39 protein-coding genes, 1 tRNA gene, 3 rRNA genes and 1 pseudogene (2 of these 44 cut by a window edge) are annotated in these 57,671 nt (G+C 64.7%); 15 read left to right on the forward strand and 29 right to left on the reverse strand.

Annotated elements, in window-relative coordinates; all coding sequences use genetic code 11:
* Window positions 1-475 carry the 3' end of a DNA-3-methyladenine glycosylase 2 family protein gene (locus G6N38_RS03170; protein WP_163746218.1) on the forward strand. 1,016 nt of this gene lie to the left of the window's left edge, so 475 of the gene's 1,491 nt are visible here — the last part of the coding sequence; its start codon lies beyond the left edge, outside the window; the stop codon is at window positions 473-475.
* Window positions 476-480: 5 nt separating this feature from the next.
* Window positions 481-977 (forward strand): annotated as a pseudogene (locus G6N38_RS03175) (methylated-DNA--[protein]-cysteine S-methyltransferase).
* 60 nt (window positions 978-1,037) lie between these two features.
* Here G6N38_RS03175 and rrf read toward each other — a convergent pair.
* The 4 genes from rrf to murA all read right to left on the reverse strand — a co-directional run bounded on the left by rrf (window position 1,038) and on the right by murA (window position 7,850).
* Window positions 1,038-1,151 (reverse strand): 5S ribosomal RNA (gene rrf / locus G6N38_RS03180).
* 134 nt (window positions 1,152-1,285) lie between these two features.
* Window positions 1,286-4,402 (reverse strand): 23S ribosomal RNA (locus tag G6N38_RS03185).
* A gap of 382 nt (window positions 4,403-4,784) precedes the next feature.
* Window positions 4,785-6,303 (reverse strand): 16S ribosomal RNA (locus G6N38_RS03190).
* Together the 16S, 23S and 5S rRNA genes form the textbook arrangement of a ribosomal RNA operon.
* Before the next feature lie 296 nt (window positions 6,304-6,599).
* A complete protein-coding gene (gene murA, locus G6N38_RS03195; RefSeq protein WP_163746219.1) occupies window positions 6,600-7,850 on the reverse strand; it encodes a UDP-N-acetylglucosamine 1-carboxyvinyltransferase in 1,251 nt (416 codons plus the stop codon).
* 61 nt (window positions 7,851-7,911) lie between these two features.
* Between murA and G6N38_RS03200 the strand changes: the two genes are divergently transcribed.
* Entirely contained in the window at window positions 7,912-8,520 is a 609-nt protein-coding gene (locus G6N38_RS03200; RefSeq protein ID WP_163746220.1) for a cob(I)yrinic acid a,c-diamide adenosyltransferase, read from the forward strand.
* A 1-nt stretch (window position 8,521) separates the two neighbouring features.
* Here the strand turns inward: G6N38_RS03200 and G6N38_RS03205 are convergent, their stop codons facing one another.
* The 16 genes from G6N38_RS03205 to fadD1 form a co-directional block, all read right to left on the reverse strand.
* Window positions 8,522-8,965 (reverse strand): DUF2550 domain-containing protein, encoded by a 444-nt coding sequence (locus G6N38_RS03205; protein WP_163746221.1) that lies wholly within the window; start codon window positions 8,963-8,965, stop codon window positions 8,522-8,524.
* 17 nt (window positions 8,966-8,982) lie between these two features.
* A complete protein-coding gene (locus G6N38_RS03210) occupies window positions 8,983-9,348 on the reverse strand; it encodes a F0F1 ATP synthase subunit epsilon (protein ID WP_163746222.1) in 366 nt (121 codons plus the stop codon).
* A gap of 65 nt (window positions 9,349-9,413) precedes the next feature.
* The gene (gene atpD / locus G6N38_RS03215; protein ID WP_108056938.1) at window positions 9,414-10,841 is read right to left on the reverse strand and encodes a F0F1 ATP synthase subunit beta; all 1,428 of its coding nucleotides are present in this window, start codon (window positions 10,839-10,841) and stop codon (window positions 9,414-9,416) included.
* 25 nt (window positions 10,842-10,866) lie between these two features.
* Window positions 10,867-11,790 (reverse strand): F0F1 ATP synthase subunit gamma, encoded by a 924-nt coding sequence (locus G6N38_RS03220; protein ID WP_163746223.1) that lies wholly within the window; start codon window positions 11,788-11,790, stop codon window positions 10,867-10,869.
* 7 nt (window positions 11,791-11,797) lie between these two features.
* Window positions 11,798-13,444: a F0F1 ATP synthase subunit alpha gene (atpA, locus tag G6N38_RS03225; RefSeq protein WP_163746224.1), complete on the reverse strand. Its 1,647-nt coding sequence runs from the start codon at window positions 13,442-13,444 to the stop codon at window positions 11,798-11,800.
* A gap of 59 nt (window positions 13,445-13,503) precedes the next feature.
* Complete coding sequence (locus tag G6N38_RS03230) at window positions 13,504-14,835, reverse strand: F0F1 ATP synthase subunit B/delta (RefSeq protein ID WP_163746225.1); 1,332 nt, start codon at window positions 14,833-14,835, stop codon at window positions 13,504-13,506.
* 3 nt (window positions 14,836-14,838) lie between these two features.
* Window positions 14,839-15,363 carry a F0F1 ATP synthase subunit B gene (locus G6N38_RS03235; protein WP_163746226.1) on the reverse strand — a complete coding sequence of 175 codons (525 nt, stop codon included), beginning with the start codon at window positions 15,361-15,363 and terminating at the stop codon, window positions 14,839-14,841.
* Window positions 15,364-15,368: 5 nt separating this feature from the next.
* Window positions 15,369-15,620 carry a F0F1 ATP synthase subunit C gene (locus G6N38_RS03240; protein WP_005148260.1) on the reverse strand — a complete coding sequence of 84 codons (252 nt, stop codon included), beginning with the start codon at window positions 15,618-15,620 and terminating at the stop codon, window positions 15,369-15,371.
* Between the two features lie 70 nt (window positions 15,621-15,690).
* On the reverse strand, window positions 15,691-16,446 hold the full coding sequence (gene atpB, locus G6N38_RS03245; protein ID WP_163746227.1) for a F0F1 ATP synthase subunit A: 756 nt from the start codon (window positions 16,444-16,446) through the stop codon (window positions 15,691-15,693).
* Window positions 16,447-16,453: 7 nt separating this feature from the next.
* Complete coding sequence (locus G6N38_RS03250; RefSeq protein WP_163746228.1) at window positions 16,454-16,939, reverse strand: ATP synthase subunit I; 486 nt, start codon at window positions 16,937-16,939, stop codon at window positions 16,454-16,456.
* A gap of 236 nt (window positions 16,940-17,175) precedes the next feature.
* Window positions 17,176-18,390 (reverse strand): glycosyltransferase family 4 protein, encoded by a 1,215-nt coding sequence (locus tag G6N38_RS03255; protein ID WP_163746229.1) that lies wholly within the window; start codon window positions 18,388-18,390, stop codon window positions 17,176-17,178.
* Between the two features lie 10 nt (window positions 18,391-18,400).
* A complete protein-coding gene (locus tag G6N38_RS03260) occupies window positions 18,401-19,060 on the reverse strand; it encodes an L-threonylcarbamoyladenylate synthase (RefSeq protein ID WP_163746230.1) in 660 nt (219 codons plus the stop codon).
* Window positions 19,057-19,905 carry a peptide chain release factor N(5)-glutamine methyltransferase gene (gene prmC, locus G6N38_RS03265; protein WP_163746231.1) on the reverse strand — a complete coding sequence of 283 codons (849 nt, stop codon included), beginning with the start codon at window positions 19,903-19,905 and terminating at the stop codon, window positions 19,057-19,059. The genes G6N38_RS03260 and prmC overlap by 4 nt, the downstream gene beginning before the upstream one ends.
* Window positions 19,902-21,005 (reverse strand): peptide chain release factor 1, encoded by a 1,104-nt coding sequence (gene prfA / locus G6N38_RS03270; RefSeq protein ID WP_163746232.1) that lies wholly within the window; start codon window positions 21,003-21,005, stop codon window positions 19,902-19,904. The genes prmC and prfA overlap by 4 nt, the downstream gene beginning before the upstream one ends.
* A 93-nt stretch (window positions 21,006-21,098) precedes the next feature.
* Window positions 21,099-21,329: a 50S ribosomal protein L31 gene (rpmE, locus tag G6N38_RS03275; protein WP_163746233.1), complete on the reverse strand. Its 231-nt coding sequence runs from the start codon at window positions 21,327-21,329 to the stop codon at window positions 21,099-21,101.
* A gap of 139 nt (window positions 21,330-21,468) precedes the next feature.
* On the reverse strand, window positions 21,469-23,052 hold the full coding sequence (fadD1, locus tag G6N38_RS03280; RefSeq protein WP_163746234.1) for a fatty-acid--CoA ligase FadD1: 1,584 nt from the start codon (window positions 23,050-23,052) through the stop codon (window positions 21,469-21,471).
* A gap of 185 nt (window positions 23,053-23,237) precedes the next feature.
* Between fadD1 and G6N38_RS03285 the strand changes: the two genes are divergently transcribed.
* Complete coding sequence (locus tag G6N38_RS03285; protein ID WP_163746235.1) at window positions 23,238-23,864, forward strand: TetR/AcrR family transcriptional regulator; 627 nt, start codon at window positions 23,238-23,240, stop codon at window positions 23,862-23,864.
* Window positions 23,865-23,948: 84 nt separating this feature from the next.
* Entirely contained in the window at window positions 23,949-24,752 is an 804-nt protein-coding gene (locus G6N38_RS03290) for an RsiV family protein (RefSeq protein WP_163746236.1), read from the forward strand.
* Between the two features lie 27 nt (window positions 24,753-24,779).
* On the opposite strand, the gene rho is transcribed toward G6N38_RS03290, so the two are convergent.
* The 6 genes from rho to argS all read right to left on the reverse strand — a co-directional run bounded on the left by rho (window position 24,780) and on the right by argS (window position 33,479).
* Complete coding sequence (rho, locus tag G6N38_RS03295) at window positions 24,780-26,774, reverse strand: transcription termination factor Rho (protein WP_163746237.1); 1,995 nt, start codon at window positions 26,772-26,774, stop codon at window positions 24,780-24,782.
* A 277-nt stretch (window positions 26,775-27,051) separates the two neighbouring features.
* Window positions 27,052-27,996 (reverse strand): homoserine kinase, encoded by a 945-nt coding sequence (gene thrB / locus G6N38_RS03300; RefSeq protein ID WP_163746238.1) that lies wholly within the window; start codon window positions 27,994-27,996, stop codon window positions 27,052-27,054.
* A gap of 14 nt (window positions 27,997-28,010) precedes the next feature.
* On the reverse strand, window positions 28,011-29,096 hold the full coding sequence (gene thrC, locus G6N38_RS03305; protein ID WP_163746239.1) for a threonine synthase: 1,086 nt from the start codon (window positions 29,094-29,096) through the stop codon (window positions 28,011-28,013).
* A complete protein-coding gene (locus tag G6N38_RS03310; protein WP_163746240.1) occupies window positions 29,093-30,406 on the reverse strand; it encodes a homoserine dehydrogenase in 1,314 nt (437 codons plus the stop codon). Before G6N38_RS03310 ends, thrC begins: the two co-directional genes overlap by 4 nt.
* A 5-nt stretch (window positions 30,407-30,411) precedes the next feature.
* Window positions 30,412-31,830 carry a diaminopimelate decarboxylase gene (lysA, locus tag G6N38_RS03315; RefSeq protein WP_163746241.1) on the reverse strand — a complete coding sequence of 473 codons (1,419 nt, stop codon included), beginning with the start codon at window positions 31,828-31,830 and terminating at the stop codon, window positions 30,412-30,414.
* The gene (gene argS, locus G6N38_RS03320; protein ID WP_163746242.1) at window positions 31,827-33,479 is read right to left on the reverse strand and encodes an arginine--tRNA ligase; all 1,653 of its coding nucleotides are present in this window, start codon (window positions 33,477-33,479) and stop codon (window positions 31,827-31,829) included. Before argS ends, lysA begins: the two co-directional genes overlap by 4 nt.
* Before the next feature lie 172 nt (window positions 33,480-33,651).
* Here argS and G6N38_RS03325 point away from each other — a divergent pair.
* The 6 genes from G6N38_RS03325 (at window position 33,652) to G6N38_RS03350 (ending at window position 41,573) form a co-directional block, all read left to right on the forward strand.
* A tRNA-Arg gene (locus tag G6N38_RS03325) sits at window positions 33,652-33,724 on the forward strand.
* A gap of 150 nt (window positions 33,725-33,874) precedes the next feature.
* On the forward strand, window positions 33,875-35,773 hold the full coding sequence (locus G6N38_RS03330) for a S8 family peptidase (protein ID WP_163746243.1): 1,899 nt from the start codon (window positions 33,875-33,877) through the stop codon (window positions 35,771-35,773).
* Window positions 35,774-35,794: 21 nt separating this feature from the next.
* On the forward strand, window positions 35,795-37,099 hold the full coding sequence (locus G6N38_RS03335) for a ComEC/Rec2 family competence protein (protein WP_163746244.1): 1,305 nt from the start codon (window positions 35,795-35,797) through the stop codon (window positions 37,097-37,099).
* Window positions 37,096-38,187, forward strand: coding sequence for a T6SS phospholipase effector Tle1-like catalytic domain-containing protein (locus tag G6N38_RS03340; protein WP_163746245.1), 1,092 nt, complete (start codon window positions 37,096-37,098; stop codon window positions 38,185-38,187). Before G6N38_RS03335 ends, G6N38_RS03340 begins: the two co-directional genes overlap by 4 nt.
* A gap of 367 nt (window positions 38,188-38,554) precedes the next feature.
* Entirely contained in the window at window positions 38,555-40,018 is a 1,464-nt protein-coding gene (locus G6N38_RS03345) for a hypothetical protein (RefSeq protein ID WP_163746246.1), read from the forward strand.
* Between the two features lie 718 nt (window positions 40,019-40,736).
* Complete coding sequence (locus tag G6N38_RS03350) at window positions 40,737-41,573, forward strand: hypothetical protein (RefSeq protein ID WP_163746247.1); 837 nt, start codon at window positions 40,737-40,739, stop codon at window positions 41,571-41,573.
* A 225-nt stretch (window positions 41,574-41,798) separates the two neighbouring features.
* Here the strand turns inward: G6N38_RS03350 and G6N38_RS03355 are convergent, their stop codons facing one another.
* The gene (locus tag G6N38_RS03355) at window positions 41,799-42,308 is read right to left on the reverse strand and encodes a hypothetical protein (protein ID WP_163746248.1); all 510 of its coding nucleotides are present in this window, start codon (window positions 42,306-42,308) and stop codon (window positions 41,799-41,801) included.
* 4 nt (window positions 42,309-42,312) lie between these two features.
* Here G6N38_RS03355 and G6N38_RS30950 point away from each other — a divergent pair, with 4 nt between their 5' ends.
* Complete coding sequence (locus tag G6N38_RS30950; protein WP_163746249.1) at window positions 42,313-43,257, forward strand: PGRS repeat-containing protein; 945 nt, start codon at window positions 42,313-42,315, stop codon at window positions 43,255-43,257.
* A gap of 1 nt (window position 43,258) precedes the next feature.
* On the opposite strand, the gene G6N38_RS03365 is transcribed toward G6N38_RS30950, so the two are convergent.
* Window positions 43,259-45,025 (reverse strand): AMP-binding protein, encoded by a 1,767-nt coding sequence (locus G6N38_RS03365; RefSeq protein WP_163751766.1) that lies wholly within the window; start codon window positions 45,023-45,025, stop codon window positions 43,259-43,261.
* A 341-nt stretch (window positions 45,026-45,366) separates the two neighbouring features.
* On the opposite strand from G6N38_RS03365, the gene pks2 reads away from it, so the two are divergent.
* From pks2 to G6N38_RS03380, 3 genes are all read left to right on the forward strand, one after another.
* Entirely contained in the window at window positions 45,367-51,654 is a 6,288-nt protein-coding gene (pks2, locus tag G6N38_RS03370; protein ID WP_170314142.1) for a sulfolipid-1 biosynthesis phthioceranic/hydroxyphthioceranic acid synthase, read from the forward strand.
* 73 nt (window positions 51,655-51,727) lie between these two features.
* Window positions 51,728-52,402: a methyltransferase family protein gene (locus G6N38_RS03375; protein WP_163746251.1), complete on the forward strand. Its 675-nt coding sequence runs from the start codon at window positions 51,728-51,730 to the stop codon at window positions 52,400-52,402.
* 61 nt (window positions 52,403-52,463) lie between these two features.
* Window positions 52,464-53,411, forward strand: coding sequence for a metal-dependent hydrolase (locus tag G6N38_RS03380; RefSeq protein WP_163746252.1), 948 nt, complete (start codon window positions 52,464-52,466; stop codon window positions 53,409-53,411).
* On the opposite strand, the gene G6N38_RS30420 is transcribed toward G6N38_RS03380, so the two are convergent.
* Window positions 53,408-57,671: the 3' end of a non-ribosomal peptide synthetase gene (locus G6N38_RS30420; protein ID WP_170314143.1), read on the reverse strand. Its footprint extends 11,324 nt past the window's final position; 4,264 of the gene's 15,588 nt are visible here — the last part of the coding sequence; its start codon lies beyond the right edge, outside the window — the gene reads right to left on this strand; it ends in the stop codon at window positions 53,408-53,410. The genes G6N38_RS03380 and G6N38_RS30420 overlap by 4 nt on opposite strands.

The following is a 57,671-nucleotide window of genomic DNA, read 5'->3' on the forward strand; positions in this document are numbered from 1 at the left end:
TGCGGCCCGCCTGGTCAACGCGTACGGCAGTCCGGTGACCGATCCGTACGGCGGGCTGACCCATACATTCCCCAGCGTCGTGCAGCTGGCCGAGATCGATCCGGCTCATCTGGCGATGCCAGCCGCTCGTCGGCGGTCGCTGACCGGCCTGATCGGAGCACTGGCCACCGGCGAGCTCACCGTGAATCCTGGCTGCGACTGGGAGCAAGCGCGCCAACAGCTGTTGGCACTGCCCGGCATCGGGCCATGGACCGCGGAGATCGTGGCCATGCGGGGGCTGGGTGATCCCGATGCCTTCCCTGCCAGCGACCTCGGGGTGCGGCTGGCGGCCGAACAACTCGGCCTGGCCACCGACGTGCGGACACTGACCGCCCGTGGTGCACGCTGGCGACCGTGGCGGTCGTACGCGGTGCAACACCTTTGGACGACTCTCGACCATTCTGTGAATCAGTGGCCACCGAAGGAGACGATGTGACGACGATGTACTACCGAACGATCGACAGCCCGGTCGGGCCGCTCACCCTGGCGGGCACCGGATCGACGTTGATGCATCTGCGGATGGTGGACCAGACCCACGAGCCGAATCGATCCGACTGGCAGCCGGCCGAGGGCGAGGTATTCGCCGAGGCGGTCGAGCAGCTGGCCGCTTATTTCGCGGGTGAGCTCACCGAATTCAACCTCGACCTGAATCTTGCCGGGACGGAATTCCAGAGGAAGGTGTGGACAGCGCTGTGCACCATTCCGTATGGGGAGACGCGGTCCTATGGCGAAATCGCCATGCAAATCGGCTCACCGGGCGCTTCACGAGCGGTGGGATTGGCCAATGGCCGAAATCCGATCAGCATTATTGTTCCCTGCCATCGCGTTATCGGTTCAACCGGTGGATTGACCGGATATGGCGGGGAATTGATCGAAAGCGTGCGCTTTTGGCGCTGGAAAAGAGCCGAATGCCGGCCGATCTTTCGCTGTTCGATTAGGCACGCATGCAAAAATGCCTGGGCCCCCAATCGAAATTGGGGGCCCAGGACTTAAATTGTGTTCGGCGGTGTCCTACTTTTCCACCCGTGTTGGGTAGTATCATCGGCGCTGGCAGGCTTAGCTTCCGGGTTCGGGATGGGTCCGGGCGTTTCCCTGCCGCTATGGCCGCCGTAACTCTATTCACTCGTTGTTGAGTGTGAATCTGGTGTTTTGGTGGTGGGGTGCGGTGTTGTGATTGGTGTGGTGTGGTTGCGGGCAGATGTGCGTGTCTTACTTTTACCGAATCAAAAGGGTGTTTTGTTTTGGTTGTTGTAAGTTTTCGGCCGGTTAGTGCCAGTTCCCTGAACACCTTGCGGTGCGTGCAGGTCTGGTCTATCGATCCCGTGGTCTGCGGGGGGCCTTATCCCTCTAAAAGGGTGAGAAACCTGGTCTTGGAGAAGGTTTCCCGCTTAGATGCTTTCAGCGGTTATCCTGTCCGAACGTGGCTATCCAGCGGTGCCCCTGGTGGGACAACTGGTAGACCAGAGGTTCGTCCGTCCCGGTCCTCTCGTACTAGGGACAGGTTTCCTCAAGTTTCTGACGCGCGCGGCGGATAGAGACCGAACTGTCTCACGACGTTCTAAACCCAGCTCGCGTGCCGCTTTAATGGGCGAACAGCCCAACCCTTGGGACCTGCTCCAGCCCCAGGATGCGACGAGCCGACATCGAGGTGCCAAACCATCCCGTCGATATGGACTCTTGGGGAAGATCAGCCTGTTATCCCCGGGGTACCTTTTATCCGTTGAGCGACACCCCTTCCACTCGGGGGTGCCGGATCACTAGTCCCGACTTTCGTCCCTGCTTGACATGTCCGTCTCGCAGTCAAGCTCCCTTGTGCACTTGCACTCAACACCTGATTGCCGTCCAGGTTGAGGGAACCTTTGGGCGCCTCCGTTACATTTTAGGAGGCAACCGCCCCAGTTAAACTACCCACCAGGCACTGTCCCTGGACCGGATATACGGTCCGAGGTTAGAAGTCCAATACGATCAGAGTGGTATTTCAACAATGACTCCACCCACACTGGCGTGTGAGTTTCACAGTCTCCCACCTATCCTACACAAACCGAACCGAACGCCAATACCAAGCTATAGTGAAGGTCCGGGTCTTTTCGTCCTGCCGCGCGTAACGAGCATCTTTACTCGTAGTGCAATTTCGCCGAGTCTATGGTTGAGACAGTTGAGAAGTCGTTACGCCATTCGTGCAGGTCGGAACTTACCCGACAAGGAATTTCGCTACCTTAGGATGGTTATAGTTACCACCGCCGTTTACTGGGGCTTAAATTCTCCGCTTCACCCCAAAGGGTTAACGGGTCCTCTTAACCTTCCAGCACCGGGCAGGCGTCAGTCCGTATACATCGTCTTGCGACTTCGCACGGACCTGTGTTTTTAGTAAACAGTCGCTTCTCACTGGTTTGTGCCACCCCCCACCGCTGCCCACCGCAAGGGTGATGACAGTAGGAGGTCCCCCTTCTCCCGAAGTTACGGGGGTATTTTGCCGAGTTCCTTAACCATAGTTCACTCGTACGCCTTGGTATTCTCTACCTGACCACCTGTGTTGGTTTGGGGTACGGGCCGTGTGTGTGCTCGCTAGAGGCTTTTCTTGGCAGCAAAGGATCACCGAATTCGCCTCACTCGGCTATGCATCACCTCTCAGGATATGTGTTGGACGGATTTGCCTATCCAACTCCCTACCGGCTTGCCCCAGTATTACCACTGACTGGTACGGCTACCTACCTGCGTCACCCCATCGCTTGACTACTACCCACCCGGGTCCCGCGCAGCCAGCAGTCCCCGCTCCCCGAAGGGATTGGTGGACCACCTTTTGGGCGGTTAGCAGAATGGATTCATCAGGGACGCTCATACACGGGTACGGGAATATCAACCCGTTGTCCATCGACTACGCCTGTCGGCCTCGCCTTAGGTCCCGACTCACCCTGGGCGGACTGGCCTGCCCCAGGAACCCTTGGTCTTTCGGCGGGCAAGGTTCTCACTTGCCTTATCGCTACTCATGCCTGCATTCTCACTCCCACACCCTCCACAGCTCCATTACCAGGCTGCTTCACCGGTGTGCAGGACGCTCCCCTACCCATCCAACTCACGTTGAATGCCGCGGCTTCGGCGGTGTGCTTGAGCCCCGCTACATTATCGGCGCACAATCACTTGACCAGTGAGCTATTACGCACTCTTTCAAGGGTGGCTGCTTCTAAGCCAACCTCCTGGTTGTCTCTGCGACTGCACATCCTTTTCCACTTAGCACACGCTTAGGGGCCTTAGCCGGCGATCTGGGCTGTTTCCCTCTCGACGTACGGAGCTTATCCCCCGCCGTCTCACTGCTGCGCTCTCACTTACCGGCATTCGGAGTTTGGCTGACGTCAGTAACCCTGTGGGGCCCATCGGCCATCCAGTAGCTCTACCTCCGGCAAGAAACACGCAACGCTGCACCTAAATGCATTTCGGGGAGAACCAGCTATCACGGAGTTTGATTGGCCTTTCACCCCTACCCACAACTCATCCCCTCAGTCTTCAACCTAAGTGGGTTCGGGCCTCCACGCGGTCTTACCCGCGCTTCACCCTGGCCATGGGTAGATCACTCCGCTTCGGGTCCAGAACACACCACTACACCAACCCCTACGGATTGGATACGCCCTATTCAGACTCGCTTTCGCTACGGCTACCCCACACGGGTTAACCTCGCGACATGTCCCTGACTCGCAGGCTCATTCTTCAAAAGGCACGCCATCACCCCACGTAAACGAGGGCTCTGACGGATTGTAAGCGCACGGTTTCAGGTACTATTTCACTCCCCTCCCGGGGTACTTTTCACCATTCCCTCACGGTACTAATCCGCTATCGGTCACTGGGAAGTATTCAGGCTTACCGGGTGGTCCCGGCAGATTCACAGCAAATTCCACGGGCTCGCTGCTACTCGGGTACCCATCACCACAGAGAACATGTTTTCACCTACGGGGCTCTCACCCACTACGGCAGACCATCCCAGGCCACTTCGGTTAACACATTCTTTTCTCACTGCAGCCCAGACCGGCAGATCTGAGAAGACAGGCCCCACAACACCGCACACACAACCCCTGCCGGGTATCACATGCATACGGTTTAGCCATCCTCCGCTTTCGCTCGCCACTACTCACGGAATCACTTACTTGTTTTCTCTTCCTACGGGTACTGAGATGTTTCACTTCCCCGCGTTCCCCCATACCCTATGTATTCAGGTATGGGTGACACGACATCACTCGTGCCGGGTTTCCCCATTCGGACATCCTCGGATCCACGCTCGGTTGACAGCTCCCCGAGGCATAACGCAGCCTCCCACGTCCTTCATCGGCTCCCAGTGCCAAGGCATCCACCATGCGCTCTTAAACACTTACAACACAAAAAACCAATTCGAAAAGAAATTGCACATCAACACACAAACCACGCCGAACCTCGTCAGAGGACCGACGCACCATTTGCGTGCTAGATGCTCGCAACCACTATCCACAAATCAAACACCACACCCCACCACCAAAGTGAGGCAACAACATGCCGACACCACCCAACGGTGACGCCACCCGGACAACCGGGCACGGGCTTGTTGTCTCAAAGCCCAATAGTGTGTCTGATGAATTTTCGCCGCCGGCATCCCCGCCGAACAACAGTCTGTCGTGCACCAGAACCCGATCCACTACAGATACGAGCCCATCCAACGAATCGCTTGAATCACCGAACCCCCACACGATGTGGGCGGGTCCAAGTCTCGTGGTGCTCCTTAGAAAGGAGGTGATCCAGCCGCACCTTCCGGTACGGCTACCTTGTTACGACTTCGTCCCAATCGCCGATCCCACCTTCGACGGCTCCCTCCCACAAGGGGTTAGGCCACCGGCTTCGGGTGTTACCGACTTTCATGACGTGACGGGCGGTGTGTACAAGGCCCGGGAACGTATTCACCGCAGCGTTGCTGATCTGCGATTACTAGCGACTCCGACTTCACGGGGTCGAGTTGCAGACCCGATCCGAACTGAGACCGGCTTTGAAAGGATTCGCTCCACCTCACGGCATCGCAGCCCTTTGTACCGGCCATTGTAGCATGTGTGAAGCCCTGGACATAAGGGGCATGATGACTTGACGTCATCCCCACCTTCCTCCGAGTTGACCCCGGCAGTCTCTCACGAGTCCCCGCCATTACGCGCTGGCAACATAAGATAAGGGTTGCGCTCGTTGCGGGACTTAACCCAACATCTCACGACACGAGCTGACGACAGCCATGCACCACCTGCACACAGGCCACAAGGGAACCGACATCTCTGCCGGCGTCCTGTGCATGTCAAACCCAGGTAAGGTTCTTCGCGTTGCATCGAATTAATCCACATGCTCCGCCGCTTGTGCGGGCCCCCGTCAATTTCTTTGAGTTTTAGCCTTGCGGCCGTACTCCCCAGGCGGGGTACTTAATGCGTTAGCTACGGCACGGATCCCAAGGAAGGAAACCCACACCTAGTACCCACCGTTTACGGCGTGGACTACCAGGGTATCTAATCCTGTTCGCTCCCCACGCTTTCGCTCCTCAGCGTCAGTTACTGCCCAGAGACCCGCCTTCGCCACCGGTGTTCCTCCTGATATCTGCGCATTCCACCGCTACACCAGGAATTCCAGTCTCCCCTGCAGTACTCAAGTCTGCCCGTATCGCCCGCACGCCCACAGTTAAGCTGTGAGTTTTCACGAACAACGCGACAAACCACCTACGAGCTCTTTACGCCCAGTAATTCCGGACAACGCTCGGACCCTACGTATTACCGCGGCTGCTGGCACGTAGTTGGCCGGTCCTTCTTCTACAGGTACCGTCACTTGCGCTTCGTCCCTGCTGAAAGAGGTTTACAACCCGAAGGCCGTCATCCCTCACGCGGCGTCGCTGCATCAGGCTTGCGCCCATTGTGCAATATTCCCCACTGCTGCCTCCCGTAGGAGTCTGGGCCGTATCTCAGTCCCAGTGTGGCCGGTCACCCTCTCAGGCCGGCTACCCGTCGTCGCCTTGGTAGGCCATTACCCCACCAACAAGCTGATAGGCCGCGGGCCCATCCCACACCGCAAAAGCTTTCCACCACAACCCATGAAGGCCATGATCATATTCGGTATTAGACCCAGTTTCCCAGGCTTATCCCAAAGTGCAGGGCAGATCACCCACGTGTTACTCACCCGTTCGCCACTCGAGTACCCCGAAGGGCCTTTCCGTTCGACTTGCATGTGTTAAGCACGCCGCCAGCGTTCGTCCTGAGCCAGAATCAAACTCTCCAAACAAAAACCCCGGGACAAACCCGAAAGAATTCGAATCAGAACAAGCCTGAAACCAAACAAAAGACACCAAACAAACTGGCATCAAAAAAAAGCCACACCCCAACACGGGGGTATCAGAATGCGGCAAAAAACAACAACAAACTAAAAAAACCACCAAACACACTATTGAGTTCTCAAACAACACACCCGAGCTGACACCCGCCAGCAGGCAACCCTGCCAGCTTACTTCAATTTCTTGTCGGCGTCAACTCCCGCTGCCTTCCCGTCTCCGGGTCCGGCGCGGTGGCCGAGCGCTAACACTACACGCGTTCTATCTCAGCTCCAAGTCGGACCAGATTCTCCACGAACAGTGGGTATCCCCGGTCGATGTGAAACACGTCGTGAACTTCGGTTTCTCCGTCAGCGACCAGCCCGGCAAGCACCAGGCCGGCACCGGCCCGGATGTCCGAACACCACACCGGCGCACTGGACAGCTGCGGGATCCCCCGCACCACCGCGTGGTGGCCGTCGGTCCTGGCGTCGGCGCCGAGGCGGATCATCTCCTCGACGAACCGGAATCTCGCCTCGAACACGTTCTCGGTGATCATCGATGTTCCATCGGCGATCGACGCCAGCGCGATTGCCATCGGCTGGAGGTCGGTCGGGAAGCCCGGGAACGGCAGCGTCGCCACATTGCCGGCCTTCGGACGCTCGTACTGGACCACCCGAAACCCGTTGTCGTGTTGGGTGACGGTGGCCCCGGCGTCGTGCAGTTTGTGCAACACCAACTGCAGATGAGCGGGATCGACGCCGGTGACCGAGATGTCCCCGCGGGTCATCGCGGCGGCGATCCCCCACGTCGCGGCGACAATCCGGTCGCCGATCACCCGATGCTCGGTCGGATGTAGCTTCGGAACACCGGTGATAGTCAGCGTTGGCGTTCCAGCACCTTCGATCTCGGCGCCCATCTGATTGAGCATCTCGCACAGGTCGACGACGTCGGGTTCACGGGCCGCGTTTCGAATCGTGGTGACACCGTCGGCGAGCACGGCCGCCATCAGGATGTTCTCGGTCGCTCCCACCGACGGGAACTCGAGTTGGATCTCCGCACCGTGCAGCTTCTCGGCGGTGGCGACCACGCAACCGTGCTCGATATTGCAGTCCGCACCAAGCTGCCGCAGACCGGCCTGATGCATGTCGAGCGGCCGCGATCCGATCGCGTCACCACCGGGAAGCGCGACACGGGCCCGCTTGCACCGGCCGACCAGCGGTCCCAGCACACACACCGAGGCCCGGAACTGGCGCACCGCGGCGAAGTCAGCCTCGTATTTGGGCTCCTCGGGCGACGTGATCCGCACCGTCGGACCGTCGAGTTCAACGTTGGCGCCGAGGCCACGCAGGACCTCGGCCATCAGCGGCACATCGAGAATGTCCGGGCAATTAGTGATCGTTGTGGTGCCCTCGGCCAGCAGACTGGCGGCCATCAGTTTCAAGACGCTGTTCTTGGCGCCCCCAACAGCCACTTCGCCTGCCAACCGGTTGCCACCGGTCACCACGAAACGCTCACCCACGGCCGTCAGTTTAGTGGAGGCAGCGCCAACTACCTGCGCACTCGGCCGGTACCGTTCAGCTATGGCAGTGCACTTGACCCGCATCTATACCCGGACCGGCGACGACGGCACATCGGGACTGAGTGATTTCTCACGGGTCGAGAAGAATGACCCGCGCCTGATCGCCTACGCCGACTGCGACGAGGCCAACGCCGCCATCGGAGTGGCTATTGCCCTGGGCGAACCCGGCGTCGACCTGCGCAAGGTGCTGCTGCAAATCCAGAACGACCTGTTCGACGCGGGTGCGGATCTGTCCACCCCGGTCACCGGAGCCGAACAGTCGGCGACGGTGAACCCGCAATCCCTGCGAATCACCCCGCCCTATGTCGAGCGGCTGGAGACGTGGTGCGACCACTACAACGAAGCGCTGCCGGCGCTGACCTCGTTCATTCTGCCGGGCGGCACCGCGCTGTCGGCCCTTCTACATGTTGCGCGAACCGTGACCCGGCGCGCCGAGCGGTCGGCGTGGATCGCGGTGAAGGCCTACCCCGATACCGTCAGCGCACTGCCGGCGCGCTACCTCAACCGACTCTCGGACCTGTTGTTCATCCTGTCGCGGGTGGCCAATCCCGACGGCGACGTGCTGTGGCAGCCCGGCGGAGCGGAATCCGGCGGGCCGGAGAAGAAGTAGTTCACGCCGTACGGCGGCGAGCCCGCGGCGACGGACTGGACTCGACCCAAGACAGGAACGCCGTCAACGCCCCGCGGTCCAGCGCCATCTCGTATCCGCGCCAGCGGTCCACGGTGGTGTCGTGCAGTTCGAGCACCACGATCGCGTCACTCATGATGTCGAACTCGTCACCGCGAGGCGCCCGTCGGGAAATGACCTCCAGGCCGCGGCGGCTCAGCCGGCGATCCGGCCACCACCGAAGACTCGACAGCCGGTAATACCGGGCCTCGTCGCCGCGGTAGCGGATGACTCCGTGCCGCCAACCATGGCCGCCGACCGCCGGGATGTCACGCAGGATCGCGGCAGTGCCGCCCTGGCGCAGCTTCCACAATCGGTAACTCAGCGCACCCACGGCCAGCAACAGCACACCGACCAGCGCGGCCATGAAGAACATCGGCGCGCTCATCGGTCGCTGACCCGCGGCTAGTCGAGCTGGCCTAGGGCGCGCAGACGCGCCCTACCCCGGGCAGCGGTCTGTGGATCGTCGGAAGCCGCGTCGGCCTTGGCCGACTCCGCGTCGATCTCGGACTCGAACTCGGCGGACTCCGCGAGGATCGTCACGCTCTCCTCGGTCACCGACAGGTAGCCGCCGTCGACCGCGATGCGCAGATCGTCCTCGCCCTCCCGCTCGACACGCACCATCGCGTCCTCGACCAGCTGTGCGACGAGCGGAATGTGGCGAGGCAGAATACCGATCTCACCCGACGTGGTGCGGGTGAAGACGAAGGTCGCCTTGCCCGACCAGATCTTGCGCTCGACGGCGACGATCTCGACGTCCAATTCGGCCATCTCACATCACCTTTCGCATACAGAGCTCAGAAGCTCAAGCCCGACGTTCTTCGCGCAAGCGCTCATCACAGCTTGGCGCCGAGGCTTTCGGCCTTCTTCGCCAGGTCGTCCAGGCCGCCGATCAGGAAGAACGCCTGCTCAGGCAGGTGGTCGAACTCGCCCTTGGCCAGCTTGTCGAACGCCTCGACGGTTTCCTTGAGCGGCACGGTCGAGCCGGGCTGACCGGTGAACTGCTCGGCAGCCATCATGTTCTGGCTCAGGAAGCGCTCGATCTTACGAGCCCGGTACACCAGGACCTTGTCCTCTTCGGAGAGCTCGTCGATACCGAGGATCGCGATGATGTCCTGAAGGTCCTTGTAGCGCTGCAGGATCCGGATGACTTCCTGGGCAACGCGGTAATGCTCGTCGCCAACGACGCTCGGGTGCAGGATCGTCGAGGACGAGGCCAGCGGATCCACCGCGGGGAAGATGCCCTTGGAGAACACCGCACGCGAGAGCTCGGTGGTGGCGTCCAGGTGGGCGAACGTGGTGGCCGGGGCCGGATCGGTGTAGTCGTCGGCGGGCACGTACACGGCCTGCATCGAGGTGATCGAGCGACCACGGGTCGAGGTGATGCGCTCCTGGAGCTCACCCATCTCGTCGGCCAGCGTCGGCTGGTAACCCACGGCCGAAGGCATACGACCGAGCAGGGTCGAGACCTCGGAACCGGCCTGGGTGAACCGGAAGATGTTGTCGATGAACAGCAGCACGTCCTGGCCCTGCTCATCGCGGAAGTACTCCGCCATGGTCAACGCCGACAGGGCGACGCGCATACGCGTGCCCGGCGGCTCGTCCATCTGACCGAACACCAATGCGGTGTCCTTGAGCACGTTGGCGTCCGCGAGCTCGACCCAGAGGTCGTTGCCCTCACGGGTGCGCTCCCCCACGCCGGCGAACACCGAGGTGCCACCGAAGTTACGGGCGATGCGGTTGATCATCTCCTGGATGAGCACGGTCTTGCCCACGCCGGCACCACCGAACAGGGCGATCTTGCCGCCACGCACGTACGGGGTCAGCAGGTCGACGACCTTCAGGCCGGTCTCGAGCATCTCGGTGCGAGGTTCCAGGTCCGCGAAGGCCGGTGGCTTGCGGTGGATCGACCAGTGCTCGAAGTCCTTGCCGTAGCCCGGCTCGTCGAGGCAGTCACCAAGTGCGTTGAAGACGTGACCCTTCACGCCGTCGCCGACCGGCACCGAGATGGAGGCGCCAGTGTCGCTGACCTCGACACCACGGACGAGTCCGTCGGTGGGCTGCATGGAGATGCAGCGGACCAGGTTGTCACCCAAGTGCTGAGCAACTTCCAGGGTCAGGGTCTTGGCGAGCGCACCGAAGGCGATGTCGGCGTGCAGCGCGTTGAACAGGTCAGGTACCGAACCACGCGGGAACTCCACGTCCACCACGGGTCCGGTGATGCGGACGACGCGTCCGGCGGTCTTCTCTGCGGTAGCAGTCATTTCCTCTTCGCTTCCCCTACGTGGACTATTTCGCGTCGGCGAGCGCGTTGGCGCCGCCGACGATTTCGCTGATTTCCTGGGTGATCTGCGCCTGACGCTCGCGGTTCGCCGCCAGCGTGAGCGCCTTGATCAAATCGTCGGCGTTGTCGGTCGCCGACTTCATGGCGCGACGCCGAGACGCCGACTCCGACGCCGCCGCCTCGAGCAGCGCCGCGTACACGCGGGTCGCGATGTAGCGCGGCAGCAGTGAGTCGAACAGCTCCTCGGCATTGGGCTCGAACGAGAAGAGCGTGTGCGGACCGGATTCCGCTTCGCCGACGTACTCGACGACCATCGGTGCGATCCGCAGTGCCGCGGCCGACTGCGACAGCATCGACTTGAACTCCGTCGAGACGATGTGCAGTTCGTCGACACCGAGGATGCCGTCGGCGCCCGCGTCGTCGCCGACATCGTCGACGCCGGACATGAACGCGCCCACCAGAGTGTCGGCGATCGCCTTCGCGTCGTCATAACTGGGCCGCTCGGAGAAGCCGGTCCACGACTCGGTGACAGTGCGTTGCCTGAAGCTGTAGTAACCCAACGCTTTCCGCCCGACGACGTAGAGCACCGGATTCTTGCCCTCATCCCGCAGCAGCGAGAACAGCTCCTCGGCGCGGCGCAGCACGTTTGCGTTGTAGCCGCCGCACAGACCACGGTCTGAGGACACCACCAGCACACCGGCCCGCTTGGGGTTCTCCCGCGCGACAAGCAGCGGGTGATCCAGCGCGCTGGCGCCCGCGAGTTCGGTGAGCATATTGGTGATCTCGGTGGCATAGGGCCGGGCCGCATTGACCCGGGCCTGCGCCTTGGCGATCCGCGACGTGGCGATCAGCTCCTGTGCCTTCGTGATCTTCTTGATCGACGAAGCGGATTTGATACGTCCGCGTAGCTCGCGAAGTGTGGCTGCCATTGGTTACCTAGTTCTTCTTCGGAGCCGGCTTACGGACCTTGACCGATTCCTTCTCCAGGTCCTCGGGGTCCAATGCCTCGGCCTCCTCGCCAACGACCACCGAGCTGCCGTCGGTTGCGGCGAAGCCCTTCTTGAAGTCGTTGATGACCGAAACCAGCTTCTGTTCGGCTTCTTCGGAGAGCTTCTTGGACTCCTTGATGCCGGTCAGGATGTCGCCGTGGCTGGCCTTCACATGCTCCAGGAACTCGGACTCGAAGCGCGAGACATCCTCGGCAGGAACCGAATCCAGGTGCCCCTGGGTGCCGAGGAAGATCGCGACAACCTGATCCTCGACCGCCATCGGGCTGTACTGGGCCTGCTTGAGCAGCTCGACCAGGCGCACACCGCGGTCCAGCTGAGCCTTCGAGGCGGCGTCCAGGTCCGAGGCGAAGGCCGCGAAGGCCTCCAGCTCGCGGTACTGCGACAGGTCCAGACGCAGCGAGCCCGCCACCTCTTTCATGGCCTTGATCTGAGCGGCACCGCCGACGCGGGACACCGACACACCGACGTTCACGGCCGGGCGCACACCCTGGTTGAACAGATCAGACTCCAGGAAGCACTGACCGTCGGTGATCGAGATGACGTTGGTCGGGATGAACGCCGAGATGTCGTTGGCCTTGGTCTCGATGATCGGCAGCCCCGTCATCGAACCGCCCCCGAGCTCGTCGGACAGCTTCGCGCAGCGCTCCAGCAGACGAGAGTGCAGGTAGAAGACGTCACCGGGGAAGGCCTCACGACCCGGCGGGCGACGCAGCAGCAGCGAGATCGCACGGTAGGCGTCGGCCTGCTTCGAAAGATCGTCGAACACGATCAGCACGTGCTTGCCGTTGTACATCCAGTGCTGGCCGATGGCCGAACCGGTGTAGGGCGCAAGCCATTTGAAGCCGGCGGCGTCGGAAGCCGGAGCGGCGACGATGGTGGTGTACTCCATCGCACCACCCTCTTCGAGGGCCCGCTTCACCGAAGCGATCGTGGTGCCCTTCTGGCCGATCGCAACGTAGACACAGCGCACCTGCTGGTTGGGATCGCCGGTCTCCCAGGCTTCGCGCTGGTTGAGGATGGTGTCGACGCACACGGCGGTCTTGCCCGTCTTGCGGTCACCAATGATCAGCTGACGCTGACCGCGGCCAATCGGGGTCATCGCGTCGATGGCCTTGATACCGGTCTGCAGCGGCTCACCGACACCCTGGCGCTGCACCACCGAAGGGGCCTGCAGTTCGAGTTCGCGGCGGCCCTCGGCCTCGATATCACCCTGACCGTCGATCGGCTGGCCGAGCGGGTTAATGACGCGGCCCAGGAAGGCGTCGCCGACCGGCACCGAGAGCACCTCATTGGTGCGCTTCACCTGCTGGCCCTCGGCGATCTTCTCGAACTCACCCAGGATGACCGCGCCGACGCTGTGCTCATCGAGGTTGAGCGCGACACCGAGCACGCCACCGGGGAACTCCAGCAGCTCCTGGGTCATCACCGAGGGCAGACCCTCGACGTGGGCGATGCCGTCGCCGGCGTCGATGACGGTGCCGATCTCCTCGCGCCCGGAATCCGCCTCGAAGCTCGAGACGTACTCCTGGACGGCGCCCTGGATGTCGTCAGCCGAGATTGTCAACTCTGCCATGGCTTTTCGTCTTCCTGCCTTTGTTTTGGGTCTTGGGGTTCGTGGGGCTGGTCGGTCGGCTAATCGGGCAGCCGGGTCACGGCTGCGGCCAGCCGTGAGGACAACGTCCCGTCGATCACCTCGTCGCCGACGGCGACCGAAAGGCCGCCCAGCACAGAGGGATCAACGTTCAGCTGCACCGACACAGGGTGGTTGTAGATCCGGGTCAGCACCTGGGTCAGTCGAGTGCGCTGCGCAGCGCTGAGCTCGGCAGCCGCACTCACGTGAGCGACGATCTCGCCACGACGGGCGACCGCAAGCTGGGCCAGCGCCAGCACGGCCTCGTCGGCTCGCTCGCCACGCACCAGGCTGATCGTCTGGACCAGCAGCGCGGTCGCGGTCGCATTTGCGCCGCTTCCGTCACCAAGGAGCTTGCGCAGCAACGCGACCCGGCCATCGGCAGGTGTCGTGTAGTCACCGAGCAAGGTGCTCAGCCGGGGCTGTTGGTCGAGAATGCGGGTGAAGCGGAAGAGCTGCTCTTCGACCTCGTCAGCCTGGTTGTCACGCTCGGCGCGAACCAGCAGGGCAAGCCGGGCGACGTGTTCGATGACGTCCACCAGATCCCCCGTGTGCGACCAGCGCACCGAAACGGCGGTCTCGAGAACATCCAGGGCGTTGGCCCCGATTTTGCCGTCCAGCAGCCGGTGCACCAGTTGCTTTTTGGCCTCGCCGTCACCGGAGGACTCGGCAAGGTGGCGAGCCAGGATCGGTTCACCGACCAACAGTCCGGCCACCGACGCAAGGTCATCGGCCAGCGTGGACAGGTCATCGGCAGACAACCCCGCCGACAGCGCGTCGAACTTCTCGACGACCGCTGCCTGCGCCTCGCGGCTGGCCGAGCGCAGATCCGAACCCGTTTCGGGGGCGAACGCCGCAGGCGCCATCGCATCCAGTTCGTCCAGGAACCGGTCGACCGTGGCCGACTGAGCCTGTGCGTCGGCGACGTGTGCACGCACCAACTCGCCCGCGCGCCGCACCGACTCGCTGCCGAGGTCCTGGCGAAGTTGGCGGATCAGCTGGGCGCGCAACAAGTGAACCTGTTGCCCGCCTTGAACTTTGATCCGCTCCACCTCGACATCGGCCTGCGCGCGAAGCTGCTCGACGATGCGCTCGGCATCGACGCGGGCCTCTTCGACGATGTGCTTGGCCTCGGCCTTGGCTTCGCCGACCCGCGCGGCGTGATGCTTATCGGCGTCAGCAAGCCGCGTTGCGGCCTTGGCGCTGTCGTCGAGCTGCGTACGCACCGTGTCCTTCTGATTGGCCATCATGCGTTTCACCGGCGGCACCACGTACCGCCAGATGATCGCCACGATGACCAGAAAGCCGATGAGCTGTCCGATGAAGGTTGACATGTCCTACCGTCCCGGCGCCGTTGTCGCCGACTCGCTGGTGACCTCAACACCCAGGACCCGGCTGGCAAGCGTCGCAGACAGCGCGTCCACCGACGACCTCAATTCGGTCGAGATGGCATCGCTCTGCAACTTGAGCTCGTTGGCCGCCTGCTGCAGCGTTGCCGCTGCTTCCTCGCTGGCGCGGCCCTTGTGCTCATCGAGGATCTTGCGACCCTCTGCCCTGGCCTCGTCACGGATGCCCGACGCCGCACCGCGGGCCGTGGCCATCTCCTTGCGGTAATCGGAGTCGGCTGCGGCCTCGAACTCGTTGGCCTTGCGGTTGTCCTCGGTGGTCTTGGCGACCATCTTCTCGCGCTCACCGAGCACCTTCTGGATCGGCGGCACGACAAACTTGCCGATCACGCCCAGCACGATCAAGAAGATGGCCAGTACGAAGAAGAAGGTGCCGTTGGGGACGAGGAAGTTCTGGGTGCCACCAGCACTTCCTTCTTGACCGGCCGCCAACAGGGTGACGCTGTGCTCCCCCATGCGTACTAGGAAGCGCCAGGCGTGGCGAACACGAACAGGGCCATGAACGCCAGGTTGATGAAGTACGCCGCCTCCACCAGACCAACGGTGATGAAGAACGGTGTGAACAGCCGGCCTTGGGCCTCAGGCTGGCGGGCGATGCCCGAGATCAGGGCGTTACCGGCGATGCCGTCACCGATGCCGGCGCCGATGGCGCCGCCGCCCAGGATGAGCCCGCCGCCGATCAGGGCGCCGGCGACGATGGTGGGGTCTGCCATTCCTTATCCTCCTTGATTGCTGGTAGGACTCCTACCAGGCTGTGGGTGGTTCGGGGGTCGAACACGTCTTTTAGTGGTGGTCTTCTTCCAGTTCCATGGACTGGCTGAAGTAGAGAATCGTCAACAGCGCGAAGATGAACGCCTGGATCAGGCCGACGAACAAGTCGAACGTCTTCCAGATCGCGTTGGGCGCCCACATGATGTACGGCGGGAACAGCGCGATCAGCGCGACCATGATGCCGCCGGCGAAGATGTTGCCGAAAAGTCGGAGCGACAGCGAGATCGGCTTGGCGATCTCCTCGACCAGGTTGATCGGGGCGAGGAACGCGACGTGGCCCTTCAGCACCTTCACCGGGTGGCCCAGGATGCCGCGGCGCCAGATACCTGCCGCGTGGTAGCAGAGGAACACGAACAGCGCGAGTGCCAGCACGAAGTTGATATCGGCGGCCGGCGGCTTCAACAGCTCGTGGGTGGCGCCGTCCGCGGTACCGTACTGCACCGGCAGCACCGAGATCCAGTTGGCGATCAGGATGAAGATGAACAGCGTCACGGCCAGCGGTAGCACGAACGGAGCGACCTTCATGCCGATCGCCGACTCGATCTGGCCGCGCATCTGAGTGGTCAGGGTCTCCCAGAGCAGCTGCACACCGCTGGGCACACCCGTGGACGTCACCTTGGCGCGCAGCACGAAGGCCAGGGCGATGACAATGGCACCGGCAATCGCCGTCGCCAAAACCGTGTCGGTGTTCACCGTCAGCCCGAGCCACTCGGCTGTGGGGTGATGGCCGACCTCGATGGCGGCCTCGGCGAGGATTCGTTCACTCATCGTGCGTTCAATCCTTCGGTGCTTCGTCTGCGGAGCCAGCAGCCCCGGGAGGTGTCGTGATGTCAGACGCGTCGTGTTCGTCTCCGGTGCGAATCTTCTTCCACACCGGCAACGCCGTGCTCAAAACCAGCAGAACTTGGAACAACGCCAAGCCGAAAAGCACGCCGAGCCCGAGCGGGCGGAAAAGAATCGCGATGGTCAGCCCGACCACCGTAATCACCAGCAGCCGGGTGGCGGAGTTCAGGGCCATCTTGCGCTTGAGGGGGTGATCGCCGGCGGTGATCGACTCCACCGACCGCTGCACGAGCACCGCATTGAGCAGACCCAGCGCTAAGCCGATGCCGAAGAAGACGCCGAACATCAAGTAGGGGCCGACCGTCGCGGCCACAATGATCACGAGCGCCGTCAGCGCGGCACAGATCGCGAGCAGCCGAACGGGCCGGAAGGCAACGGACGGAAACACCAACGGCGCATCTTGCGCTGGTGTCGTCACAGGTTCACCTCAATCTTGCGTTCGCGAGAGCCGGTCGAGCGATTTCTGCGTGCTGGCCCGCCGAGCGTATCGGAGGGCGACAGGCGCGCTGGAATCACCCAAGGGGCAGCTCCCTTTGTCGGTCGTAAATCGGCTCCGATCGGGCGTGACTCCGATGGGCCGGGCCGGCAACCCGCGAGGTTTCTTCGGGTTCTGCGAGCACCGTACCACATGGTAGACGGCAGAAAACACGTCTACTACTTACTGTCGTAAAGTCCCTCGTAATCATCGTCGCGGCGACGTAACAGCGGGATCAGAGTGACCACGACGGCCACCACGATCGCGGCCAGCATGACCGCTCCGGTGTAGCGCGGATCGAAGAAGATGGTGGCCGCCGCGCCGAACGCGATGATGCCCACCCATAGGTAGATCAGCAGCACGGCGCGGCGGTGCGAGTGCCCGATCTGGAGCAGTCGGTGGTGCAGATGCATCTTGTCGGGGCTCAGCGGACTGCGGCCGGCACGGGTGCGCCGCACGATGGCCAGCAGCGTATCCAGGGCAGGCACCAGCATGACCGCGATCACCAGCAGGAACGGCGACAGCAGAGCGAAGACGTCCCGCGCGCCGTAAGCGCTCTGCGAGATCGGGCCCGCCGCGGTGGTGGACGCCGCGGCCAGCATCAGGCCGACGAGCATCGAACCGGAGTCGCCCATGAAGATCTTGGCGCGATAGAAATTGTGCGGCAGGAACCCCAGACACGCGCCGGCCAACACCACCGAGATCACCGCCGGCGGGTAGAACAACACGTCGCCGCCATGGTCACGCAGCAGGCCGACCGAGAATATGCAGATGGCCATGGCGGTGATCAGCCCCAGGCCGGCGGCCAGCCCGTCGAGGCCATCGACGAAGTTCATCGCGTTGACGATCGACACCGTCAGCGCGAGGGTCAGCAGGATCGATGAGACCTGGTCCAGCACGATCGTGCCGACCCCGCCGATCGGGATGTACAACACGCTCCACGCGACACCCATGGTGACCAGGACGCTGGCCGCGGTGATCTGCCCGGCGAACTTCGTCAGCGCATCCAGACCCCAGCGGTCGTCGATCAGCCCGATTCCCATGATCAGGCCACCGGCGACCACGACCGCAGGCATCCCCGAGGAGTAGATGAAGCCGCGGGCCAACGCCGGCAGCTGAGAGGCCAAGAAGACCGCGGTGACCACGCCCATGTACATGGCCAGCCCGCCCATGCGCGGGGTCGGCTTGATGTGCACGTCCCGCTCACGGGGGTACGCCACCGCTCCCAGGCGGGTGGCCAGCACGCGAACCCAGCCGGTGGCGAAGTAGGTGATGATCGCGGCGGTCAAGCCGACAAGAGCCAACTCACGCAACGGAACACCGGCGCCGCGGTCAGCGAGCGCGAGCGCCGTGGAGCCGGTGGGCAGGAGCGAAGCGACCGGGGGAACAACCACTGCGAGGAGTTCAGCCATCGGCCGTCAGGGATGCGACGTCGGTGCCGAGGACCTCGGCGATGGCCGCGGCGCTGACCGGGCCCTCCCGCAGCAGCCGCGGGGTCGAGCCGGTCAGGTCGACGATCGTGGAGGCGGCCTGCTCCGGGGACGGCCCGGCGTCCAGATACACCTGAACCTGATCGGCGAGCTGGCGCTGCGCTTCCTCGGATGTCGTGGCCGCCGGACGCCCGGAGAGGTTGGCGCTGGACACCGCCATCGGGCCGGTCTCGCGCAGCAGTTCGATCGCCACCGGGTGCAGCGGCATCCGCAGCATGACGGTCCCCCGCGCGTCACCGAGGTCCCATTGCAGCGAGGGCGCTTGCTGGACAACCAGGCTCAGCGCGCCGGGCCAGAAAGCGCGGATCAATTCGCGGGCGCTGTGCGGAACCGAGTACACCAGGCCGTCGATGGTGTGCCAGGAGCCCACCAGTACACCGACCGGCATGTCGCGGCCGCGGCCCTTGGCTGCCAGCAGCGCGGCGACTGCCTCGTTGTCGAAAGCGTCGGCACCGATGCCATACACCGTGTCGGTGGGCATCACGACCAGTCGGCCGCTCTTGACCGCGGCGGCGGCCGCGGAGATGGCCTCGGCGCGCCGGCTGGCGTCGGCGCAGTCGAACACCTGGGTCACGCTGGCTCCTTTGTCCGGCAGGCAGTCACGAACCGGGGTCGGCCCGCCAGATCGCGATGTGGGGTTATTGCGTTGAAACACTTTGTGCTGCTTATAGTTTCGACCGTTTGATCCGATGTGGTGTCGTCGTGTTCGACGGCGAACAGGCCACCCGGCTTGAGCCAGTCGGCGGCGAACCGCGCGATCGGTGCGATCACGGCCATGCCGTCGTCGCCACCGAACAATGCGTGTGCCGGGTCATGGTCGGCCACTTCAGGATCCAGCACTGCCCCGGCAGGGATATAAGGCGGATTGGACACCACGAGGTCGACGCTACCGCGCAGGTCTGTGAGCAGCCCGGGGACTGTGACGTCGGCCCGCACCAATTCGACGGTCGTCGATTCGGCGTTGCGGCGCGCGTAGTCCAGCGCGGTGGCGTCGTCGTCGACGGCGATCACCCGCGCCCGCGGCCAGTGCGTCCCCAGGGCGATGGCCAGCGCACCGGATCCGGTGCACAGGTCGACGATCACCGCCTGCTCGGGCAGTCGTTGGGCCAGTGCCCATTCCAGCAGGGCCTCGGTCTCCGGGCGCGGGATGAACACCCCGGGCCCGACCAGCAGCTCCAGCGGGCCGAACGCCGCTGAGCCGGTGAGGTGTTGCAGCGGGATCCGGCTGCACCGGGCGCCGATCACCTCGTCGTAGCGGGTGAAGAAGTCGGCATCGGGCTCGTCGATCGCGACCAGCCGGCCGCGGTCGACGCCGGCCAGGTGGGCAGCCAGCAGCTCGGCATCGGTACGCGCCGAGTCGATGCCCGCCTCGGCGAGGGCGGCGGTGGCCAGATCGATGGCCTGCCGCAGCGCGGTCATGCCTGCTGCAGCCTTGCCTGCTTGTCGGCCTCAGCCAGTGCGTCCAGTAGTGGATCGAGGTCGCCGTCGAGCACCTGGTCCAGGTTGTGCGCCTTGAAATTGATCCGGTGATCGGCGATCCGGTTCTCCGGGAAGTTGTAAGTGCGAATTCGCTCGCTGCGGTCGACGGTGCGGATCTGGCTGGCCCGGTCGGCCGACGCGTCAGCCGAGGCCTGTTCTTCGGCCAATGCCTGCAGGCGCGCAGCCAGCACGATCATCGCGCGAGCTTTGTTCTGCAGCTGCGAGCGCTCGTTCTGACAGGTCACGACGATACCGGTGGGCAGGTGCGTGATCCGGACCGCGGAGTCGGTGGTGTTGACGCCCTGACCGCCCTTGCCCGACGAGCGGTAGACGTCGATGCGCAGGTCGGACTCATCGATCTGGACAGCTTCGACATCTTCGGGCTCGGGATAGACCAGAACGCCGGCGGCGGAGGTGTGCACCCGGCCCTGCGACTCGGTGACCGGCACGCGCTGGACGCGGTGCACGCCGCCTTCGAACTTCATCCGCGACCACACGCCGTCGGCGGAGTCACCCTTGCTGCGGATGGACAGCGTGGCGTCCTTGTAGCCGCCGAGATCGGACGTGGTCTCGTCGAGCATGGTGACCGTCCAGCCGTGACGCTCGGCATAACGCATATACATCCGAGCCAGGTCCGCGGCGAACAGTGCCGACTCTTCCCCACCCTCACCGGATTTCACCTCGAGGACGATGTCGTCGGCGTCGTGCGGATCACGCGGGGCCAGCAGATCGGTGAGGTGTGCGTCGAGCTCGGCGACCTTGGCCTCCAGTTCGGGCACCTCGGCGGCGAAGGACGCGTCCTCGGCGGCCAGCTCGCGGGCGGCTTCGAGGTCTCCGCGCGCGGTGTCCAGCCTGCGATAGGCCGTGACGATCGGCGCCAGCTGAGCGAAGCGCCGGCCCACCCGGCGGGCATTGCCCGCGTCGTTGTGCAGCGCGGGATCGGACAGCTGACGTTCGAGGTCGGCGTGTTCGGTCAGCGCCGCTTCAACCGTCGCCCCGGCTGAATCCCGGGTCGCTTCGCTCCTGCCCTCCGGCGCCATCTCCGCTCCCCTCCTCTCCTGGTCAGCTGGGCCCAAACGCAAACCGACGCCCGGCCTGCGCACGTGGCGGCAGAGCGGGCGTCGGTAAGGCAGCTACTTGTCGGCCGACTCGCCGGTCTTGCGCTTTCCGTAGCGCTTCTCGAAGCGGGCCACGCGGCCGCCGCTGTCGAGGATCTTCTGCTTGCCGGTGTAGAACGGGTGGCACTGCGAGCACACCTCGACGGTGATGTGGCCGCCGTCCTTGGTGCTGCGAGTGGTGAAGGAGTTGCCACAGCCGCAGACCACGTTGGTCTCGGCGTAGGCGGGATGAATCCCTGTTTTCATGGTGTCCTCTACATTCGGTGGTCGCCGGGTCGCCCTAGGAATTTTCCCTGGTAATCGAGCGTGAACCGGTACCTGAGGTGGTCGACGATCCAGTATGCCAGGTTGACCGTCACCAGCCCAAACGCGTCACTGTCCCCGGCTATTCCGCCGGGCCCGTGGTGTAGCTCCGGCCCCGCGCGGCACGCGTCCAGACCACGCCCACGCCGGGGTGCGTACCGCGGGCGACGAGCTCGCGCTTGAGCACCTTGTTGGTGGCGGTAGCCGGCAGTTCGTCGGCAATCCAGACGTGCCGGGGCCAGGCCTTGGGCGACAGGTCGGACTGCTCGGCTAGGAACTCGGCGAGGTCCGCTGGGCTGAGCTGAGCACCGTCGGCGAGCACGATCGCCGCCATCACCTGGTCTCCCACGTGCTCGTCGGGCACCGGGTACACCGCGACCTGACTGACCTGCGGCAGCCGCTGGATGATGCGCTCGATCGGCGCGGCGGCCATGTTCTCGCCATCCACCCGCATCCAGTCCGCAGTACGCCCGGCCAGGAAGATCCAGCCGTCCGCGTCGCGGTAGCCGAGGTCACCGGACCAGTACATGCCGTACCGCAGGCGTTCGTCGGTGGCGTTGCTGTCGTTGTAGTAGCCACCGAACATGCCCCCACCAGTGGTGTTGACGATCTCGCCGATCGCTTCATCGGGGTTGGCCAGCGCGCCGCTTTCGTCGAAAACGGCTGTGGCGCATTCCATTCGGGTCTCCGAGTCGTAAATGGCCACGCCGGGAAAGCCCCGACCGACCGAGCCGGGCGGGCAGTCGTCCTCACGGGTGATGATCACCGCACCCTCGGTGGAGCCGAATCCGTCCCACACCGCGCACCCGAAGCGGCGGCTGAATTCGGCGATATCGCGGTCGGTGGCCTCGTTGCCGAAGGCGACCCGCAGCGGGTTGTCGTGATCGTCGGGTTGTTCGGCCGTCGCCAGCACGTAGGCCAGCGGCTTGCCCACGTAGTTCATGTAGGTGGCCCCGTAGCGGCGCAGATCAGCCAGCAGGCCGGAGGCCGTGAACGACGCCGGCGCCATCGCCGCCCCGGCATTGAGCGCCACCGCCCAGCCGGCCATCAACGCGTTGGAATGGAACAGCGGCATCGACAGGTAGCAAACGTCGGAGGCCGTGATCGCGAACCGGTCGACCAGCGCGACGCCGGCGAAGGGAACCATCATGTGGGCGACCTGGACCGCTTTGGGCTCACCGCTGGTGCCAGAGGTGAAGATCAGCATGAACGTGTCGGTGGCGGTGACTTCCCGGTGCGGGGTCAGCTCGCCAGCCCCCGCCAGCAGCGCCGACCATTCGTCGGAGTCGACGTCGAACACCCGGACTCCCGGCAGCTCAAGCCCCTCGAGCAGCTGGCGATCGGCCGAATCGGTGAGCAGGATCTGACAGTCGGCCTTGACGATATCGCGCGCCAGGGCTGCGCCGCGGCGGGTGTTGTTGACCCCGCACAGCACGTATCCACCGAGGCCAGCCGCCGCCATGGCGGTGAGCATCGCGGGGGTATTGCCCAGCAGCGTTCCCACATGCAGCGGGCGATCCGGGTCGGCGATCGCGATCAGCGCGGCCGCCTGCCGGGCAGCCTCGTCAAGATGTTCGCGCCAGGTCCACACCCGCTCGCCGAACTTCACCGCCGGGGTGGATTCGTCGCGACGCTCGCGGAGCAGCTGCTGGACCGTCTCGGCCACGGATCCCCCGTCTCTCGTCATCTTTCGCATCAACCCGCGCCGTCGCGGTGCCTTAGGTCACAATAGAAGCGCAGGGTAAACAGAATGACAAATCTGTCTACCCATGCAGCGGGACCACCGCGGATCCGGGTTTGGAAGGATGTCCGCATCGGGACTGTCGCGTCGATACGAGGAGGACCACGAAGGTGACTGCCAGCACCGACGCCGACAGCCGGCACGGGGCCAAATCCGTCCAGGAGCGACTGGTCGACGCCGCCGAAGTCTGTCTGCGAGCCAAAGGCATCCGGGCGACGACGGTATCCGAGGTCGCCGAGGCGGCCGGGGTATCACGCGGCTGGCTCTACCGGCACTACCCCGACAAGGCGTCCCTGCTCGGCGCGGCGATCGTGCGCCTCAACAACGCGTTCTGGGCCGAGTCGCACCAGGTGCTGGATGGGCTTGGCACCTTCGAGGAGCAATTGACCGTCGGCGTGCGACTGGGCCGCAGCGCCTACGACTCCCCTGGCGCTCTGGTGATGCAGCTGCGCCGCGATGAGCCCGAGGAATTCGCGGCCTGCGCCGGCGCCGGCGTTCAGGGCCTGGTGCCCGATCTCGGCCGGTTCTGGCAGCCCTATTTGGAGGCGGCGCGCGACCGGGGCGAAATCCACGCCGAGACGCAACTCGACGAGGCCGCCGAGTGGGTGGCCAGGGTTCAGATCAGCCTCGGCACTGTTCCCGGCGAGACCCTGGACCCCGACGACCACGCCGCGGTGCTGCGGTACATGCGCCGATATGTGTTGCCCGGCCTGCGTGTTGCGCCAGCGGCGCAATAAGCCTGCGCACCGAAAAACACTGGGCGCCAAGCGCTGTCATGATCTGGTCGCAGTGTCGGGTGCCCGCCTGACAGAATGTCGCACATGGGCACATTAAGCCGCCGGGGGGCGGTATTGGTCGCGGCTTTGGCCATCGGGCTCACCGCGTGTGGCGGGTCCAATAGCACGAATGCCACCACCACCGGGACCACCAAGGCCGCCGCGACGTCGGCGAGTGCTAACGCATCACCGACGACAGCGGCACCGACCAGCGGGGTCTCCGACAAACAGAAGTACTCGGTCACCCGCTCCACTGCCGGGGATGCCACCACGGACGGTAAGGGCCGCTGGACGCTGGTCGTCGACACCATTACCGGCGGTAACCCGCAGGTCGCGGGGGCCTTCAACAGTGCGGTGCATGCGTCGGCGGCCGGGCAGCTCGAACCGGTCAAAAACGGTGCCGACCCGGACGGGACGTGGACGTTCGAGACTCAACCGCAGATCTATTTCGGCGGCGCATCGGTGTCGGAACTGATCAGCGGTCTCTACGTGCATGTGCCGTCGGCGCATCCGAGCAGCTATGTCAGCACCGTGGTGATCGACTCGCGGTCGGCGAAGCCGATCACGCTGGCGGATCTGTTCACCGATAAGCAGGCCGGCTTGAATCGGCTGTCGGAGCAGACGAAGGCCTTGCTGCCAGGGGTGACCGGAGTCGGGCCGACACCGATGGCCGACGAGCCGGGCAATGCGCCAACGGAAGCGAACTTCGCCAACTGGATCCCCACGCCCGACGGTCTGGAGATCCACTTCGCCGACTACCAGTTCTTCCACGGGACGCCGACCATCACGGTGCCCTGGTCGGCCCTGGACGGCCTGCTGGCGCCCGGGATGGACGCCCTGCGGACGTAGTCCGCAGGATTTCGGCGCGGCGCGGGGTTAGTCGGCGTCCGACGCGCCGTTACCGCCGCCGCCGGGCGCCGTCTTGGACACCTGAACGAGGAACTCGTAGTTGGTCTTAGTCTTGCGCAGCTGGCTCATCAGCAAATCGATGGCCTGATGGCTGTCGAGGCCGCTGAGCACGCGACGCAGCTTGTGCACGACGGCGAACTCGTCGGTCGACAGCAGCAGCTCGTCCTTGCGGGTACCCGATGGGTTGACGTCGACCGCCGGGAACACCCGGCGCTCGGCGATCTTGCGATCGAGCTTGAGCTCGGCGTTGCCGGTGCCCTTGAACTCTTCGAAAATCACCGTGTCACCCGTCGAGCCGGTCTCCACCATGGCCGTCGCGATGATGGTCAGCGAGCCACCGAACTCGATGTTGCGGGCCGCACCGAGAAACCGCTTCGGCGGATACAGGGCGGTCGAATCCACACCACCGGACAAGATGCGCCCGGACGCCGGGGAGGCGTTGTTGTAGGCGCGACCCAACCGGGTGATCGAGTCGAGCAGCACGACGACGTCCTTGCCCTGCTCGACGAGGCGCTTGGCGCGCTCGATGGCGAGCTCGGCGGCCTGGGTGTGGTCTGACGGCGGGCGGTCGAAGGTGGAGGCGATGACCTCACCCTTGACCGAGCGCTGCATATCGGTGACCTCTTCAGGTCGCTCGTCGACCAGGACCACCATCAGGTGGCACTCGGGATTGTTGCGGGTGATCGCGTTGGCGATGTCCTGCATGATCGTGGTCTTACCGGCCTTGGGCGGCGACACGATCAGGGCGCGCTGGCCCTTGCCGATCGGCATGATCAGGTCGATCACGCGGGTGGTCAGGCGATCGGGAGTGGTCTCCAACCGCAGCCGCTGATTCGGGTACAGCGGGGTCAGTTTGGTGAAATCGGGCCGGTTCCTGGCCTCTTCGACCGGACCGCCGTTGACGCTGTCAAGGCGAACCAGCGGGTTGAACTTCTGCCGCTGATTCTGGCCGCCGTCGCCGTCCTTGGCGACGCGGACCGCGCCGGTCACGGCATCGCCGCGGCGCAGGCCGTTCTTGCGGACCATGTTCATCGAGACGTACACATCGTTGGGGCCGGCCAGGTAGCCCGAGGTGCGCACGAACGCGTAGTTGTCGAGGACATCGAGGATGCCGGCGACCGGCTGGACGACGTCGTCCTCACGCAGCTCGGCGTCGTTACCGCCGCCGCCTTCGCCGGGAGTGCGCTCGCCACGACGGCGACGGTCACGGAACCGGCGGCCGCGACGGCCCTGACGGCTGTCGTCGTCGTCATCGTCATCGCGGCTCTGGTTGTTGTCGCGATTCTGTTGATTGCCGCGGTTCTGCTGGTTGTCGCGGTTCTGCTGGTTGTCGCGGTTCTGCTGGTTGTCGCGGTTCTGCTGGTTGCCGCGGTTCTGCTGGTTGCCGGACTGCCCCTGGCCACTTTGGTCGGACGACTCGCGGTTCTCGCGACTCTCCTGCCGATTCTGGCTCTGGCTCTCGCGCTTTTCGCCCTGTTCAGGGCGGCTGTCCTGTGATTTCTGCTGTTCAGCGCCTTCGGCGCCCGCGGCACCGGCGCCGCGGGTGGCGGCCCGACGCTCACGGCGGCGTGGCTCGCCGCTGTTGGGTTCGCCGTTCTCGGTCTTCTCGGTGTTCTGACGGGGCTCGCGAGGCTCACTCGCCTGCTCGGCGGGTGCCGCAGGGGCGTTGTCGGCGCGATGGTTGGTGCCGTTGCCGCCGTTCTGGTGCTCCTTGATGGCGGCGATCAGGTCGCCCTTGCGCATCCCGGAGGTTCCCTTGATGCCAACCTGGTTGGCCAAGGCGCGAAGCTCGGGCAGGACCATCGCCGACAGAGAACCGGCCCGGCCCGCGTCCCCACTCGGGGCGGCCTTCGAAGCCGCTTCCGGCGCAGATTTAGGCGCCGAGGGGATTTCTGCGGCCACGGCGGGCGCCCCCGTCTGCGGGGCGCTTTCTCCAGCCGTGATCAGGTCCGTATCGGTCACGGATTTCCTTTCTTCCCTCACCGTTTCATCGGGGCAAGGGGTTCTGGCATTCAGCCGATTCGCTGAATGCGAAGTCTCACCATCGTCTGTGCGTCAACGGTGATCGCCGGAATTCGCGGCTACATGGCGAACCGTCAGGCCACGAGTTGAACACGAGAGAAATTGGTGGTCGTCCTAGTGTCGGCGCAGGATCAGTCGCTGCGTTTGCCTGGACGGGACCGAGAATAACCCCGTTGACCGCCGGAAAGCAAGAAATGGCCACCGGCGTGTGCACAACTCAGCCGTGAACCGCGACACCCGAGCTCCAGCGAACTGGCTCGCCGATGCTCATCTGACTGACGGTAAATCCCTTCGCGGCGCCGAACTCGACCGCCTCGGCCGGCAGCTCTGCACTGGTTGTGAGAGCAAGAACGGCCGGACCAGCGCCGGACAACACCGCTGCCACCCCGCAACGCCGCAGCACCTGTAGGTATTCCGCCGAGGCAGGCATGGCTGGGCCACGCTGGGGCTGATGCAAAACGTCGTCGGTGGCCGCCATCAGCAAGTCCGGCCGCTCCGTGAGCGCAACAACCAGCAACGCCGCCCGGCTCAGGTTGAAACGCGCGGCTTCATGGGTGACGTGGTCGGGCAGCAGCACCCGGGTCTCGGCAGTCGATGAGCGCACCTGCGGGATTCCCGGGAACACCCGGATGTCGGGATGCAGCTGAAGCCGGGCCGCCGCATACGTCGGGGGCGTCGTCTGCCCGTCAACCCAGGACACCACCGCGCCGCCGAGCACCGAGGCCGACGCGTTGTCCGGGTGACCCTCGAACTCCGACGCCAGTTGGATCAGCTGCGCATCGGTCAGCGGGTCCCGATCCGCTTGCGCCAGAAGGCCATTCGCTGCCGCCAACCCACCGACGACAGCCGCGGCCGACGAGCCGAGCCCCCGCGAGTGCGGGATCGCATTGCGGCAGTGCACCACCAGCCCGGGAACCTCCGCGCCGCCAGCCGCCAACCCCCGGTGCAGCGCCCGGACCACCAGGTGCTCGGGGCCTAGCGGCACTTGCCCGGCCCCCTCCCCCTCGACCTCAATGATCAGTCCGGCGTCAGTGGTCTCGACGAGGATCTCGTCGTAGAGGCCCAGCGCCAGGCCCAAGCTGTCGAAGCCGGGGCCGAGGTTGGCACTGGAGGCCGCGACAGTGGCGCTGGCGCTCAGGCCGGCAGGCAGATTCAGGGTCACCGAAGCTCCGCGTCTCAGACCAGGCCCAGCTCGGCGATGACGGCCCCGGGATCGACCGGCAGCGGCTTCACCGTGGGCATATCGCGAAGCGCGGTATCGGGGTCCTTGAGTCCATTGCCGGTCACGGTGCAGACCACCGTGGAGCCGGGCTTGACCCAGCCGTCGTCGATGGATTTGAGCAGCCCGGCGATACTCGCCGCCGACGCCGGCTCGACAAACACACCCTCGGCCTCGGCGACCAGGTGATACGCGGCCAGGATCTCCTCGTCGGTGGCGGCCAGGAATCGACCGCCGGACGCTTGCTGCGCGCCCACGGCGCCGTCCCAGGACGCGGGCGAACCGATTCGGATCGCGGTGGCGATGGTCTCGGGATTACTCACCGGCTTGCCGGTCACCAGTGGGGCGGCGCCAGCCGCCTGGGTGCCGAGCATCCGTGGCAGCTTGTCGGTCAGCCCGTCTCGGTGGTACTCGCTGTAACCCATCCAGTACGCGGTGATGTTGCCGGCGTTACCGACCGGCAGAGAGTGCACGTCGGGTGCCGTTCCCAGCGCGTCGACGATTTCGAACGCCGCGGTCTTCTGCCCCTGGATGCGCACCGGGTTGACGCTGTTGACCAACGCGATCGTCGGGTAGTCGGCGGTAAGCTTGCGGGCCAGCTCCAGACAGTCATCGAAGTTGCCGTCGATCTGAATGATCTTGGCGCCGTGCATCACTGCCTGCGCCAGCTTGCCCATCGCGATCTTGCCCTGGGGGATCAGCACCGCACAGGTGATACCGGCCCTGGCGGCGTACGCCGCTGCGGAGGCAGAGGTGTTCCCCGTCGAGGCGCACAGCACCGCTTTCTGGCCGCGGGCAACGGCATCAGTGACGGCCATCGTCATGCCACGGTCCTTGAACGAGCCCGTGGGGTTGAGGCCTTCGACCTTTAAATGAACTGTGCAACCGGTCTTTTCAGACAATCGCGGCGCACTGATCAGCGGGGTGCCACCCTCGAGAAGGGTGATCGGCGTCCAATCGGGGGCGACCGGCAGCCGGTCACGATAGGCGGCGATCAGCCCCGGCCACGGGGTATGCACGGCTTGCGATTTCGTCGAGCTCATTCGGCGGTTCCCTCCAAACGCAGCACGCTGTTGACTTCCTGGACGGCGTCGTGGTCAGCCAGCGCGGCAACGGTCTCGGACAGTGCGGCATCGGTTGCCCGGTGGGTCACCACCACGATGCGCGCACCACTGCCGCCGCTGATTCCTTCCTGGCGCACTTCGGCGATACTGACTTCCCGCTTAGCGAATTCGGCTGCGACCGAAGACAACACACCGGGCCGGTCGGCGACTGTCATGCTGACGTAGTACCGGGTGGGGATCACCCCCATCGGCGCGATCGGCAGCTGGGCGTACTTGGACTCGCGGGGCCCGCGACCACCCTGCACGCGGTTGCGCGCGGCCATCACCAGATCGCCCATGACCGCCGATGCCGTCGGCGCGCCGCCGGCTCCCTGCCCGTAGAACATCAACCGGCCGGCCGCCTCCGCCTCCACGACGACGGCGTTGAATGCCCCGTTGACGGTCGCCAGCGGATGACTCAGTGGGACCAGCGCCGGGTATACCCGGGCCGAAACTCGCTGTTGACCATCACTTCCCGTGACGCGTTCGCAGATCGAGAGCAACTTGATGGTGCAGCCCAGCGCCTTGGCCGATTCGAAGTCCTCCGGCGTGATCTTGGAGATGCCCTCGCGGTAGACGTCGTCGGCGGTGACCCGGGTGTGAAATGCGATGGAAGCCAGAATCGCGGCCTTGGCCGCGGCGTCGTAACCCTCGACGTCGGCGGTGGGGTCGGCCTCGGCGTATCCCAGAGCGCTCGCATCGGCCAGCGCAGAGCTGTAATCGGCTCCGGTGGAGGCCATTTCGGAGAGGATGTAGTTGGTGGTGCCGTTGACGATGCCTGCCACGCGCAGCACAGTGTCACCAGCCAGCGATTGGGTAAGCGGGCGGATCACTGGGATGGCACCCGCGACAGCCGCTTCGAAATACAGGTCGACGTGCGCCCGTTCGGCGGCCTGCGCCAATTCACCGGTGGACTGGGCCAGTAGCGCCTTGTTGGCCGTCACCACCGACTTCCCGCCTTCGAGCGCCGTCAAGATCGCTTTGCGGGCCGGTTCCACCGGGCCCATGACCTCGACCACCAGATCGACGTCCGCGCGGGAGACCAGTTCCTCGACATTGTCGGTGAGCATCTCCACCGGCAGGCCCCGGTCAGCGGAGACGTTGCGCACCGCGACACCCCGCAGTTCGAGCGGGGCACCAATGCGCGCCGCCAGGTCGGGGGCACTGTCCCGGATGATCCGGACGACCTCGCTGCCGACGTTGCCCAGTCCCAGTACCGCGACACCAATTGACTTCTCGGGTGTACTCATTGGCCTTACCTCACTTCCAGACTCAGCAGGTCGTCGACGGTTTCCCGGCGCAGGATCAGGCGGGCCCGACCGTCGCGCACAGCCACCACGGCGGGGCGACCGATCAGGTTGTATCGACTCGACATCGAATAGCAGTAGGCGCCGGTGGCAGCCACTGCCAGCAGATCGCCAGGTGTCACGTCCTCCGACACCCAGGCGTCGCGGACGATGATATCGCCACTCTCGCAGTGCTTTCCGACGATCCGAGCCAAGATGGGCGCAGCCTCGCTGGTGCGCGACACCAGTCGGATGTCGTACTCGGAGCCGTACAGCGCGGGGCGGATGTTGTCACTCATCCCGCCGTCAACGCTGATGTAGCGCCGGGTCTTATCCGACCCGACGACCACGTCCTTGACCGTGCCGACTTCGTAGAGTGTCACCGTGCCCGGCCCAGCAATCGCCCGTCCCGGCTCGACGACCAGTCGCGGCACCGGCAGGCCAACAGCGGCCGACTCGCTGCGCACGATCGCGCCGAGCTTGGCCGCCAGGTCCTCAATCGGCGGCGGATCATCTTGTGGCAGATAGGAAATACCCAATCCGCCACCGAGGTCGACGACCGAGATCTGCGCGGTCTTGTCCACCCCGAACTCGGCGACGACATCGCGCAACAGGCCGATGACCCGGTGGGCGGCCAACTCGAAGCCCGCCACGTCGAAGATCTGCGAGCCGATGTGACTGTGCAGGCCGACCAGACGCAGGTGATCGGTGGCGAACACCCGACGTACCCCGGCCATGGCGGCTCCGCTGGCCAGCGACAGGCCGAACTTCTGGTCCTCGTGCGCGGTCGCGATGAACTCGTGGGTATGCGCTTCCACACCGACAGTGACCCGGAGTAAGACGTCCTGCACCACACCGGCCTCGCCGGCGACGGTGTCGAGGCGGTCGATCTCGGTCATCGAGTCAAGCACGACGTGGCCGACGCCCGCCTTGACCGCGGTCGTCAGTTCATCAAGCGATTTGTTGTTGCCATGGAACGCGATTCGCTCGGGCGGGAATCCTGCGTGCAGCGCGACGGCAAGCTCGCCGCCGGTCGCGACGTCCAGCGACAGACCCTCCTGGTCCACCCAGCGCGCAATTTCACTGCACAGGAAGGCTTTGCCCGCGTAGTGGACATTGTGGCCACCACCGAACGCCGCGGCGATCTCGCGGCAACGGCCGCGAAAGTCGTCCTCATCGATGACGAACAGCGGGGTGCCGCACTCGGCCGCCAGGTCGGTCACGGTCACGCCGGCGATCGAAACGTCGCCGTCGGTACCGCGAACAAGGTTGCGCGGCCACACATTCGGCGCGAGCATCAGTACATCGGCCGCATTCCGCGGCCGTGCAGGGGCGCCACTGTGGTGGATCTCCTCGGCGTGGCGCGGACCGGCAGGGTGAGTGTTCACATCCGCTCCGGGGCGGACACGCCGAGGATGGCCAAACCGTTCGCGATCACCTGACGGGTGGCCGCACACAACGCGAGGCGCGCCTGATGGAGGCTCCCCGGGGTTTCATCACCCTGCGGCAGCACTCGGCACGAGTCGTAGAACCGGTGGTAGTCGCCGGCCAGGTCTTCCAGGTAGCGGCACACCCGGTGCGGCTCACGCAGCGACGCAGCAGAATTGAGCACCCGGGCGAACTCACCGAGGTTGCGGATCAGCGCGCCCTCTTTGTCGTGGGTCAGCAATTCCAGATGGGCGGTGTCGGGAGCCAGTCCGAGATCGGCGGCGTTGCGGGCCAGCGCCGAGAGCCGGGCGTGCGCGTATTGCACGTAGTAGACCGGGTTTTCACTGGACGCCGACGACCACAGCTGCAGGTCGATGTCGATTGGGGTGTCCACCGAGGAGCGGGTCAGCGCGTAACGGGCGGCGTCCACGCCGATGGCGTCGACCAGGTCGTCGAGGGTGATGACGGTCCCGGCTCGCTTACTCATCCGCACCGGCTGACCGTCACGCACGAGATTGACCATCTGGCCGATCAGCACCTCGACGGTGTCAGGGTCGTCACCGAGGGCTGCGGCGGCCGCCTTGAGCCGGGCGATGTAGCCGTGGTGGTCGGCCCCGAGCATGTAGATGCACAGATCGAAGCCGCGCTGGCGCTTGTCCAGGTAGTAGGCCAGGTCACCGGCGATGTAGGCGGGCTGTCCGTCACTCTTGATGACGACCCGATCTTTGTCGTCGCCGAATTCTGTTGTGCGCAACCAGGTTGCGCCGTCCTTCTCATAGATGTTGCCGGTCTGGCGCAACTTGGCGATGGCCTGATCGACCCGCCCGCTGGTGTGCATCGAATCTTCGTGGGTGTAGACGTCGAAGTCGGTGCCGAACTCGTGCAGCGATTTCTTGATGTGGGTGAACATCAGGTCGACGCCGATCGAGCGGAAGGTCTCCTTCTGCTCGTCACCGGTCAGGCTCAGAGCATCGGGCACCTTGGCCAGCACCTGGTCGGCGATGTCCTTGATGTAGTCGCCTGCGTAGCCATCCTCGGGCGTGGGTTGACCGGTAGCCGCCGCGATCAAGGAGTTGGTGAACCGGTCGATCTGGGCACCGTGGTCGTTGAAGTAGTACTCGCGCACGACGTCGGCACCCTGGGTGCTCAACAGCCGACCCAGCGCATCACCGACCGCGGCCCAGCGGGTACCGCCGATGTGGATGGGGCCGGTCGGGTTGGCCGAGACGAACTCCAGATTGATGTTCGTGCCGTCGAGCACCGCCGAGTTTCCGTAGCTCGGGCCGGCGGCGAAGATGTTCTGCACGATGACGCCCTGCGCCGAAGCCTCGATACGCAGGTTCACGAAGCCGGGGCCGGCGACCTCCGCGGCCGCGATGCCGTCGGCCGCGGCCAGCGCGGCGGCCAGCCAACCGGCCAGCTCGCGGGGGTTTGCGCCGACTTTCTTGCCCAGCTGCAGGGCTAGGTTGGTCGCGTAGTCGCCATGCTCAGGATTACGCGGACGCTCGACAGTCACCGTCGCAGGCAGGGCGGCGGGATCCAGGTCATGCTCGGTGAGCACCGCAGCGGCGGTGTTCTTGAGCAGCTCGGCGAGGTCGGCGGGTGTCACGGGGATCCATCCTATGGTCTGGCGTGGTCAGGGCCCGAATCCGGATCCCGGCGGGCAGGGGCGCGGGGACCCGGGAACCACGTCGGCGAGGAATCCCGTGCTCGGCGGCTGGCACTGAGCAGTCACTCCGATGCGTTAGGCTGTCGGAGCCCAATGGCGCAGCTGTACGTGCGCCCCCGTAGCTCAGGGGATAGAGCGTCTGCCTCCGGAGCAGAAGGCCGCAGGTTCGAATCCTGCCGGGGGCACTCTGTCGAAAATCCTCTTCACCAGCAGCTCGTCCCATTCGCCGTGGAGTCAGCGCGGCTCGAGAAGTGCGTAGCTTGGCCGCTAGCGGGCAGATTTTGGAGTAGTCGAGTACTCGCGGCCTATTCACCCGACGTGGTTAGCGTGGGTCCATGGCCAGCGACGCCAATGAAGGCGCACAGATCGCTCCCATTCCGCGTGACCTGATCGAGTACATCCTCATGGGCGGCGGCGATGGTAGACGCCGTATCCAGGACACTCCTGTGCTGCTGGAAGTGTGGAACGAGTTCGCCACCAAGCCCGTTGAGGCGGCGGAACTGCTGATCACCGCTGAGGACGATGTCACAGCGACCGAACTCGCCGCCGAGATCTACCGGGGAATCCACCGCGGGCACCCAGACGACGATCCAGGCATCGCCCCGCTGCAGCATTTCGTCGCCGCGCGGCTGTGGTTCGGCGAGCTCTTGGAGACCGTGGTCCCGATGACCAGTTGGTGGCAGGACTCGAAGACTCAAGCCGAATTCGCGAAGTTCACGGCCGAAACGTCGTCGGAGCTGGTCAGGGCCGTGATCGATGCCATTGGGTTACGAGACCGATGGCTCGCGGCTGACCGGCGAGGAACGTCGGTCAATCCGAACGGGAACGCGCCGAACGATAAGACACCGTTCGAACGGTTCGTCGCACTGTGCGCGTTGGTGTCCTATGTCGGGCTCAGCGGGTTCGACTCCACCTCGGACAACCCGCCCACCGAACGGGGTGCCGCCGGACCCACACCGCGGCGGACCGAATCGCAGATCGCGAAAGCGGTGCTCGAGCTGCTTCAAACAATGCAGGTCAGAACCGACCGGCCGCTAGTGCAGCGGATCGCGCTGAACCGGCGGGCCACACCCGCGATTGCCCGCTCGGTGCCGACGGTCAAGGCCGACGCCGCGCGCCGCGTCTTCGACATCGACTGTTCAGGCATCAATTGGGCCGTCCTGGACACCGGCGTTGACAGCACGCACCCGGCATTCGACGGGCGGGTCAGAGCAACCTACGACTTCACGGACTACCGCCGGATCGTGACCCCTTCCAACGACAAGCCTGCCATCCGCACCGCCAACTTGCAGCGGCTGGCGGATGCCCGAGGCGACAGCCCGCTACCTGAGGATGCCGGCGACAAGCTGGAGCAAATTGCCCGCGCGATCCTTGACAATCGGCCGTTGCCTTGGGATCTCGTCGATCCGATCGCGCGGATCGACACACCGGTCAGACCATTCACGCCGCACGGCACTCATGTCGCAGGCATCATCGGGGCCGAAAAGTACGACAGCGACCGCCAATCCGCGAACGGCATGTGCCCCCGCATCGGACTGTACGACTTCCGAGTTCTCAAATCGGAGGGCATGTCCGAGGATGATCGATTGGACACCGAATCCGCCATCATCGCTGCCCTGCAGTTCATTCGCTATCTCAACGGCAAGGCCGACCGGATCGCGATCAGCGGAGTCAACATGAGCCTGCAGATCCCCTACGACGTGTCGGGTGACGCCTGCGGCCTAAGCCCGGTGTGCAAGGAGGCCGAGCGATTGATCGACAGCGGGGTTGTGGTGGTCGCCGCGGCCGGAAACCTTGGCTGGCAGGAAACGATGGTCGGCCGCGTGCGCACCAACGACTTCCCCTCGTTCACGATCACCGATCCGGGGAACGCCGAGCGGGTGATCACAGTCGGGTCGACACATCCCGAAGCCCCGCTGAGCCATGGCGTGAGCTACTTCTCGAGCCGCGGCCCCACCGTCGACGGCCGGCTCAAGCCCGACCTCATTGCGCCCGGCGAACGGATCACCGCTCCCCTGCCCAAGGAGGAGTGGGGCACGCTCGACGGCACCAGCATGGCGGCTCCGCACGTGAGCGGGGCGGCAGCCTTGTTGATGGCCCGCTACCGGGAGTTGATCGGGAAACCAGACCTGGTCAAGAAGATTCTCTGCGGGACGGCGACCGACCTCGGCCGCGAGCGCACTTTTCAGGGCCACGGGCTGGTGGACGTATTGCGAGCACTGCAGAGCCAGTAAGCCGACGACGGGGGAATATTGATGGCCGACAGTATTTTTCGCCTGGAGGTCGTGCGCGCACGGTACGGCGATTGCCTCCTGCTTCACTACGGGACAGAGGACGAACCAAAGCTGGCACTCATCGACGGCGGCCCCACTACGGTGTACCGGAATTTTCTGCGACCGCGGCTCGAGCAGATACGCGACGAGCGCGGCCTCGACGAGGACACCCCATTGAGGCTCAACCTCGTGATGCTCAGCCACATCGACGAGGACCACGTATTCGGGCTGCTGGACCTTACGGAAGAGTTGCTCGATGCAAAGCAGCAACACGCGCCGAGAATCGTTGAAATCGAGGATCTTTGGCACAACACCTTCGATGACATCATCGACAATGATGCGCAGGAGTTGACCCAAGCCGTTACGGCAAGTTTCGGCGCCGCTGCCCTGAACGGCGAATTGCCCGATGATTTGGTCGACGAACTCGATGCGGCAGACCAGACCGACGCCGTCATCGACACGATCAAGATCGTCGCAAGTGTCGCACAAGGACGAGACCTTCGGATCAACGCAGACAATCTCGAAATCGAACGCAACGTCGAAACCGACGGCAAGCTCGTGATGGCGCCCTCGGAGCCAGCATCTTTCGATATGGGCGGCGGGCTCTCACTCACCGTCGCCGGCCCGATGCTCGATGATGTGAAGACACTGCAGAAGAAGCACAAGGAGTTCCTCAGGACTCATCCTGAACTGGCACAGCACATTGCCGCAGCGTTAGCGGAGTATGCCGACAACTCCCCCTACAACTTGTCGAGCATCGTCGCGCTCGCCACATCAGGCGACAGGAAGATCTTGTTCACTGGCGACGCACGCGGAGACAAGATCATCGAAGGTCTAGAACTCGTCGGCATCGCCGAAGAGGGGAAGACCCTTCACGTCGACGTGCTGAAGGGCCCGCACCACGGCAGCTCCAACAATGTCAGCCTCGACTTCTTCCAGCGCATCACCGCCGACCACTATGTGTTCTCTGGTAACGGGAAATTCGGCAATCCCGAGCGCGCGACCCTGGAAGCGCTGGCCGACGCACGAGGCAGCGCGCCCTACGAAATCCACCTGACGTATCCCATCGACGAGATCGACCGCGCACGCAAGGACGACTGGGACCAGCATCGCGAGGATGAACTCAGGCGTCACGAAACCAGGCCGGCGACGACCGTCCGCCCCGAGTGGTCGGACGCCGACAACAGCCTTGCGGCTTTCCTTGATGCCAATCCCGATGTGCGCGAGAGAGTTTCATTCGTCGAAGAGGGCGTTCCGCACTCCATCGATCTGAGCGGTCAAGCGTGACCGGCCCAACCGTCGTGCGAAATCTCCTTGTCTGCCTGGATGGCACCAATAACGAACCCGAGCATGACGCCACCAATGTCGCGCGAATCTACGACGTCGCCAAGAAGGACACCGACCAACTCGTCTACTACGACCCGGGCGTCGGGACGATGGGCGCGCGCGGCGCAGTAACCCGATTGGGCAAGGCGCTGACACGCGCCCAAGGCTTGGCGGCCGGCTACGGAATCGAAGACAACCTCGAGGAGGCATACAATTGGCTGTCGCGCAATTATCAAGCAGGAGATCGCATTTACGTGTTCGGCTTCTCGCGCGGGGCGTACAAGGCACGAGCACTGACGGGGATGCTGCACACCGTTGGCCTGTTGCGGCCCGGCACTGAAAACCTCACCCCATATGCCGTCAAGCTCTACGCGCAAGCCGGACCGGGCGCGGAGGCAGGCCCCGGCGGGAAGAATGCCGAGGACAAGTTCTGGGACGTCCGCGACGAATTCGTAAGGGTATTCGGTAATCCCGAGTTTCCCAGCACGTTCGACACCAAAGCTCCGCAAGTTCACTTCCTAGGCGTCTGGGATACCGTGAAGTCGGTTGGCTGGCTGAATCTGAAGGGACAATTCGAGACAGCACGTTGGCCCTTCACCCGTAAGATCGGCAATGTGGGCCTCGCGCGGCACGCGATGGCGCTCGACGAGAAGCGAAGGCCCTACGGTATTTACCGATTCGATCCCACAACAGTCACCGACTCTGCCGGACGCTATCAGGAGCGGTGGTTCGCCGGTGTGCACAGCGACGTCGGCGGCCAGTTCCCGGACGACCACAAGTTGTCCGACGTTGCATTTTCGTGGATGGTGAAGGAGGCAGCGCACGCCGACTTTCGTATCAACAAACAGAAGTACAACTGGCTGCTGAATTCGAGGTTCGACGACGAGCTACCCGCGGACCGCGCAATGGGCAAGATTCACAATCCCGGAAAGATGTGGTGGCTGGCGGGTGGTTGGAGCCATCGCGAAGTCCTGCGCACCGACACCCTCCATCCAAGCGTGCAGTTTCGCCTCGCCAATGACAAGAACTATCGAGTCTCCCGAGAGTGAGTCGATAGCGCCCCAGAGCGCAGCTCGGCGACTAGGGTTCTCGCACCGGCTCGAGATGCGAAGGCGGGGAGGGCCGATGAGACTCCCAGCGGGTGCGGTCTCCACGGCCATAGCGGCTCTGCTCGCCTTGCTTTCATAGACGACGGCACCCACCCGTCCGTCACGATCGAGCCGCTTGAGCCCAACCCGTGAATATCCCACCTCGCCGGTGAAACCGCGCGTGATCTATCCGACTCCCGTCGTGGATCCAACCACCCCATTCCACCACCTAGACTCCGTTGCGATTATCAATTAGAAGACTGTCAGTAGCGGGTTGCGTCGGGTACCGTCCACACCAGCAAAGACACATACAGCAACGGAGATGTCGGTGGGTCGGGTTCGAGACGGACGCAATGCGGCGTTCGGCGCGTTGGTAGCCAGCGCTATTGCGGCAGGCGCGTTCACCCCAACCCCCACTGCCAATGCGACCTGCATGTCGGCCTTCGGCTTGAACAACGGCAACGGCTGCACGAGCAACCTGACCACAGTTGCGATTGCGATCGGCGACGGTGCCGTCGCAAACGCGGGCAACGCCTTGTTCGGTGCTGCCATCGCGATCGGCGAGGGCGCCAACGTCCTCACCAATATCGCCGCGTTCACTTTCGGGGGCGCCTTCGGCTACCACGCGACCTCCTCGACGCTCGGGTCCCTCTTCGGAATCAACCTGCAATTCGGGCCAGGCACGGCATCGACGCTGGGTGGCATGCTCAACTTCGTCCTCGGTGCCGCCGCCGCGGGCAGCGCGGGCGCATCCGCCGGAGCCGTCGGGCTCGGCAACATCGCCATCCAACTCGGGCCGGGCACCACATCGACGGTTGGCGGCTTCAACCTAGCGATCGGTCTGCCCGGCGGCGGCAGTGGCGCGCAAACCACGGGCGCTGCCGGCTTGGGCAATCTGTCCCTGCAGATTGGCGCGGGCACGGTGACTACCGTCGGCCTCCTCAACCTCGCCTTCAGCATCTTGCAAAACGGCGGCGGCCTGCAAAGCACCGCCGCCGGCGGCATCGGCGCGTGGGCCCTCAACCTGTTGGGCGACGCGGGCAGCGTGCTTGCCCAGGGCATCTTCACCACTGCGGCGAACATTCTGGGCACGAACACCGTCGCGGTGCAGGGCCTCTTGAGTGCGGCTGCGAGTTTCATCGGAAACGGCAGTGTGGTGCAGCTGTTGTCGGATACCGGCTTTCCCGTGGTGTTGGGGCTGGCGCTGAACTCGTTCGGCATCAACAACACCCTCAATGCCCTCGATGGCCCGTTGTCGTTCCTGGTGTCGTTCAACCAGGAAGCCCAGAACTTGTACCTCAAAGGTCCGGGCATCAACTTCAACAACTTCCGCCTCCCGGGTTTCTCCCTGCCCGCGGCGGGCAGCGGCTCGACCAGCGGGGGCGCAAGCGCGACCGGCTCGACCAGCGGGGGCGAGGGCTCGACCGACGGAGGGCTCGGCGACAGCGGACGGCACGCGGCGGCCTTGCGCACCACCACGGCGACCCCCGCGACTGCGACATCCCCGGCTGCCGGCGACAACAGCACAACGACAACAACGACGCAGGCGACGACCGATACCAGCGCGACCGGCAGTGATGGCGGCAGTAACAACGAGACCGCCACAGTGGGTTCCGGCCGTCACCGCGCCAACGAGACGAGCACTTCGACCAGCGATAGCAGTACGACGACCACCGGCTCGGGCGGCCGCCACCGGAAACCCGAATCGTCGAGCAACTCCGGCGACAGCGGCGCGAAGTCGCACGCGACGGGCGCCAGCAGTACCGGCGGCGGGAAGCACCGCAAGCCCTAGGCGCGGGGACTGATTCCGGGCCATTGTTCGACCCAAGCCACAGCGGCGAATCAGACGTTGAAGAATGCCGGCGACGTGACCGTCGCAGATTGGCAAATAGTGGTGCGCGAAGCCGAATAGTTGCCACCGTACGCAATTCAGGTGATAAGCGGGCTATCCGTGGCCGTGGATCAGTTGTACGAGCGGCGTTCACATTTGCCACCCAAAGCTGGTGACCCCGCTACCCGCGCGGCCACCCCATATCCAGCCTGAACTGGACTAATACTTGGCCAGTGGCGCGAAACCGTGCGGGTGGTCAAGCACCCTGGCCACAGTGGTCGAAGGCTCAGGTCTCAGGTTCTGTCCAATCATTGGGACCGCGCAGTGTTTATCGTCGAGAAAAGCTGTAGGCTCCGTCCGCGTCGGGTAAGTTCCTGGCCAGCAAAGAATCCAACACACACAGGGTCGGTCTATGAATCAGGTTCGCGCGAAGAGTGGTGCACTACTTGCCGCTGTGGTTTCTGGCGCCCTTGCGACTAGCACCCTTGGCGAAGCCCCCACGGCCAACGCGACCTGCATCTCCGCCTTCGGAATCGGCAACGGCGGCGGTTGCACAAGCAACCTCACCAGCATCGCGATCGGAATCGGTGCCGGCGCAACGGCAAATGCCGGCAATGGGTTCTTCAGTGGCGCGTTCTCATTCGGTACCGACGCAATCTCCGCGACGACGTTCAGCGTCATGAGCTTCGCGATCGCAGTCGGTGATGGAGCAAGGGCTTCTACACTCCCTGGACTGTTGAACCTCGTCTGGCAACAGGGAGCGGGCAGTTCAGCAGCGATCGGCGCGCTCAATCTTGCGATCGGCATCTTGAACGGCGCTAGCGGGACACAATCAACCGGAGTCGCTGGGGTTGGGAATATTGCCCTGCAATTCGGGCCGGGCACTATGACCAATATCGGCAGCCTCAATCTCACTCTGGCTAGTGCGACCGGTGGAGACGGAACAAAAACCACCAACGCAGGCGGCCTCGGCAATTTGGCGCTCAACATCGGCGATGCCGGCACCACCTGGGTGCAGGGCTTCTTGAGCTCAGCCACAAACATGCTGGGCGACAGCATCGTGAAGGCACAGGGCATCTTGACCGCGGCCGGGAATGTTCTAGGCAACGGCAACGTCGTCACGTCTCTGGGCCCGTTCCCCAACACCACATTGAGCTTGGCGTTCAATTTCTTTGGCGACAACAACACCGTGACGGCCGGGTGGGGTCCGTTCGCGATCGCAGGCGCGATTTCCCAGAATCTGCGGACGATAACCAGGTCCATCCCCGGCATCAACATCAATGGCACCACCACCACTGGGACAGTCTCGGTCGGCGGCAGCAAGAAAGCCTTGAACGCGGCGGCATCCCGCGCCAGCATCACGGACACCGCGACGGCATCGGCCGCCGGCAGCAGCATCACGGACACCACGACGCCCAATCGCGGTGTCGGTCACAAGAAAACCGCCGGCCCGGCTAAATCCTCGGCCGCCGGCACTGGAACCGGCTCCGGCGTCGGCGGCAAGAAACCCCGCTAGCAAGAGCGCGATGTGATGGCGCAAGCCGTTCTCGCGGCGCGGGTCGCCTAGGTCGGCATTCGCCGTCGCCAGGACGCTAGGGGGCGTCACCGCCGACACCCGACCATGGCCAGAAACCGGCGATCGGGAGTTTGCCACGGCCCCGGATTGCGCATTGCTACCATGTTGGCGCTGAGGGCATTGGCGAACATGGGAGCAAACCATGGCTGCAAGGTATCGTGCGACCTACCGGGAGCCGTCTAGACTGCGGCGCACCGCTGCCCGCCACCGCGCACAGCAGCCACACAGCAAAGTCTCATTGTGGCTGGGAACGGGCGCTTTCACCGTTGGTGTCTGCGCTTCGCTGGCCGCCGCGACCGGGGTGGCCCACGCCGACTCCTCCGGCGGCGACTCCTCATCTTCGAGCCACAGCAGCACCGGTCCCAAGGTCGGAAACACCGGCCGCTCGACACCGTCGAAGCACGCCGCCGGCAGCCCCAGGCCGGGAACCACTGGCCCAACTGACTCGACGAGATCGACCGCCGCCACCAAGCGTGCGAACACACCTAGCGCCGCCTCTACGGCGGCGGCGGCCGACCCGGCCGCGCCCGCTTTCGAGGCCACCACAAGTGACTCAATTTCTGCCGTCGCGCAAGCCGGCAGCGCCCGGTCGTCGAAGGCCTTGGCTGCGGCATCGACCTCATCAACCCTGTCCGCGGCCGCTTCACCGACCACTCCCCCGAATCTCTCGATCACCGATGTGATTGCCGCGATCGTCGCGTATGCCCGCTCCGCCAGCAGCGGCTCGAATGTCCTCATCAGCCTTCCCGAGATCATCACCGCTCTCGTCACCAATGAGTGGCAGGGCCGCCCGATCATTGGCAACGGAGCGAATGGGACAGCGGCCAGCCCCGACGGACAAGGCGGCGGCTGGTTGCTGGGCAGTGGCGGCAAGGGCTATACGTGGACCGACGCGACCTGCACCGATACCGCGGGCTGCGTCGGCGGCAACGGCGGCGCCGGCGGGCTGATCGGCAATGGGGGCAACGGCGGGGGCGGCGCGAACGGCGGCGCCGGCGGCAACGGCGGTTCGGCACTCTTGTTCGGCTCCGGCGGAAGCGGTGGCGCCGGAGCCGCCAACTCTGCCGACGGCGGGGTCGGCGGCACCGGTGGAGACGGCGGCACCGGTGGGTTGATCGGCGGAAACGGTGGCGATGGCGGCAAGGGCGGTGACGGAGCGACCGGCGGGAACGGCGGTGCGGGCGGCTCTGCGATCAGCTTTGGATTCGGCTACTTCGCCGGCGCATACCACGCAGGAAGCGTCGCAGGCGGGAACGGCGGAGCCGGCGGGACGGGCACCAACGGAGCGGGCGGCAATGGCGGCGCCGGTGGCACTGCCGACCTTGGCGGCGACCCGCTCTGGAGCTACCTGTTGAGGGTGACGAGCGTGATCACCGGGTCGACCGGTCCCGGCTCGGCCGTCGGTGGCACGGGCGGCGTCGGCGGGGACGGCACCACCGCCGGTGGCGACGGCGGACTCGGCGGCATCGCCTACAACTACGGCACCGGCAATTCAATCGGCGGCAAGGGTGGCGGTGGAGGCGGCGGAACTACCGCGGGCGGGCTCGGCGCCGCAGGCGGAACCGCTTGGGCAGCAAGCGGTTCGGCGACCAATGGCACGGACGGTAGCAACGGGACGCCCTAGCTCAACCGTCCAGACGCGCGAACTGCTTGCGCTGGTAGAGATCCACCGAGGCCTGCCGCCTCACCTTGCCGCTGGTGGTGACCGGGATCGACCCCCCGCCCACCAGAACGAGATCTGAGACCGCAATGCCATGCGCGTTCGAGATCGCCGAAGTGACATCACGCTTGATGGCCTCGAGGTGCTGCTTCGCCTCCTCATCGGAGTCGCCACGCTTCCTGACTTCCATCACAACGACCAACTTCTCCACAGCGTCGTCCGGAACGGCGATCGCCACGCAGCGCCCCTTGGTGATCTCCGTGACGGTCGCCTCAATGTCGTCGGGGGCATGGTTGCGGCCGTAAATGATCAGCAGGTCCTTGATGCGCCCCACCACGAAAAGCTCGCCGTCGGAGATGAAGCCGACATCGCCGGTCTTCAGCCAGGGGCCTTCCGGCGTACCTGTCGTCGGCGCGACGATCGTGCCACCGAATGTGCGTGCGGTCTCCTCCGGATTTTCCCAATAGCCAATGCTGACATTGTCGCCGTGGCACCAGATCTCACCGGTCTTGCCATCCGGAACCTCGGTGCGGGTCTCCGGGTCGACGATTCGCAAGATCGGTGAGCGCGGGCTGATCGGGCCGTCGTAGCTGACCAACGGTGTGCCATCCTGGCCGGTGATTCGCTTGGCCTCGCCCGCTGTCAGGGCTTCGGTGTCGAAATGCACGACCTTGATGGGATCTTCCGGCCTCGGGGTCGCCATGTACAGGGTGGCTTCGGCCATGCCGTAGGACGGCTGAATCACCGCCGGATTCAGGTTGAAGCGGGCAAATCGGTCGGTGAAGCGCTTGATCGTCGCAGGCTGCACGCGCTCGGCGCCGCTTTGGATGGTGTGCACGCCGCCAAGGTCGAGCCCGGCCATGTCCTCGTCGGAGGTTTTCCGTGTCGCCAGGTCGAACGCGAAGTTCGGTGCGGCGGTAAAGGGGCACGGATTGGTCGCCAGCAACTGCATCCAACGCGCCGGCCGCACCAGGAACGACGCCGGGCTGGTCAGCACCGCGCTGGTTCCTAACACAATCGGCGAGCAAACACCCAGAATCAACCCCAGGTCATGGAAGAACGGCAGCCACGACACAAACGTCAGGTCGGGCGGAGTGACCCCGGCGTGCCTCGAATAGTCCGTGGTGATCTGCTGCAAGTTGGTGAAAAGATTTGTATACGAGATCATTACGCCAGCCGGCGAACGAGTCGAACCGGAGGTGTATTGCAGATACGCGGTGGCGTGCGGATTGTCGTCCTCGTGCATCGCCGGCGCGCCAGGCCGAGGTGGAGCGTCTAGATCCAGCAAATCGACCTCGATGATTGCCGGCGGTGCTTGTCCGGGCTGGGGGACGATACTGCGACTGACCTCGGCGACGACAACGGACGTCGTGAGAACGGCGACCGGCGACGCGTCGCGCATCACCGAGTCGACCCGCTCGTCCGTGACGCCACCCATGGGCACCGACAGCGGAACCGGAATCACTCCGGCATGCAGCGCCCCCAGGAACGCAACGATGTATTCCAGGCCTTGCGGCGCGATGATCATGGCGCGATCGCCGGGCGACGCGCTCAGGCTGAGCTCGCGGGCCAGGTTGGCCACCCGCCGATACAGCTGCGGCCACGTCAGGCTCACGGGGACGCCCGCCCAGTCCTGGTCGTAATCCATGAAGGTGTACGCAACGTCGTCCGGTTGCAGGCTTGCGCGTTCGCGCAACAGAGCCGGAATCGAAGCCTCAATCGCCTGTGTCACGGCAAGCAAGCTATCAGGAGCCGTTGTTGTGACACCTTCGAACAACCAAGTTATGCGACGTCTTCGTCAGCCATTGCGCTGCGGCCAAGCGGCGAATCGGGACACCGCTTCGGCCAGACAGCAACCGGAACATATGTGCACTTACTTGCAAATCAAGCAAACTTGACCCGGGACGCTGCGTCTGCGTCAATAATCGTCTTGCCTGGGTCGGGGGGAACCACAGGTGAGTCAAGCAACGGACTGGACTGCGGTTTCGTTGCTGTTGAGGAGACGGGATGGTTCCATTCGGTGCGATCGATGATCGGCCAGGCGGCTCAGGTGCGACGAATTCCCCGGCCGTTATGAGCGTCAAATCGACCGCTCCGGTCGCCGTCATCGGCATGGCGTGCCGGCTTCCTGGCGGTATCGAGTCCCCCGAGCAGCTCTGGGAGGCGTTGCGCAGCGGCGCTGACCTGGTTACCGAAGTGCCGCCGGACCGCTGGGACAAAGACGAGTACTACGACCCCGAGCCAGGCGTGCCCGGCCGAACGGCGTCGAAATGGGGTGCCTTCCTCGACGACGTGGCCGGCTTCGATTCCGAGTTCTTCGGCATCAATGAGCGCGAGGCTGCCGCACTCGATCCGCAGCACCGGTTACTGCTCGAAACCTCCTGGGAGGCGATGGAGCACGCCGGGCTCACCCCCGACGTCATGAAGGACTCGCTCACCGGCGTGTTCACCGGGCTGACGCACTACGACTATCAACTATTGGCGATGGATTCCGACGCCATGGAGGGCCCCTACGGCTACTCGGGTAACACCTTCAGCATGGCGGCGGGGCGCATCGCCTACACCCTGGGCCTGCACGGTCCCGCGATGGCGGTCGACACCGCGTGTTCGTCCGGGCTGCTCGCAGTGCACATGGGGTGTCGCAGCCTGAGTGAGGGTGACAGCGACCTCGCCCTCGCCGGCGGGGCCTACGTGATGCTGGACCCGCGCAAGTACATCGCGGGGACAGCAGCAGGCCATCTATCGCCTACTGGACGCTGTCACGCCTTCGACATTGCCGCGGACGGCTACGTCGGCGGCGAGGCGTGCGCCATGGTGTTGCTCAAGCGCCTGCCGGATGCATTGCGCGACGGCGATCGGATCCTCGCCGTCATCCGCGGAACGGCCGTCAACCAAGACGGCGCCACTGTCAACATCTCCACCCCGTCGGTAACGGCCCAGACCGCGGTGTACCGAACCGCGCTGGCGATCGCGGACGTGGACGCAGGCAGCGTAGGCATGGTCGAGGCGCACGGTCCTGGAACCCCGGTCGGCGATCCGATCGAATACGCCAGCCTGAGCCAGGTGTATGGCCTCGACGGGCCGTGCGCGCTCGGATCGGCCAAGACCAACTTCGGCCACTCGCAGTCGGCCTCCGGCGCCATCGGCCTGATCAAAACGATCCTTGCGCTGCAGCACGGCACCGTTCCCCCGAATCTGCACTTCACCCGCCTGCCTGATGACCTCGCGCGCATTGACACGAAACTCTTTGTGCCAGTGGAGACCACAGAGTGGCCAACGACCGGCCCGCATCCGCGCCGCGCGGCGGTGTCCTCGTACGGGGTGTCGGGAACCAATGTCCACGCCGTCCTGGAGCAAGGTCCCGAGCCCCGGGCGGCACTCCGTGTGAACGACGACCTCAGCGATTCTTCGGCTGCACCGCTGCTCTTTCCGCTGTCGTCGACCTCGGCCGACGAGTTGCGGCGCACGGCCGGCCGGCTCGCCTCCTGGGTCCAAGCCCACGACGACGTGACACTGGCCGATCTCGGATACACCCTGGCCCGCAGGCGCAGCCATCGCCCGGTACGCACCGCCGTTCACGCCAGCAGCCCGCGGGAGTTGGCAACGGCACTGCTCGAGGTCGCTAACGGTGAAGCTCCATACGAGTCGGCGCTAGCAAACGACGACCGCGGACCAGTGTGGGTGTTCTCCGGACAGGGCTCGCAATGGGCCCGGATGGGTGCCCAACTGCTAGCGGACGAACCGGTGTTCGCCGCAACGGTCGCGCAGATCGAGCCACTGGTAGCGGTCGAGTCCGGATTCTCGGTCACCGAAGCAATGACCGCACCGGAGGTGGTGACCGGCGATGCGCGACTGCAGCCGACCCTGTTCACTGTGCAGGTTGCCCTGGCCGCCACCATGAAGGCGTACGGCGCGCTCCCCGGCGCGGTCATTGGATACTCGATGGGAGAGGTCGCGGCGGCGGTGGTCTGCGGCGCGCTATCCCTCGAAGACGGGGTGCGGGTGATCTGCCGGCGCTCGCGACTGATGTCCGGCATCTCCGGTTCCGGGATCATGGCGTCCGTGGAACTCCCTGCCAAGCAGGTACTTTCGGAGCTGACTCTTGGCGGCATCAAGGATGTCGTCGTCGGGGTGGTTGCCTCGCCAGAATCCACGGTGATCAGTGGCGCCGAACCGACAGTTCGCGATCTGATGGCGACGTGGGAAGAACGCGGGGTGATGGTCCGCCAATCCCTCATTGATGTGGCGGCACACTCTCCCCTTGTCGATCCGATCCTCGACGAACTCGGTCAGGCTCTCGCGGAGATCACACCGCTGACGCCGCAGATTCCGTTCTACTCGGCAACAGGATTCGACCCGCGCGAAGAACCGGTCTGCAACGGCAAGTACTGGGTAAAAAATCTCCGTAACACGGTGCGGTTCGCCGCGGCCGCACGAGCGGCACTGGAGGACGGGCACCGCGTCTTCGCCGAACTGGCGCCACATCCGATGCTCACCCACGTTATTGAACGCAGCGCCGCCAATTTGGACGCACCGTTGGCCACCTTCGCGAGCATGCGCCGGGAACAGGAGCTCCCGCACGGACTGCGCGGCTTGGTCGCAGACCTGCACAGTGCGGGTGCCGCAATCGATTTCTCGGTGCTATATCCCCATGGGCGTTTGGTGGATGCACCGCTGCCGAGCTGGACCCGACATCGGCTCTGGGTGGAACGCGGCAGTCGCGATTCCTCGGCGCATGGTGGTCATATGGTGTCGGTACATCCGCTCCTAGGCCCCCACGTGCGCTTGCCCGAAGAGCCGGAGCGCCACGTGTGGCAGGCGGAGGTCGGCACCGCCGCCCAACCGTGGCTCGCCGACCACACGATCCGCAATGTGGCGGTACTGCCCGGGGCTGCATACTGCGAGATGGCCCTCGCCGCCGCCCACGCCGTGCTGGGCGAGGCTGTCGAGGTGCGCGACATCCGCTTCGAACAGGCGTTGTTGCTCGATCAGCACACCACCGTCGGCACCTCGGCGTCCTTGTCATCTCCCGGTGTCGTCGACTTCCTCGTGGAATCTGACGAAGGCGGCCGGCAAATACGACAGGCCAGCGCCGTCCTGCACACCGCTGACGATGAGCAGCCGACCGCTTACGACATGGCCGAGCTCCTCGGCGCCCATCCGCTACGCATCGACGGCGCCGAGGTACGTAAAGGACTCGACCAGCATGGTGTCCAGTACGGGCCGGCGTTCTGCGGTCTGGGTGCCGTGCACACCGGCGGTGAGACGACCGGCACGGTGGTGGCCGACGTCGCCTTACCCAGCCAAATCCGCACGCAACAAGGCGCTTACGACGTACACCCGGCACTGCTGGATGTCTGTTTCCAGTCCGTTGCCGCCAGTCCGCTGATTCAGAGCAGCGGCGTCGGCGTGCTCGGGCTGCCGTTGGGTGCGAGGCGCGTACGCGCCTACGGGTCTGCACGCAGCAGCCACTACTGTTATGCACGGGTCACCCACGTCGACGCCACCGGGATCGAAGCGGACCTCGACCTACTCGACCAGCACGGGTCAGTCCTGCTCAGTGTGCAGGGATTACGCTGCGGCACTGGCGAATCCGAGGACGACCAGCAGGATCGGCTACTCGGTGAGCGGCTGCTGACCATCGAATGGCAGCAGCGGCAGCTGCCGGAACTCCCCCACGTCGATGCCGGAACCTGGCTGTTGATCAGCACTACCGCGACCGCGGATCTGACCGGCACAACACTGCCGGATGCCTTGAAGGCTCAAGGCGCACAGTGCAACACGCTGTGCTGGCCGCCGAGCGCCGACCACGCGGCCAACGCCGGACAGCTGGCCGCGCAGCTACGTTCCGGGAAAGTCACCGGTGCGGTGATCCTTACCGGACGAAAGACCAACGACAGCGACGACCAGTGCCCATTGATGGGCCGGGAGTATGTCCAGCATCTGACCCGCATCACCCGCGAGCTGGCCCAGACGTCCGGCCACATCCCACATCTCTTTGTCGTGACCCGCGCCGCCCAAACCGTGGTGGCTGGCGATGTGGCCAATCTGGAACAGGGTGGACTGCGCGGATTGGTGCGCGTGATCAGCGCCGAGTATCCACATCTGCACGCCACCCAGATCGACGTCGACGACAGCACCGATGCTGAGCAGCTGGCCCGCCAACTGCTCAGCGGATCCAAGGAAGACGAGACCGCCTGGCGAGACGGTGCGTGGTACACGGCGCGCCTTCGGCCTAGCCCGCTGCGTCCCGATGAACGACACATCATCACCGCAAGCAACGACTCCGACGGGATGCGGCTGCACATCCGCACCCCAGGCGACCTGGAAACACTGGAACTGGCCGCCTGCGAACGGGTTACTCCAGGGCCGGGCCAGATTGAAGTCGCCGTCGGCGTATCCAGCATCAACTTCGCCGACGTGCTGGTCGCGATGGGACTGTTCCCGGCCATCGACGGCGGACTACCCGAGCTGGGAATGGATTTCGCCGGCGTGGTCACCGCGGTCGGACCGGACGTCACCAATCATCGCGTCGGCGACCGGGTCGGCGGCTTTTCCGGCAACGGGTGCTGGGGCACGTTCGTCACGTGTGACGCCCGGTTGGGCGTCACGCTTCCGGCCGCCCTAACCGATCACCAGGCAGTGGCGGTGGCAACGGCGACCGCGACCGCCTGGTACGGCCTGCATGACCAGGCCCGGATCGCGACCGGCGACCGAGTGCTGATTCACTCCGCGACCGGTGGCGTTGGCCAGGCTGCCATCGGCGTCGCGCGAGCCGCAGGTGCCGAGATCTTCGCCACCGCAGGTAGCGACGAGCGTCGACAAATGCTGCGCGACATGGGGATCGAGCACGTCTACGACTCGCGCAGCACCGAATTCGCCGACCAGATCCGCCGCGACACCGACGGTTACGGCGTGGACATCGTGCTGAACTCGCTGACCGGCGCGGCGCAACGGGCCGGATTTGAACTGTTGGCCACCGGCGGACGGTTCGTCGAAATCGGCAAACGCGACGTGTACGGCAACACCCGGCTGGGACTGTTCCCGTTCCGGCGAAATCTCACGTTCTACTACGTGGACCTGGCACTGATGTCGCTGAGCCACCCCCAGCGGGTCGGCGATTTGCTGCGCACCGTCTACCAGCTGGTGGCAGCCGGTGAGTTGCCGCCCGCCGCGCACAGCGAGTATCCGTTGGCCGAGGCCGCCACCGCAATCCGAGTGATGGGCGCAGCCCAGCACACCGGCAAGTTGTTACTGGACATTCCGCGCACCGGGAGCAGCAGCGTAGTAGTTCCGCCCGAGCAGGCCAAGGCATTTCGCCGCGACGGCTCCTACCTGGTCACCGGAGGCTTGGGCGGGCTAGGCCTGTTCCTCGCCGAGAAGATGGCCGTCGCCGGCTGCGGACGTATCGTGCTGACGTCCCGTTCGCAGCCGACCCTCAAGGCGCTGCAAACGATCGAACTGATCCGGGCATTGGGCGCGGAGGTCGTAGTGCACTGCGGTGACATCGCCGATCCCGGCACCGCGCAGCGGATGGTAGAGGCCGCCACCGCCACCGGACTGCCGGTACGGGGTGTGCTGCACGCCGCGGCCGTCATCGAGGACGGCACCCTGGCCAACATCACCGAAGAACTCATCGACCGGGATTGGGCTCCGAAGGTCTACGGTGCGTGGAATCTGCACGGCGCCATCGCCGATCAGCCGCTGGACTGGTTCTGCTCGTTTTCTTCGGCTGCCGCGCTGGTCGGCTCCCCCGGGCAAGGCGCCTACGCCGCCGCCAACAGCTGGCTGGATGCCTTCACCCACTGGCGGCGGGCTCAGGGCCTCCCGGGCACCGCGATCGCCTGGGGTCCATGGGGCCAGATCGGACGCGCGACCGAGCTTGCCGAGAGCACCGGCGCCGCTATCGCTCCGGACGAAGGCGCTTACGCCCTCGAGATGCTGCTGCGCTATGACCGCGCCTATGCCGGGTATGCGCCGACCGACGGCGCCACGTGGATGACCGCCTTTGCCGAGCGGAGCCCCTTCGCTGAAGCGTTCAGCGCTGTGGGAGAAGTTCAAACGGGCACAAGCAAACTGCACGCGGAGCTCAGTGAGCTACCGCGTGAAGAGTGGCCCGCCCGATTGCGGCGGCTGATCTCCGACCAGGTGAGCCTGATCTTGCGGCGCAACATCGAGCCGGACCGGCCGCTTGCCGAGTACGGCGTCGACTCGCTGGGCGCCCTGGAACTTCGGACCCGCCTCGAAGCCGAGACCGGAGTGCGCTTGACATCCAGCGACCTCGCCGTCGGCACCATTCGTGGGCTGGCGGAGTTGCTGTGCGAAAAACTGGCACCTGCGAGCAGCGACGCGTCAGCTTAAGTGGCATCCATGACGCCGATCGCCGACGCAACATCATCTCCATGCGACTCGGGAAAGATACTTTGGGAGGAACGTGAACGCCGTTCTTAGAGTGGCCGCGTTGGGCTTTGGCCAGTTGCTCGCGATCGGCTTGTTGCTGTTCGCCCCCGCGGGCACCTTCGATTACCCGCAGGCCTGGGCGTTTCTGGCAGTGTTCGCCCTCACCGCCTGGTTACCCAGCATTTACCTGCAGATCACGAATCCTGTTGTTCTGCAACGGCGGATGCGCAGTGGGCCGATCGCCGAAGGCCGGCTGGTCCAAAAGATTGTCATGATCGGTCTGTACGGATCGCTGGTGGCGATATGCGTGGTCAGCGCGCTCGACCATCGCTTCGGCTGGTCGGCCGTACCAGTTGGGCTCTGCCTTTTCGGCAATATCCTGGTCGGCGCGGGTCTGGTCGTGACCGTGGTGGTAGCCATTCAGAACACCTATGCGTCCACCACCGTCCAGGTCGAAACGGACCAGAAGGTCGTCAGCAGCGGTCTGTACGGGCTGGTGCGGCACCCGATGTATACCGGCAACGTGCTGATCCTGGTCGGTTTGCCCCTCGCCCTGGGCTCCTTCTGGGCGCTCGCTTTTGTCATGCCTGGCGTGGCCGTACTCGCCGCCCGCATCCATGACGAGGAGAGGTTGCTCGGCGACGAGTTGGACGGATACCGCGAATACACCCAGAGGGTTCGCTCGCGGCTGATTCCATACATGTGGTGATAGGGGACCGGATGGTTGCGTCCGGTGATCGGCAAGCTCAAGAAGGCAGGGTGCAATTCAGGTGACTGATCTGCAAGTGCGGAAGATGCGATTCGGCTTCGCCGACTACCCCGTTCCGTTCATCTGGAACCCGTCCGACCCGGCGTTCTCCTGCGCGGCCAATGTGTTGTCTTTCTTTTTCCTCGTCATCGAGAAAATGATCAGCGCGACGGTCCACGAGGTGCTGCCGACGATCACCGACCCGGAAGTCGCCGAAGAGGCTCTGGCGTTCGTCCGGCAAGAAGGCCAGCACAGCATGGCCCACCGGCAGCATGCCAAGGAACTGATCAAGGCTTATCCCGCGCTGCAGGAGATCCTCGACGAAATGACGGCGGTCTACGACGAACTGACCGCCGCGACGTCGGCGAAGTATCGGTTGGCCTATATCGCCGACCTCGAGGCAACGTTCACCCCGACGTTCACCATGATGCTCAACAACGCCGACAGTCTGTTCGCGCCCGGCGACGATCGAGTGGCGTCATTGTTCCTGTGGCACTTCATCGAAGAAATCGAACACCGCAGCTCCGCGCTGATCATCTACGACGCCGTGGTTGGCGAACCGTTGTACCGGACGCGCGTGGCACCGAAGGTGTTCCAACATGCCGGCGGCGTGCTGGCGACCGCCATCAATCGTCTGAACACACTCATCCCGCTCGAGGAGCGGAAGGTCGACGCGACGTCGGTATTCGGCCCAAGCATCAAACTGGGCCTCACACAGCGATTTCCATTCTTGAAGCGATTCGGCCGGTTCGACGTGCCCGACTATGGACCGATGCAAAAGTTCTACCCGCACATACCGCTCCGAGTTCAAGCTGTTGCAGCATTCGGAGTCATGCGCAGCCAGATCCCGGGCCATAATCCCGCCAGGCACACGTTTCCTGCGCTGGCCACTGAGTGGCTTGCCCGCTACGACGCCGGCTACGACGTCACCCGGTGGTACACCGCGGAGAATCAAGCGGCACAGGGCTAACCCGCCACCCGCTGGCTCAACTCGCGCACCGCCGGCGTCGCAAAGAACTCGGGCAACGTCACCTGGCCATCAAGGGCGGAATTGATCGCAACCACGGCCCGCATCGCGGACAGTGAATCCCCACCCAGATCAAAGAACGAGTCGTCCAGCCCGACGCGATCCACCCCTAACACCTGGGTGTAGATGTCGCAGAGGATCTGCTCGATATCGGCGGTAGGCGCGCGGTAACCAGGGCGTTCGGGCGCTGGCGTGGCGGGCAACGGCGGGTTGTCCCACCCGTCGACGGCAGCCAACTGCCGGCCAGGATCGGTGGCCATCGTCGTCAGCGCCCGATCGAGTTGCCCGACCAGCTGTTGAATGCTGTTGTCGTCGAACACATCTGTTCGGTATTGGATCCGAAGGTCCAGTTCGTTACCCGGTACCGCCTGGATCGTGAGTGGGTAGTGGTAGTAGTCACGGCTGGCGACGTCGGTGACGCTCAGCCCATCCGCACCGGACAACAATGAGGTGTCGGTGGGATAGTTCTCGTACACGAACACCGTGTCGAACAGCTTTGTCTGACCGGCGACTCGGTGAATCTCGTTGAGCCCCAGGTACTCGTATTCGAATGTGCGGCTTCGACTGTCCTGCAGCTGATCGAGCAGACCGGCGATAGTGGTGTCCGGTGAAACGCTCACCCGCATCGGCACCGTATTGATCAACAGGCCCACCATTGAATCCGCACCCGCCACGTCCGCCGGCCGCCCCGCGACCACGACACCGAAGGCGACGTCGCGCTGACCGGTCATCTCCATCAGCAGCTGCGTCCAAGCAGCCTGCAGCACAGTGCTGATGGTGGTGTGGTGTGTGCGCGCCAGCTCGGTCAGCGCCAGCGTGGTCTCTGGCGAGACCCGAAGCGAGATAACGTTGCGCGGCCCGACTCCCAGGTCCGGTGGGCCCACCAAGGTCGGGGTGTCGAAGCCGGCCAGCGTCTCTCGCCAGGCTGACCGAGCCGCCGACACATCGCGATCGGCCAGCCACGTGATGAACCTGCCATAGGGCACCGCCGCGGGCAGTCGCTGTCCGTAGTAGCCGGCGAACACTTCCTGCAACAGCACGGTCAGCGACCAGCCATCGAGCAGGATGTGATGGTTGGTCAACACCAACCGATGCTGATCTGGTGCGATGCGGATCAACGTGGCCCGGAACGCCGTCTGCTCGGCCAGATCACAGACCGCAAGGCGCTCCGCACGGCAGAGCGCTGCGATCTGCTCATCACGATCGGCGGGCTGCCTGCTGAGATCGACATACTGCCACGGCAGCACGGGATCAGCCGGGATGACCTGGACCGGCTCGTCGAAGTGAATTCCCGGGTCACTTCGCTCCTGCCCGCCAGCCGCACTACAGAACCGCGCCAGCAGGTTCGGATGGCGCTGGACTGCCGACTGCACAGCCTCCTGCAGCCGGTACCGATCGAGCCGCCCGCTCAACGTGACACCCATCTGCACCGCGTACACATCATCGCCAGAGGAGTGAGCGATGTTGGCGTGGAACAGCAATCCTCGTTGCAAGGGGGTCAACGGCAAGATGTCGGCGACGTTCTGCGCCTGGCACAGGTCGTCGATCTGCTGCTGAGTCAACCGGGCGGGTGCGATATCCGACGGCGTCAATCCCCCACCGCCACCGTGCACATGGGCGCAGATGCCGGCCAGCGCGTCGAACCACAGCCCCGACAGCCGGGAGACCTGCGCGTGGTCCAGCGCCGAGAGCGCCCACGTCCAGCCGGCGCGAAGCCGTGGGCCGTCAAGGGTTTCCACGGTGCCGGCATTGAGTTCGACGGTGTGCATCAGCGGCATCGGGACCGCTGCCGCGGCGCCCGTCACCTTCCAGCCGTCCTCGCGGATCTCCCAGTAGTCACCGGACATCTGACCGCCACCGCCACTCATGCGGCCCAGATAGTTGAATCCGATCGTCGGGTCGGCACCGGCCAGATCGACATCGTTGTTGAGGTAACGCAGCAGACCGTAGGTCAATCCATCAGGCAGCGCTCGGAGCTGCTCCTTGGCATCCTTGATGATCGGCCCCAGTTCCAGATCGCCGACGAGCACCTGATCCCAGTCCAGCCCACCCACCGCGAGCGATACCGGGAATTTGGTGGTGAACCATCCGACCGTGCGTGACAAGTCGACGTCGGCAACCTCTTCTTGGCGGCCGTGTCCCTCCGCATCGATGACGACCGGCGAGCCTGCCGTGCCCAGGAATTCGGTCAACGCCAACCCGAACGCGATCAGCAGAATGTCGTTGATTCCCGCATGGAAGGCTGCCGGTACTTCGCCGAGCAGCATCCTGGTGGTCTCGGGGTCGAGCTCCACCGACAGACTGCCCGCGTTGGCGTACGTGTCGACAGCCGGTTGGACCGCGGGCAGTGGCGCGGGAACGGCCGTGATCTGTCGCCAGCGCGCCGCCTGCTCGACGACCTCAGGGTGGTACGCGTACTCGGCCAAGATCGATGCCCACCGAGCGAAGGATGTCCGCGGTGGCGGCAGTTCGACCTGCTGACGACCGTGCAGCTGCGCCCAGGCGAGGTTGAAGTCCTCCACCAAGATTCGCCACGACACGCCGTCGACGGCAAGGTGGTGCGCGATGATCAGCAGCTGTCCGGTGGGCGCTGCCCACAGCGCGCTCACCATCGCGCCGGCCGCGGGATTCAGCCTCGATCGAGCCTTGGCGACCGTTTCGTCCGACAACACGTCGACGGTGTGCAAGCTCGTGCGGGCGTCGACCGCTCCGGGGTCGGGTGCGGTCAGTGACCACTCTCCGGTGTCGTCGTCCTCGACGCGCAGCCGCAACATGGCGTGCCGGTCCAGCACAGCTTGCAGCACCACCAGCACGTCGTCCTCGGTGACGCCTACCGGCGCCTGAATCAGCACGGTCTGGTTGAACTGATCAACCGGGCCCGCGACGTCATGCAGCCATCGGATGATCGGGGTCGCCAGCAGCGGGCCGCCGCCCTCGTCGACGACGTCGTTGTCGCCGTCGGAAAGCGTTGCGACTCTGGCCAGCCCGGCGACCGTCTGTTCGACGAAGATGTCACGCGGTCGGCACAGCACCCCGGCGGCCCGTGCTCGCGCGACCACCTGCATCGACAGGATGCTGTCGCCGCCGAGCTCGAAGAACGATTCGTCGACGCCGACCCGCTCCAGCCCGAGTACCTGGGCGTAGATGCCGGCCAGGATCTCCTCCACCGCGTCCGAGGGCGCGCGGTAGGAGTCGACGTCCTGATAGTCCGGTGCCGGCAAGGCCTTGGTGTCCAGTTTGCCGTTGACGGTGAGCGGCAGCGCATCGATGGCCACCACAGCGGAGGGCACCATGTACGACGGCAACCGGTCGCCCAACACCGTGCGCGCACTCGCGATATCGACATCGCCGGTCACATAGCCGACCAGACGCTTGTCACCCGGGCGATCTTCGCGGGCGATCACCACCGCCTGCTCGACACCATCCAATTCACTGAGCGCAGCTTGGATTTCGCCGAGTTCGATCCGGTAGCCACGGATCTTGACCTGCTCGTCGGAACGGCCCATATAACGCAGCTCGCCATCAGCGCCCCAGGCCATCAGATCGCCGGTGCGGTACATCCGCGCCCCCGGCTTCCCGAACGGGCACGCCACGAATCGGGTCGAGGACAGCCCAGCCCGCCCGATGTACCCGTCGGCAACCCCGGCGCCGGCCACATACAGCTCGCCGACGACGCCAGGCGGCACCGGCCGCAGCAAGGTGTCCAGGACGAAGAAGCCGAGATGATCCAGCGGCACCCCGATGGGGCTGACGGCGCTGTCCGCGTCACCTGTGACGATCTCCCGGAACGAGGCATGCACGGTGGTTTCCGTGATGCCGTACATGTTGATCAGTCGTGGCGTGCCGGCAGGATGATTCTCCAGCCAGGCCCGCATCCGTTGTGGTTCAAGCGCTTCCCCGCCGAATACCACGGCCTCGAGCTTGAGTTGAGCGCCCAGCGCGGGATGCGCCGCGTCCGCGGTCTGCAGTGCATAGAACGCCGAGGGGGTTTGACTCAGCACACCGACCTGCTCGGAGACCAGCAAGGCATGCAGATCTTCTGGCGAGCGCACCACCGCATCGGGTACCACGACCACCCGGCCGCCGTAGAGCAGCGCCCCCCAGATCTCCCACACCGAGAAGTCGAATGCCAGGGAATGGCACTGCGACCAGGCCAGCCCCGACATATCCATGTCGGCGTCCAAGGTCTGCAGCAGACTAACC

The organism is Mycolicibacterium helvum (genome assembly GCF_010731895.1).
Lineage (GTDB): Bacteria > Actinomycetota > Actinomycetes > Mycobacteriales > Mycobacteriaceae > Mycobacterium > Mycobacterium helvum.

Excerpts from the sequence above, each read along its gene's own strand:
- G6N38_RS03200 (WP_163746220.1), top strand. The coding sequence starts at position 7,912 with ATGGCAGTGCACTTGACCCGCATCTATACCCGGACCGGCGACGACGGC.
- G6N38_RS03205 (WP_163746221.1), bottom strand. The coding sequence starts at position 8,965 with ATGAGCGCGCCGATGTTCTTCATGGCCGCGCTGGTCGGTGTGCTGTTG.
- G6N38_RS03210 (WP_163746222.1), bottom strand. The coding sequence starts at position 9,348 with ATGGCCGAATTGGACGTCGAGATCGTCGCCGTCGAGCGCAAGATCTGG.
- atpD (WP_108056938.1), bottom strand. The coding sequence starts at position 10,841 with ATGACTGCTACCGCAGAGAAGACCGCCGGACGCGTCGTCCGCATCACC.
- G6N38_RS03220 (WP_163746223.1), bottom strand. The coding sequence starts at position 11,790 with ATGGCAGCCACACTTCGCGAGCTACGCGGACGTATCAAATCCGCTTCG.
- atpA (WP_163746224.1), bottom strand. The coding sequence starts at position 13,444 with ATGGCAGAGTTGACAATCTCGGCTGACGACATCCAGGGCGCCGTCCAG.
- G6N38_RS03230 (WP_163746225.1), bottom strand. The coding sequence starts at position 14,835 with ATGTCAACCTTCATCGGACAGCTCATCGGCTTTCTGGTCATCGTGGCG.
- G6N38_RS03235 (WP_163746226.1), bottom strand. The coding sequence starts at position 15,363 with ATGGGGGAGCACAGCGTCACCCTGTTGGCGGCCGGTCAAGAAGGAAGT.
- G6N38_RS03240 (WP_005148260.1), bottom strand. The coding sequence starts at position 15,620 with ATGGCAGACCCCACCATCGTCGCCGGCGCCCTGATCGGCGGCGGGCTC.
- atpB (WP_163746227.1), bottom strand. The coding sequence starts at position 16,446 with ATGAGTGAACGAATCCTCGCCGAGGCCGCCATCGAGGTCGGCCATCAC.
- prmC (WP_163746231.1), bottom strand. The coding sequence starts at position 19,905 with ATGACCGCGCTGCGGCAGGCCATCGATCTGGCCACCGCCGCCCTCGCC.
- prfA (WP_163746232.1), bottom strand. The coding sequence starts at position 21,005 with ATGGCGCCGGAGGGCAGGAGCGAAGCGACCCGGGATTCAGCCGGGGCG.
- rpmE (WP_163746233.1), bottom strand. The coding sequence starts at position 21,329 with ATGAAAACAGGGATTCATCCCGCCTACGCCGAGACCAACGTGGTCTGC.
- G6N38_RS03290 (WP_163746236.1), top strand. The coding sequence starts at position 23,949 with ATGGGCACATTAAGCCGCCGGGGGGCGGTATTGGTCGCGGCTTTGGCC.
- thrC (WP_163746239.1), bottom strand. The coding sequence starts at position 29,096 with ATGAGCTCGACGAAATCGCAAGCCGTGCATACCCCGTGGCCGGGGCTG.
- G6N38_RS03310 (WP_163746240.1), bottom strand. The coding sequence starts at position 30,406 with ATGAGTACACCCGAGAAGTCAATTGGTGTCGCGGTACTGGGACTGGGC.
- G6N38_RS03330 (WP_163746243.1), top strand. The coding sequence starts at position 33,875 with ATGGCCAGCGACGCCAATGAAGGCGCACAGATCGCTCCCATTCCGCGT.
- G6N38_RS03335 (WP_163746244.1), top strand. The coding sequence starts at position 35,795 with ATGGCCGACAGTATTTTTCGCCTGGAGGTCGTGCGCGCACGGTACGGC.
- G6N38_RS03350 (WP_163746247.1), top strand. The coding sequence starts at position 40,737 with ATGAGCTTCGCGATCGCAGTCGGTGATGGAGCAAGGGCTTCTACACTC.
- pks2 (WP_170314142.1), top strand. The coding sequence starts at position 45,367 with ATGAGCGTCAAATCGACCGCTCCGGTCGCCGTCATCGGCATGGCGTGC.